This window comes from Streptomyces sp. RLA131, from assembly GCF_056270125.1.
The window spans coordinates 6,478,671-6,535,334 of record NZ_JBWDOQ010000002.1; the positions used below are offsets into that span (position 1 = coordinate 6,478,671).

General features: G+C 72.0%; 48 protein-coding genes and 3 pseudogenes (2 of these 51 running past the window's edge). 19 read left to right on the plus strand and 32 right to left on the minus strand.

Going from position 1 to position 56,664, the window contains the following annotated elements; translation table 11 throughout:
- Together RWE79_RS30230 and RWE79_RS30235 are read right to left on the minus strand one after the other, a co-directional pair.
- A protein-coding gene (locus RWE79_RS30230; protein WP_475943241.1) for a DUF4142 domain-containing protein crosses the window boundary here: on the minus strand, positions 1-152 show its 5' portion. 592 nt of this gene lie to the left of the window's left edge; the window shows 152 of its 744 coding nt (coding positions 1-152); the start codon lies at positions 150-152; its stop codon lies off the left edge, out of view.
- Between the two features lie 193 nt (positions 153-345).
- The gene (locus tag RWE79_RS30235) at positions 346-1,707 is read right to left on the minus strand and encodes an MbnB/TglH/ChrH family RiPP precursor modification enzyme (protein WP_475943242.1); all 1,362 of its coding nucleotides are present in this window, start codon (positions 1,705-1,707) and stop codon (positions 346-348) included.
- Between the two features lie 259 nt (positions 1,708-1,966).
- Here RWE79_RS30235 and RWE79_RS30240 point away from each other — a divergent pair, with 259 nt between their 5' ends.
- Positions 1,967-2,428 carry a hypothetical protein gene (locus RWE79_RS30240; RefSeq protein WP_475943243.1) on the plus strand — a complete coding sequence of 154 codons (462 nt, stop codon included), beginning with the start codon at positions 1,967-1,969 and terminating at the stop codon, positions 2,426-2,428.
- A 184-nt stretch (positions 2,429-2,612) separates the two neighbouring features.
- Here RWE79_RS30240 and RWE79_RS30245 read toward each other — a convergent pair whose 3' ends face one another.
- Positions 2,613-3,287 (minus strand): formylglycine-generating enzyme family protein, encoded by a 675-nt coding sequence (locus RWE79_RS30245; RefSeq protein ID WP_475943244.1) that lies wholly within the window; start codon positions 3,285-3,287, stop codon positions 2,613-2,615.
- Positions 3,288-3,346: 59 nt separating this feature from the next.
- Positions 3,347-4,093 (minus strand): peptidyl-tRNA hydrolase, encoded by a 747-nt coding sequence (locus RWE79_RS30250; protein WP_475943245.1) that lies wholly within the window; start codon positions 4,091-4,093, stop codon positions 3,347-3,349.
- 220 nt (positions 4,094-4,313) lie between these two features.
- Here RWE79_RS30250 and RWE79_RS30255 point away from each other — a divergent pair, with 220 nt between their 5' ends.
- The 5 genes and pseudogenes from RWE79_RS30255 to RWE79_RS30275 all read left to right on the plus strand — a co-directional run.
- Complete coding sequence (locus RWE79_RS30255) at positions 4,314-6,695, plus strand: sensor histidine kinase (protein WP_475943246.1); 2,382 nt, start codon at positions 4,314-4,316, stop codon at positions 6,693-6,695.
- Positions 6,692-7,123 carry a roadblock/LC7 domain-containing protein gene (locus RWE79_RS30260; protein ID WP_475943247.1) on the plus strand — a complete coding sequence of 144 codons (432 nt, stop codon included), beginning with the start codon at positions 6,692-6,694 and terminating at the stop codon, positions 7,121-7,123. The genes RWE79_RS30255 and RWE79_RS30260 overlap by 4 nt, the downstream gene beginning before the upstream one ends.
- A complete protein-coding gene (locus tag RWE79_RS30265) occupies positions 7,120-7,533 on the plus strand; it encodes a DUF742 domain-containing protein (RefSeq protein WP_475943248.1) in 414 nt (137 codons plus the stop codon). The genes RWE79_RS30260 and RWE79_RS30265 overlap by 4 nt, the downstream gene beginning before the upstream one ends.
- A complete protein-coding gene (locus tag RWE79_RS30270) occupies positions 7,514-8,089 on the plus strand; it encodes a GTP-binding protein (protein WP_475943249.1) in 576 nt (191 codons plus the stop codon). Before RWE79_RS30265 ends, RWE79_RS30270 begins: the two co-directional genes overlap by 20 nt.
- 298 nt (positions 8,090-8,387) lie before the next feature.
- Positions 8,388-8,814: pseudogene (locus RWE79_RS30275) on the plus strand (TetR/AcrR family transcriptional regulator); the annotation flags it as partial.
- Between the two features lie 105 nt (positions 8,815-8,919).
- On the opposite strand, the gene RWE79_RS30280 reads toward RWE79_RS30275, so the two are convergent.
- On the minus strand, positions 8,920-11,646 hold the full coding sequence (locus tag RWE79_RS30280; RefSeq protein ID WP_475943250.1) for a CBM96 family carbohydrate-binding protein: 2,727 nt from the start codon (positions 11,644-11,646) through the stop codon (positions 8,920-8,922).
- Positions 11,647-11,944: 298 nt separating this feature from the next.
- On the opposite strand from RWE79_RS30280, the gene RWE79_RS30285 reads away from it, so the two are divergent.
- Positions 11,945-13,306: a pyridoxal phosphate-dependent aminotransferase gene (locus RWE79_RS30285; RefSeq protein WP_475943251.1), complete on the plus strand. Its 1,362-nt coding sequence runs from the start codon at positions 11,945-11,947 to the stop codon at positions 13,304-13,306.
- Between the two features lie 93 nt (positions 13,307-13,399).
- Here RWE79_RS30285 and RWE79_RS30290 read toward each other — a convergent pair whose 3' ends face one another.
- A complete protein-coding gene (locus RWE79_RS30290; protein WP_475943252.1) occupies positions 13,400-14,368 on the minus strand; it encodes a LysR family transcriptional regulator in 969 nt (322 codons plus the stop codon).
- 137 nt (positions 14,369-14,505) lie between these two features.
- On the opposite strand from RWE79_RS30290, the gene RWE79_RS30295 reads away from it, so the two are divergent.
- Positions 14,506-15,756: an MFS transporter gene (locus tag RWE79_RS30295; RefSeq protein WP_475943253.1), complete on the plus strand. Its 1,251-nt coding sequence runs from the start codon at positions 14,506-14,508 to the stop codon at positions 15,754-15,756.
- Between the two features lie 183 nt (positions 15,757-15,939).
- Entirely contained in the window at positions 15,940-16,194 is a 255-nt protein-coding gene (locus RWE79_RS30300) for a hypothetical protein (RefSeq protein ID WP_475943254.1), read from the plus strand.
- 186 nt (positions 16,195-16,380) lie between these two features.
- Here the strand turns inward: RWE79_RS30300 and RWE79_RS30305 are convergent, their stop codons facing one another.
- The 6 genes and pseudogenes from RWE79_RS30305 to RWE79_RS30330 form a co-directional block, all read right to left on the minus strand.
- Positions 16,381-17,838: an FG-GAP-like repeat-containing protein gene (locus tag RWE79_RS30305; protein WP_475943255.1), complete on the minus strand. Its 1,458-nt coding sequence runs from the start codon at positions 17,836-17,838 to the stop codon at positions 16,381-16,383.
- A 329-nt stretch (positions 17,839-18,167) separates the two neighbouring features.
- Positions 18,168-18,275, minus strand: a pseudogene (locus RWE79_RS30310) (Uma2 family endonuclease); the annotation flags it as partial.
- A 71-nt stretch (positions 18,276-18,346) separates the two neighbouring features.
- Positions 18,347-18,754: a peptide-methionine (R)-S-oxide reductase MsrB gene (msrB, locus tag RWE79_RS30315; protein ID WP_475943256.1), complete on the minus strand. Its 408-nt coding sequence runs from the start codon at positions 18,752-18,754 to the stop codon at positions 18,347-18,349.
- Positions 18,755-18,765: 11 nt separating this feature from the next.
- Positions 18,766-20,172, minus strand: coding sequence for a UDP-N-acetylmuramate--L-alanine ligase (gene murC / locus RWE79_RS30320; RefSeq protein WP_475943257.1), 1,407 nt, complete (start codon positions 20,170-20,172; stop codon positions 18,766-18,768).
- Positions 20,173-20,312: 140 nt separating this feature from the next.
- Complete coding sequence (locus RWE79_RS30325) at positions 20,313-20,786, minus strand: indole-3-glycerol phosphate synthase (RefSeq protein WP_475943258.1); 474 nt, start codon at positions 20,784-20,786, stop codon at positions 20,313-20,315.
- Between the two features lie 94 nt (positions 20,787-20,880).
- Positions 20,881-21,633, minus strand: coding sequence for a pyrimidine reductase family protein (locus RWE79_RS30330; protein WP_475943259.1), 753 nt, complete (start codon positions 21,631-21,633; stop codon positions 20,881-20,883).
- A gap of 107 nt (positions 21,634-21,740) precedes the next feature.
- Here RWE79_RS30330 and zapE point away from each other — a divergent pair, with 107 nt between their 5' ends.
- Positions 21,741-22,820 (plus strand): cell division protein ZapE, encoded by a 1,080-nt coding sequence (zapE, locus tag RWE79_RS30335; protein WP_475943260.1) that lies wholly within the window; start codon positions 21,741-21,743, stop codon positions 22,818-22,820.
- A 76-nt stretch (positions 22,821-22,896) separates the two neighbouring features.
- Positions 22,897-23,787 (plus strand): PPK2 family polyphosphate kinase, encoded by an 891-nt coding sequence (locus tag RWE79_RS30340; RefSeq protein ID WP_475943261.1) that lies wholly within the window; start codon positions 22,897-22,899, stop codon positions 23,785-23,787.
- Positions 23,788-23,827: 40 nt separating this feature from the next.
- On the opposite strand, the gene RWE79_RS30345 is transcribed toward RWE79_RS30340, so the two are convergent.
- Genes RWE79_RS30345 through RWE79_RS30355 form a run of 3 tightly spaced genes read right to left on the minus strand, consistent with a single transcriptional unit; the run spans position 23,828 to position 26,695 of the window.
- The gene (locus RWE79_RS30345) at positions 23,828-24,010 is read right to left on the minus strand and encodes a hypothetical protein (RefSeq protein WP_475943262.1); all 183 of its coding nucleotides are present in this window, start codon (positions 24,008-24,010) and stop codon (positions 23,828-23,830) included.
- The gene (gene treZ / locus RWE79_RS30350) at positions 24,007-25,752 is read right to left on the minus strand and encodes a malto-oligosyltrehalose trehalohydrolase (protein WP_475943263.1); all 1,746 of its coding nucleotides are present in this window, start codon (positions 25,750-25,752) and stop codon (positions 24,007-24,009) included. The genes RWE79_RS30345 and treZ overlap by 4 nt, the downstream gene beginning before the upstream one ends.
- Positions 25,753-25,792: 40 nt before the next feature.
- Positions 25,793-26,695, minus strand: a complete 903-nt coding sequence (locus tag RWE79_RS30355) for a GNAT family N-acetyltransferase (RefSeq protein ID WP_475943264.1) — start codon at positions 26,693-26,695, stop codon at positions 25,793-25,795.
- Positions 26,696-26,969: 274 nt separating this feature from the next.
- On the opposite strand from RWE79_RS30355, the gene RWE79_RS30360 reads away from it, so the two are divergent.
- The gene (locus RWE79_RS30360) at positions 26,970-27,536 is read left to right on the plus strand and encodes an FHA domain-containing protein (RefSeq protein WP_475943265.1); all 567 of its coding nucleotides are present in this window, start codon (positions 26,970-26,972) and stop codon (positions 27,534-27,536) included.
- A gap of 30 nt (positions 27,537-27,566) precedes the next feature.
- Here the strand turns inward: RWE79_RS30360 and RWE79_RS30365 are convergent, their stop codons facing one another.
- The 4 genes from RWE79_RS30365 to glgX form a co-directional block, all read right to left on the minus strand.
- On the minus strand, positions 27,567-28,058 hold the full coding sequence (locus RWE79_RS30365) for a VOC family protein (RefSeq protein ID WP_475943266.1): 492 nt from the start codon (positions 28,056-28,058) through the stop codon (positions 27,567-27,569).
- Positions 28,059-28,230: 172 nt separating this feature from the next.
- Positions 28,231-29,301, minus strand: a complete 1,071-nt coding sequence (locus tag RWE79_RS30370) for a lytic polysaccharide monooxygenase auxiliary activity family 9 protein (protein ID WP_475943267.1) — start codon at positions 29,299-29,301, stop codon at positions 28,231-28,233.
- 140 nt (positions 29,302-29,441) lie between these two features.
- Entirely contained in the window at positions 29,442-31,769 is a 2,328-nt protein-coding gene (gene treY, locus RWE79_RS30375) for a malto-oligosyltrehalose synthase (protein WP_475943268.1), read from the minus strand.
- Positions 31,770-31,880: 111 nt separating this feature from the next.
- A complete protein-coding gene (gene glgX, locus RWE79_RS30380) occupies positions 31,881-34,001 on the minus strand; it encodes a glycogen debranching protein GlgX (protein WP_475943269.1) in 2,121 nt (706 codons plus the stop codon).
- A 237-nt stretch (positions 34,002-34,238) separates the two neighbouring features.
- On the opposite strand from glgX, the gene RWE79_RS30385 reads away from it, so the two are divergent.
- The 4 genes from RWE79_RS30385 to RWE79_RS30400 all read left to right on the plus strand — a co-directional run bounded on the left by RWE79_RS30385 (position 34,239) and on the right by RWE79_RS30400 (position 38,540).
- Positions 34,239-35,087 (plus strand): Tat pathway signal sequence domain protein, encoded by an 849-nt coding sequence (locus tag RWE79_RS30385; protein WP_475943270.1) that lies wholly within the window; start codon positions 34,239-34,241, stop codon positions 35,085-35,087.
- A gap of 43 nt (positions 35,088-35,130) precedes the next feature.
- On the plus strand, positions 35,131-36,417 hold the full coding sequence (locus RWE79_RS30390; RefSeq protein ID WP_475943271.1) for a copper amine oxidase: 1,287 nt from the start codon (positions 35,131-35,133) through the stop codon (positions 36,415-36,417).
- Positions 36,418-36,523: 106 nt separating this feature from the next.
- Positions 36,524-37,768, plus strand: coding sequence for an SAV2148 family HEPN domain-containing protein (locus RWE79_RS30395; protein ID WP_475943272.1), 1,245 nt, complete (start codon positions 36,524-36,526; stop codon positions 37,766-37,768).
- 61 nt (positions 37,769-37,829) lie between these two features.
- Positions 37,830-38,540 carry an exonuclease domain-containing protein gene (locus tag RWE79_RS30400; RefSeq protein WP_475943273.1) on the plus strand — a complete coding sequence of 237 codons (711 nt, stop codon included), beginning with the start codon at positions 37,830-37,832 and terminating at the stop codon, positions 38,538-38,540.
- Between the two features lie 7 nt (positions 38,541-38,547).
- Here the strand turns inward: RWE79_RS30400 and RWE79_RS30405 are convergent, their stop codons facing one another.
- Together RWE79_RS30405 and RWE79_RS30410 are read right to left on the minus strand one after the other, a co-directional pair.
- Positions 38,548-39,411, minus strand: a complete 864-nt coding sequence (locus RWE79_RS30405; RefSeq protein ID WP_475943274.1) for a phosphotransferase enzyme family protein — start codon at positions 39,409-39,411, stop codon at positions 38,548-38,550.
- A gap of 63 nt (positions 39,412-39,474) precedes the next feature.
- On the minus strand, positions 39,475-40,557 hold the full coding sequence (locus RWE79_RS30410; RefSeq protein ID WP_475943275.1) for a carboxylate-amine ligase: 1,083 nt from the start codon (positions 40,555-40,557) through the stop codon (positions 39,475-39,477).
- 178 nt (positions 40,558-40,735) lie between these two features.
- Here RWE79_RS30410 and RWE79_RS30415 point away from each other — a divergent pair, with 178 nt between their 5' ends.
- Positions 40,736-41,818 (plus strand): CDP-alcohol phosphatidyltransferase family protein, encoded by a 1,083-nt coding sequence (locus RWE79_RS30415; protein ID WP_475943276.1) that lies wholly within the window; start codon positions 40,736-40,738, stop codon positions 41,816-41,818.
- On the opposite strand, the gene RWE79_RS30420 is transcribed toward RWE79_RS30415, so the two are convergent.
- The 3 genes from RWE79_RS30420 to RWE79_RS30430 form a co-directional block, all read right to left on the minus strand.
- The gene (locus RWE79_RS30420; protein ID WP_475943277.1) at positions 41,801-44,032 is read right to left on the minus strand and encodes an MMPL family transporter; all 2,232 of its coding nucleotides are present in this window, start codon (positions 44,030-44,032) and stop codon (positions 41,801-41,803) included. The two genes, RWE79_RS30415 and RWE79_RS30420, sit on opposite strands and share 18 nt — an antisense overlap.
- Before the next feature lie 216 nt (positions 44,033-44,248).
- Positions 44,249-45,463, minus strand: coding sequence for a lactonase family protein (locus RWE79_RS30425; RefSeq protein ID WP_475943278.1), 1,215 nt, complete (start codon positions 45,461-45,463; stop codon positions 44,249-44,251).
- A 38-nt stretch (positions 45,464-45,501) separates the two neighbouring features.
- Entirely contained in the window at positions 45,502-46,110 is a 609-nt protein-coding gene (locus tag RWE79_RS30430; protein WP_475943279.1) for an ABC transporter permease, read from the minus strand.
- Positions 46,111-46,244: 134 nt separating this feature from the next.
- Here RWE79_RS30430 and RWE79_RS30435 point away from each other — a divergent pair, with 134 nt between their 5' ends.
- Complete coding sequence (locus tag RWE79_RS30435; RefSeq protein WP_475943280.1) at positions 46,245-47,801, plus strand: carboxylesterase/lipase family protein; 1,557 nt, start codon at positions 46,245-46,247, stop codon at positions 47,799-47,801.
- A 43-nt stretch (positions 47,802-47,844) separates the two neighbouring features.
- On the opposite strand, the gene RWE79_RS30440 is transcribed toward RWE79_RS30435, so the two are convergent.
- Together RWE79_RS30440 and RWE79_RS30445 are read right to left on the minus strand one after the other, a co-directional pair.
- Positions 47,845-48,846 (minus strand): quinone oxidoreductase family protein, encoded by a 1,002-nt coding sequence (locus RWE79_RS30440; protein ID WP_475943281.1) that lies wholly within the window; start codon positions 48,844-48,846, stop codon positions 47,845-47,847.
- A gap of 63 nt (positions 48,847-48,909) precedes the next feature.
- A complete protein-coding gene (locus RWE79_RS30445) occupies positions 48,910-50,124 on the minus strand; it encodes a pyridoxal phosphate-dependent aminotransferase (protein WP_475943282.1) in 1,215 nt (404 codons plus the stop codon).
- Between the two features lie 57 nt (positions 50,125-50,181).
- On the opposite strand from RWE79_RS30445, the pseudogene RWE79_RS30450 reads away from it, so the two are divergent.
- A pseudogene (locus RWE79_RS30450) lies at positions 50,182-50,538 on the plus strand (winged helix-turn-helix transcriptional regulator); the annotation flags it as partial.
- Between the two features lie 149 nt (positions 50,539-50,687).
- Here the strand turns inward: RWE79_RS30450 and RWE79_RS30455 are convergent.
- The 6 genes from RWE79_RS30455 to cysD all read right to left on the minus strand — a co-directional run.
- Positions 50,688-51,443 (minus strand): sirohydrochlorin chelatase, encoded by a 756-nt coding sequence (locus tag RWE79_RS30455; protein WP_475943283.1) that lies wholly within the window; start codon positions 51,441-51,443, stop codon positions 50,688-50,690.
- Positions 51,444-51,446: 3 nt separating this feature from the next.
- Positions 51,447-52,421: an ABC transporter permease gene (locus RWE79_RS30460; protein ID WP_475943284.1), complete on the minus strand. Its 975-nt coding sequence runs from the start codon at positions 52,419-52,421 to the stop codon at positions 51,447-51,449.
- On the minus strand, positions 52,408-53,202 hold the full coding sequence (locus RWE79_RS30465; RefSeq protein ID WP_475943285.1) for an ABC transporter ATP-binding protein: 795 nt from the start codon (positions 53,200-53,202) through the stop codon (positions 52,408-52,410). Before RWE79_RS30465 ends, RWE79_RS30460 begins: the two co-directional genes overlap by 14 nt.
- A gap of 43 nt (positions 53,203-53,245) precedes the next feature.
- Positions 53,246-54,373 (minus strand): aliphatic sulfonate ABC transporter substrate-binding protein, encoded by a 1,128-nt coding sequence (locus RWE79_RS30470; RefSeq protein WP_475943286.1) that lies wholly within the window; start codon positions 54,371-54,373, stop codon positions 53,246-53,248.
- A 216-nt stretch (positions 54,374-54,589) separates the two neighbouring features.
- Positions 54,590-55,942, minus strand: a complete 1,353-nt coding sequence (locus RWE79_RS30475) for a sulfate adenylyltransferase subunit 1 (protein WP_475943287.1) — start codon at positions 55,940-55,942, stop codon at positions 54,590-54,592.
- 2 nt (positions 55,943-55,944) lie between these two features.
- On the minus strand, positions 55,945-56,664 hold the 3' portion of the coding sequence (gene cysD, locus RWE79_RS30480) for a sulfate adenylyltransferase subunit CysD (RefSeq protein WP_475943288.1). Its footprint extends 219 nt past the window's final position; 720 of the gene's 939 nt are visible here — the last part of the coding sequence; its start codon lies off the right edge, out of view; it ends in the stop codon at positions 55,945-55,947.

Here is a 56,664-nt window from a genome sequence, read left to right on the forward strand (position 1 = left end):
TGGGTGGCCACGGTCTGGGCATTGATGTTGCTGCCGGAACCCACCACGCCGCTGCTGAACGCGGACATGACCGGGTACATCAGAGCAACAACGGTCACGGCCAGGGCCCCCACGACAAGGCCGGTTCCCGTGACGTTACGGGTGGTTCGCATCGCGCCTCCTGGTGCGGGGTGGCCCTTGAACGGGGGCGGCCTCGCACACGGCTTTCCAGATGCGACCGTACGTTAGTGCGTTTGATGTGATCAGGATGAGGAATCGTCATGTATTCGCGATTCCTGGGATTCCTGGTGCGGGAGGTTGGTACGTTGTTTGGTTCAGCGCTACTGCGAACGATATAAGCGCAGGTCAGCGCGGCTTCGTAAAGAATTGTGGCGCAATTGAACGCAGCCCGCCACCCATACGTATGAAGAGGTGCGGGGTGTGTTTGCGGGGCCCGGATCGGGCCCGCCACCAGGCGTTCAGCCGACGTCGCTCGGAGCGGCCCAGGGCGTCCTCGCACAGCAGCTGCCCCGCGAAGGTGAACGCGTCGCGGCGGTAGCCCCCGGCGGGCATCGGACGGCGGGCGGCGTACGCCACGAAGGCCGGACGGTAGCCGTCGCCGAGGATGCGCGGCAGCTCAGGGGCGACCCTGGCGACGACCTCGGCCCGCTTGGCGGCCAGCGCCCGGCTCTGTACGCGGATCCGCGCCCGGTCGAAACCCTCCGGCACCGGGGTACCGGCCACCAGGGCGGACAGCAGCGCGGTCTGGTGCAGGGCCAGCCCGGTACGGGCCCCGGGCCCCGCCGCGGCCGCAGCCGCAGCCGCAGCCGCAGCCGGGACGGGGGCGGGTACGGGTACGGGGGCGGCCGCCGTCCGCCGGGGAACGGGCCGCTTCCCGCCGGACTCCATCACGCGGCGGATCGTGGCCAGTTCGGCGGCCAGCTCACCGGCGGCCGGGAAGTCGTCGTCGCGCTCCAGCAGCACACCGGGCGGCCGCACCCGCTCGCGCAGGGCGGCCAGCAGTTCCAGCACGGGGGCGGACAGCGGATGCGCGTGCGTGTCGTGCCAGACGCCCTCGCGCTCCACGCCGCCCGCCACATGCACGTACGCGATGGCCTCCAGGGGGAGTTCGTCCAGGGCCGCGAGCGGGTCCTCGCCGCGGTTGACGCGGTTGGTGTGCAGATTCGCGACGTCGATGAGCAGCCGCACACCGGTGCGCTCGACGAGCTCGGCCAGGAACGCCCCCTCGCTCAGCTCCTCCTGACCGGCCGGCCAGGCCAGCAGCGCGGCGATGTTCTCCAGCGCGAGCGGCACCGGCAGCGCGTCCTGGGCGATCCTGACGTTCTCGCAGAGCACGGCCAGCGCGTCACGGGTCCGGGGCACCGGCAGCAGGTGGCCGGCCTCCAGCGCCGCCGAGCCGGTCAGCGGGCCGCCGGCGCGTACGTAGGCGATGTGCTCGGTGACCAGGGGTGCGCCCAGCGCCTCGGCCCGCTCGGCCAGGGCGGCCAGCCGGGCCGGGTCGGGGCGGTCGGCGCCGCCCAGGCCCAGCGAGACGCCGTGCGGGATCACGGTGGTGCCGCGGGCCAGCAACTGCCGCAACGGCTCCGGGAGATGGCCGGGGCAGATGTTCTCCGCGACCACCTCGACCCAGTCGACACCGGGCAGCGTCCCGATCGCCCCGGCGATCTCCGGCCGCCAGCCGATTCCCGTACCGAGCGTGTTGTCCATGCGGGGGTGATGGCCCCGGCGGGCCCGGCCGAACCCTGCCGGGGGCTGATTCAGAGCTTCACTTGAGCTTCGGGCGATCGGCGACGACCGTGCGGGAGGCCGGGTTGCGTCCCGCCGCGCGACCCGCGCATCCGGCGACCCGCGCATCGGGCGACCGCGCGATGCCGCGGGTGGGAGACGGCTGGGCTACCCAAGCGGCAGTGACCTCTCTACGGTGGCTTCCGCGGGGGCTGTGCGGCGGGCGCTGTTAGGGGGCACGGTGGAAGCTGAGTTGGCATCGCTGGCGGCGTCCGGGGCAACGACTCTGGTCGGGCTCATGGTGTCGGAGACCTGGACGCAGGCGCGGGACCGGGTCGCGCGGTTCTTCTCCAGGAGTGGTGACGGTGACGGTGGCGCGGTCGAGGGAGAGCTGCTGCTGTCCCGGCAGGAGTTGCTGGCCGCTCGTGAGTCCGGCGACGAACTGGCCGCAGCCGATGTGGAGGCCGGGTGGCGTGCCCGGTTGCGGCGCGCCCTGCGGGATGATCCCGGGGCGGCGGAAGAGCTGCGGCTGATGCTCGCGGAGCTGGCGCCGGGGCGGGGGAGCGAGCCGACGGTCTCCGTGCGCAACAGCATCAGCGGGGGCGTGCAGCACGGCCCGGTGTTCCAGGGGCAGAGCTTCTCCGGGCTCACCTTCACCACCCCCGGGACGGTCCCGCCCGAGCCGGGCACGGGGGCGCGGTGACGGGCGGGGGACCGAAGCGGCCGAGTCGCCGGCGCCGTCCCAGGGGTCGGGCTCGGCAAAATCATCCTCGTGCCCTGACCGGCGTGTGGTGGGCAGCCCACGGCAGGCTCGGGAGCCGCGGTACCGGGCGGAGCCCGAGCGGGACGCGACCGCGTTGCCGGCGGCGGCTCCTCGACCTTGCGGATCAGCCCACGGCGGAGCGCGCGACGCGGAACCCCACGTCGTCGACCTGGAAGCTCGGGTGGCTGCGGCGCCGCGCGGAGGCCCGGCAGCTCCAGTGCTCGTCGAACCAGCCGCCGCCACGCAGTACCCGGTAGCCGCCGTAGACCTCCGCGTCGTAGATGTCCCAGCACCAGTTCCACACGTTGCCGAGCATGTCGTGAAGGCCCCACGGGTTGGGGCGCTTACCGCCCACGTCGTGGATGCGCTCGCCTGAGTTGCCCCGGTACCAGGCGATCTCGTCGAGCGGGCCGTAACGCGGTCCGGCCGTACCGGCACGGCAGGCATGCTCCCACTCGGCTTCGGTCGGCAGCCGGTACCCGTCGGCGGACGCGTCCCACTCGACGCCTTCGCCGTCGGCATGGAGGTGGTAGACGGGTGCGAACCCGTCGCGTCGCGACAGCGCGTTGCAGAACCGGATGGTGTCCCACCAGGAAACGCCCTCGACGGGCAGCTCGTCGCCATCGGCGGCGCTCGGCCGCCGGCCGGTGATCTGTGCGTACAGCGCCTGGGTGGTCGGGAACGTCGCGAGTTGGTAGGGGGCGAGTTCGACCGACCAACTGCGCTGTGTCCGCCGGTCCGACAGCGTTATCCGCCCCGGCGGGATGGCGATCATGTCGTTTCCTGCGCGCGCGTCCATGAGCACGTGATCCTACGGGCACCCGTGCTGGAGGCGTGTCCGACGGCGACGCCCCGCCGTCACGGGTGGATACGGTCGACCCCTTCGACCGCGACAGTCAGCCCGGGGGCGATCTCGGTGAACCCGGCGTCGCGCACCACGGGCAGCCCGGAGCCGGGGGAGGTCAGCGCGGCCCACCGTCCGGGCGCCGCGGTACGGACGGCCAGCGGGAAGCCCGCGTCGCGCCAGGCGGCCCGGTCGGCGTCGGCCAGCGCCCACCAGGCGAGCTGGGCGCCGTGGCCGGCCTGCGCCATGGTCTTGCCGGCTGACATCTCCAGGTCCGGGGCGATCCACAGCACCGGCACATCGGGCTCCGGGGCGGGCGGCGGCTCCGGGTCGTCCAGGTCGGTGCCCGAGACCTGGAGCTTCGCCAGTTCCTTGGGCCACCCGTCCAACGGCACCGGCGGGAACACCCGCACCTCCGCGGCGTGTTCCTTGGCGGTGCCGGTGACCGTGATGCCCGGCAGCGCGGCGGCCCGCCGCCACTCCGCGCCCCGCGCGCGCCGTACGACCTTGCGGATGCGGGCGTCCTGCCAGTCGCGGACGGCCTCGGCCCACTCGCCGTCCTGCGCCGTCGCCCGCTCGTCGCAGAGCAGGGTCAGCACGGCACGGGCGGCGGTCTCCAGTGCGTCGGTACGGGCCGGGGGAGCGTCCCGCTCGATACGGACGACCAGGGGGAGGACGAACTGCCGGGTGCTGTCGCGGTCGGACTCCTCGGGGCGGAAGGGGCTGCTGTCGGAGGCCGCGTCGGGGCTGGTGTCGGTCACGGTTCGATTCTGTCAGCCGCCGGTCCGCCCCCGTCGCCCCATGGCCGGCCACCGCGGGCGGCGCGGCGGATGAATCGGATTCTGACAATCCGTTTGTGAAGGACGGTCGGACAACTTTCACCTTTCGTCTCACGGATGACTAATATCAGCGCACCAACCGCCGCTCTATGCGCGATTTGCGACACGCCGGCGGTTGCCCGGCGATGGGAGTGTCCTGCGCGTGCTTGTGTTCAAGATGGGCGGAAGAGGTGGTACGCGCAGCCTCCCGCTGCGGACCGTCCTGGTCGTCCTGGCCCTCGTGCCGAGTGTGGCGCTCGCCGGACTCTGGGCGCTGAGTACGTATCAACTGGGCAGTGAGTGGCGGGAGCAGGCCGCGCAGGGACGGCTCACGGCGAGCGTCGGCGGCAAGTCGGAGCAGCTGCTGAGCGCCCTGCAGAAGGAACGGCGGCTGACCGCCGAGGCGCTGGCCGATCCGGCGGCGTCCCGGGACGACCTGGCCACCCAGCGCGGGTGGACGGACCGGGCGGTCGCCGCGTTCGCCCCGCTGACCGGGCTGGACACCAGCAACGGCCAGCCGGGTCTCAAGGAGGCCCTGGCCTCCACCGTGAAGCGGCTCACCGGGCTGGCCGGGAAGCGCCACGCGGTGGACGACGGCGCGATCGGCCAGCAGAAGGCGTACGAGTTCTACACCGCCGCCGTCGTGGCCGACCTCGAAGTGGTCACCGCCCTCAGCGGCGGCGCGAACGGCCAGGTGTCGGCCGAGGCGCGGACCCTGGTCGAGCTCTACGGCGTGGCCGAGATGGTCTCCCGTGAGGACGCCGTGCTGGCCCGGGGCTGGAAGTCCGGCACCCTGCCCTTCGAGGCGTACGACCTGGCGGTCGACTCCATCGGCACCCAGGAGTACCTGCTGGAGTACCGGGTCGAGCCCTCGCTGACCGGTCACGAGGCCGAGCTGTACCGGAACCTGGCGGACAGCGCGCTCTGGAAGACCAAGCGCGACCTGGAGGAGGACCTCATCGGGGCCGTCACCGACGGCACCCAGGGCGGCCGGATCACCGTCCCCCTGAACCAGGCGCAGTGGCGGCTCACGATCGACCAGGCCGTCCCCGAACTGGAGACGGTCGTGCTGGCCCGCGTCGACAACGTCACCGTGCTCACCGGCACCGGCGTCGAACGGCTCCGGAACTACCTGATCGCCGTCAGCGTGCTGGGCCTGCTCACCGTCCTCGCGGTCATCGGGGCCAGCTGGCGGCTCACCACCGTGCTGCGCCGCCGCATCCTCACCCTGCGCGACGAGGCCGCCGAGCTCCAGGACCGGCTGCCCGACGTGGTCGCCCGGCTGGAGCGCGGCGAGGACGTCGACGCCGACGCCGAGGTCCGTCCGGTGGAGGCGGGCGGCGCCGGGGCCGACGACGAACTGGGCGAGCTGGCCCGGGCCCTGAACCTGGCCGCCCGCAGCGCGGTCGCCACCGCCGTACGCCAGGCCGAGCAGCACCGCGGCTTCGAGCGGCTGCTCCAGCGGATCGCCCGCCGCACCCAGCTGCTGATCGGCCTGCAGCTCAAGAAACTCGACCAGATGGAACGCCGGCACGAGGACCCCGCCGTCCTGGAGGGTCTGTTCGACCTGGATCACCTCACCGCCCGGCTCCGCCGCTACGAGGAGAACCTGGTCATCCTCGGCGGCGGGCAGCCGCAGCGCCGCTGGCGCAGGCCGGTCCCGCTGCTGGACCTGCTGCGGGCCGCGCAGGGCGAGGTGCAGGACTACCAGCGGATCACCGTCGAGGTCGAGGGCCGCCCCTGGGTGTCGGAGTGGGCCGTCGGCGCGCTCACCCACATCCTGGCCGAGCTGATGGAGAACGCCGCCGCCTTCTCCAAGCCGCCCACCCCCGTCGACGTCCGGGCCGCCCGGGTCGGCCGCGGCATCGCCGTGGAGATCGAGGACCGCGGGCTCGGCATGACCCCCGAGCAGTACGCCGATGCCAACGCCCTGATGCTGGACCCGCCGCAGCTCGACGTGATGACCCGGGCCGACGACGCCCGCCTCGGCCTGTCCGTGGTCGCCCGGCTCTCCGCCGGCCTCGGCGTCCAGGTCGAGTTGCGCCCCTCGGCCTTCGGCGGCACCCGGGTGATCGTCCTGGTGCCCGAGCGGTACGTGGCCGAGGCCCCGGAACCGCTGGTCAAGCCGCGGGCCGGCCGGCGCGCCGAGCAGGGCGCCGGTACGCGCCGGCACTCCGGGCCGCGTCCTCCCAGCGCCGACGACGCCGACGCCGTGGCCCTGGCCCAGCAGGAGGGGCGGCTGCCGGTCAGGACCCGCGGGCGCGCCATGGCCGAGGTCGTTCCGGCCGCCGAGCCGCCGGCCGCAGCCGACCCGCTGCCGCAGCGGGTACGCCGGGCCGGGCTGGCCCCCGAGTTGAGGGAGCCGGACACCGAACCCGGCCCGGGGGACGAGGACTTCACGCCGCACCCCGAACCCCGGCGCTCCGGCGCCGCCATCGGGGCCTTCCAGCGCCAGTCCCGCAGGTCCCGGGCCGCGGACGGGCCGGCCAACGGCGCCCCCCAGCACCCGCACCCCAGTTCACCCACGACGGAAGACCGACGATGACGCAGCAGCTTCCCGGACAGCCGGCCACCCAGGCGGACCTCGACTGGCTTCTCGACGGTCTGGTCGACCAGGTGGCCGGAACCCGGCACGCGGTCGTGCTGTCGGACGACGGCCTGGTGATCAGCAAGTCCGCCACCATCGAGCGTGCCGACGCCGACCGGCTCGCCGCCGTCGCCACCGGTCAGCAGAGTCTGGCCCGGGGCGTCGGCCGGCTCTTCGGGGGCGGCCCGGTCCAGCAGGTGATCGTGGAGCTGGCCGAGCTGTGGCTGTTCGTCACGGCCGCCGGCCAGGGCACGCATCTCGCCGTGGTCGCCTCGCAGGAGGTCGACGCCGAGGTCATGGCCGTCGCGATGCACACCCTGGTGCAGCAGGTCGGCCGCAATCTGGGCACCCCGGTCCGTACGCCCGGCGCAGGGGGAGAGGAGTGACGCACTGGACCGAGGCCTTCGACGAGGACGACGAGAGCGTCGAGGAACCCCTGGTCCGCCCGTACACGATCACCCGGGGGCGTACCACCCCCGATCGTGACGATCTGACCCTGATCACCGTCGTCACCGCCGTCCCCCCGGACCCCGACGATCCGCTGGGCGGCGTGCTCGGCACCCGCGGGCTCCAGCCGGAGCACCGGACGGTGCTGGAGCTGTGCCAGGAACCCAGGGCGGTGGCCGAGATCGCCGCCGGGCTGGACCTGCCGGTGTCCGTGACCAAGATCCTGATCGGCGACCTCATCGGCACCGGCCGGGTACTCGCCCGTCCCCCGCTGTCCTTCCGGCCCGAAGGCGGCTCCATCGACATGACGATTCTCCAGGCGGTGCGTGATGGCCTCAGAAAGCTCTGAGCAGGCCCCTCAGGCGATGAAGATCCTGATCGCCGGAGGGTTCGGCGTCGGCAAGACCACCATGGTCGGTTCGATCAGCGAGGTCGCCCCGCTGCAGACCGAGGAGTATCTGACCCGCGCCAGCGTGGGCGTCGACGACCTCGACGGCATCCTCGACAAGTCGACCACCACCGTCGCCCTGGACTTCGGGCGGATATCCATCAGTGCCGAACTGGTCGTCTACCTCTTCGGCACCCCCGGCCAGGAACGTTTCTGGTTCATGTGGAACGACCTCGTGCACGGCGCCCTCGGTGCCGTCGTCCTGGTCGACACCCGCCGCCTGGACGTCAGTTTCGCCTCCATCGACTTCTTCGAGAGCCGCCGGATCCCGTTCGTGGTGGGCGTCAACTGCTTCCACGGCGTCCAGGACCGCAGCGAGGACGAGATCCGCGCGGCCCTCGACCTCGACCCGCAGGTACCGCTGGTGCTGTCCGACGTACGGGACCGCGCGGCCTGCCGTGACCTGCTGCTCACCCTGGTCGACCACCTGATGGCACCGGCGCCGGCGGCGGTCTGAGGGGCGATCACGCCGAACACGGTCACCGACATGTGCAGGGCGCCGCTCGCCGCGGCCGCGGTGAGGTCCGTACGAGCGGCCAGGCCACCTCGCGGTGGTCCTGGACGAGCGCCTGGGAGCCGATGTCGTCGATCTGCGGCCCGGCGGGCGGTCAGTTGGCCGACCAGCCGGCGCCCGGGCCGCCGAGGCCTTCCGGCTGTTCACCGGCCGTGAGCCGCACACCGACCTGATGCCTGGCCCGGCGGGACGACCTCCGACGCCGGCCCGCGGCCGCGCTTGTCCGGACCTCTGCCGAGCTGTGGCAGCCGCCGCCCACCCGACCGCCCCGGCCGCCCGGCGGACGCGCGACGCGGCACGGGCCCGCGCCGAGTTCCTGGACGTGGCGACCGCGGAGTTCGCCCGGCACGGCTGCACCGGAGCCGGGTGGACGAGATCGCCGCCCGGATACGCACCACCAAGCGGATGATCTACTACTACTTCCGCGACAAGGAAGCGCTCTTCACCGCCGTACCGGAACGCGCCCACACCGTGATCCGCAGCGTCGAGCAGCAGGCCGACGTCGACCACCTCGACCCGGTCCCGGCGATCCGGCGGCTCACCGGGCTCACCTTCGACCACCACGAGGCGCGGCGATCGACGTGCTCGGCCGGATCCTCCGGGCGGGCCGCGCGCAGGGCGTCTTCACCGCCGACGTCGATGCGGTCGACCTGCACGCCATGGTCAGTCGTCCCGGCGCCCTCCGCGACGGACGGGGGCCCGGACCGGCACATTGCCGGTCCGGGCCCCCGTCCCGCCGCCTTGCAGCTCGGTGGCCGCGGTCGTTCAGCGGGCTAGGCGACGCCGAAGGTCAGCACGAGCTGGGGGGCGTTGGCCGAGGACGCCTGCCGGGACCACAGCCAGAGCGCGTCGGTTCCGCTGCTGGTGAGGGCCAGGCCGTACGAACCGCCGAGTACGCCGCTGAGCTGGGAGGCGTCCAGCGCGATCGGGTAGGCGGTCGAGACGGTGGCGGCCCCGGTGAGGGTGCCGAGCACGGTGGACGACAGCGCCGGACGGGAGCTGTAGGTGGTGCCGGCCTCCGTCCAGCTGCCGGTGACCGGGACGACGCTGGTGGTGTCGGCCGAGCCGGCGGTCGGGTCGGTGGTGGTGGTCACCCGCAGCACCGCGCTCTTGAGCACCTGGCCGCTGGGGGCGGCCGGCAGCGTGAAGCGCAGATAGCTGAGGTACGCGGAGCTGCCGCGGACCGCCAGCGAGCTGGAGGTGCCGTAATTGGTGGACACCGCACCGGCGTTGACGTAGGTGTCCTCGGTCGGACTCAGGGTGGTGACGGTGTCGGCGGGGGCGCTGGCCAGGGTGTAGTGGCTGGTGACCTGGGTCGCGCTCAGGGCGCCGGGATAGACGGCGGTCTCGTCGATCTGGCCGGCGAAGAAGTTGCTGGAGGGCTGGTTGGGCCAGCCGTTGAGGTTGTCGCCGCCGACCCGCCAGTACCCGGTGTAGTTCTCGTTGGAGGTCTGGGAGTTGCTGCCGGTGAGGCTGCCGTCGACGTAGAGCTTCATCCCGCCGCTGCCCTGGGTGGCGACGACCTGGTGCCAGCCGCCGTCGTTGTAGGAGCCGCTGGTGGTGACGGTGTTGGTCGAGCCGGTGTAGACACCGAAGACCAGCCGTCCGTCATTGGTCATGTAGACGTGCTTGTCGTACTGGCTGCTGATGCCGCTGGTGCGGTTGCCGAAGCCGACGATCTTGCCGCCGGTGGTGGTGGTGGTCTTGAACCAGGTCTCCACGCTGAAGGTGGCCGGCCGGCTGTGGCTGCGGTCGCTGTAGACCCACTGGTCGGAGCCGTTGAAGCCGATCGCGGTGCTGGGACCGGTCACCGCCGCCGGGGTCTGCCGGTAGGAGGGGCCGCCGACGTAGTCGCCGTTGTCGTCGGAGCCGGAGGCGTCGGTGGCGAAGGTGCCGCCGCTCTCGTCGTAACGCCAGTACAGGTCGGCCCCGTCGGCGAGGACCTGGGCCGGGTAGCCGGCGCTGCTGCTCGCGACGGTGGCCGAGGCGGTGGCGGACAGGCCGCTGGTGTTGCTGCCGTCGCTCGCCGTCACACGGTAGCTGTGGGTCGAGCCCGGGGTCAGCCCGGTGTCGGTGAAGCTCAGCTGCGGCCGCACCCACGGCAGGGAGCTGCCGGTGGTCGTGTAGAGCGAGGTGGACCCGCCGTCGCGGTAGACCTTGTACGTCAGCAGGCTGTCGTCGTTGTCCAGGCCCGCCTGCCAGCTCAGCTTGACCTTGCCGGATTCCAGGCTGGTCGCGGTCGCCACCGGGGTGGACGGACTGCCGGTGTCCGGGCCGCTCGCGAAGCGGGTCAGGGCCTGCTGCGCGCCGCCGTCGACGGTGGTGAACTCACCGCCCACCCACAGGTAGTCGGTGCTGCCGACGGTGGAGACCGACATCACCCGCGGGCCGATCTGCTCACCGGTGCCGTCGTTGGTGTCCGGGAACCAGCCGAGCAGTGTCGGGTCGTTGACGGACTCCGCCAGCAGATGCCTGCGCCGGCCGTCCGGGTACTCGCCCATGCTGCTGCAGTCGTGCGCGTGCGAGCCGCTGTAGAGCACCGACTTGTAGACGGCCAGCGCCTGCGTGGCCCCCAGGCAGGTGTCGCGCCAGCGCTGCGCGTAGTCGCTCGCGTCGAAGGCCGTACGGCCGTCGAACACCCCGCCGCCGGTGCCCTCGTTGGCGGTGTACAGGCCGGTGGCGTCGGCGGTGATGTCCTTGACGACGGAGGTCGCGGGGAAGAAGCCCGCCGGGTACGCCTTCGTCAGCGCGCCGGTGGAGGCGCTGACCACGGCGAGGGCGTGCGAGTCGCTGCCGCCGATGGTGTTGAAGTCGCCGCCGATCATCACGCCCGACCCGTCCGGGGTGACCTGCACGGCCCGGCCGGAGGCGTCGCCCTCGGGATCCCACGAGGTCAGGGAGCCCGAGGTGGTCAGGGCCGCGAAGTTGTTCCGGGTCTGTCCGGCCACCGTACCGAAGTCGCCGCCCAGGTAGATGGTGTCGGCGGTCACGTCCAGGGCCCGTACGGTCGCCGAGACGGCCGGGTGGAAGGTGCTGCTGGGCGTGCAGGTGGCGATGTCGATCGCGGCGACGCTGTTGGCCGCGACCCCGTTGACGGCGCTGAAGTAGCCGCCCGCGTACAGCGTTTGCTGGTCGGGCGAGACCGCGAGGGCCCGTACGGTGGCCGTGCTGCCCGCACCGATGGTGAAGGACAGACTGCAGCTGGTCGGCGCCCCTGTCGAGGCGTTGAACGCGGCGAAGTTGACAGCGGACTGCTCGTTGCTGCCCGATGCCGAGCCGGGCGGCCGGATCGCGGAGAAGGTGCCGCCCGCGAAGACCACCCCTCCGGTCTGGGCCATCGCCCAGACGATTCCGTTGGTCTGCCAGGTCGACAGATCGTCGGCTGTGAGCGCGACCGGCGGGGTGAGCGCGTGTGCCGCCGGTGCGACAGCCGCTCCCACCCCCGCCAGTGCTCCCGCCGCGAGAACCGCGGCAGCCGGTATTGCCCCCACTCTTCGCATGAGCCCCCCAAGGCCACATTGCACTTAACCGGGCACATTCGCCCGTCGTGCACGCAGCGTAGGACCAGGTGGGGTGCTTTGGTGCAATCTTTGAGGAAACTGTGTGAACGCGTTCTTCACATGATGGTCGCGACATTCACACCTGACGGCCCGTCGGCCGCGCATGGTAACCGGACAGCCCGCCTTCCTGCTTGTGAATCTCTCAGGTGCCCCACGGACGAGCTAGGTAGGGCAGCCTCATGAACGGGAAAACGGTGGGTCACGAACTGGTGGCCCCGTGTGACTCAGGAGGTCCCGCGTGACGGTCGTCGAGCCCGGCACCAACGTCGGCAACGCTGCGGAACTCTTCCGCTCCAGCACCGCGCACAGCCCGTCCATCTTCGCCCTGGAGCGGGCCAGCGGCGGCAAGGTCAAGAGCGTCGACTTCTGCATCCCCTGCAACCCGTACTTCCCCACGCCGGGCATGTTCGACCAACTGGGCGGGAAGATACGGGACATCCTGACGTACTACCCCAGTGGCGCGGAAGCGATCATCGGTGAGCTCTCCGCCGTCCTGGGGCTCAATCCGCAGACCGTCGCCATGGGCAACGGCTCGACGGAACTGATCACCTGGATCGACCACCTCCTGGTCCGCGACAGCCTGGCCACCCCGATCCCCACCTTCGGGCGGTGGACCGACCAGCCCATGGAGACCGGCAAGCGCGTCGACATGTTCCTGCTGCCCGAGGCCAACGGCTTCGCGCTCGACCCGGCCGCGTTCATCTCCTTCGTACGGACCAGAGGCTCCCGTACGGCCGTGATCTGCAACCCCAACAACCCCGACGGGGGCTATCTGCACAAGCACACCGTGGTGCAGATGATGGACGAACTCGCCGACCTGGACCTGGTGGTGATCGACGAGTCCTTCCTGGACTTCGTGGACGCCGAGGCGTCCCCCAGCGTCGTACGGGAGGCCGCCGTCCGGCCCAACGTCATCGTGCTGAAGAGCCTGGGCAAGAACTTCGGTCTGCACGGCGTCCGCTTCGGCTACCTGGTCGCCAACCCCGCCCTGGCCGGCAAGATCCGCGGCGCGGTGCCGAAGTGGAACCTCAACTCCTTCGCGGAGATCGTCGTCTTCATGCTCAAGGAGTACCGCCAGGAGTACGCCGACAGCCTGCGCCGCCTCTCCCGCGACCGCCAGGCGATGTCCTGGCAGCTCGCGTCCCTGCCGGGCATGACCGTCTACGCCTCGCAGGGCAACTTCATCTTCGTCAAGCTCCCCGACGGCGTCGACGGCCGGGTGCTGCGCGACCGGCTCTTCGCCGAGCACGGCGTGGTGATCCGCGAGTGCGGCAACAAACTCGGCAGCAGCAGCAGCTTCGTCCGGCTGGTGGTGCGCTCCCAGGAGGACGTCCAGAAACTCCTCGTCGGACTCAGCAACGTCCTCTACGGCGGAAGCTGGTACGCCACCCAGGCCGCCGCTCAGCAGACCGGAGGGGATCAGCGCAGGTCCGCCGCCCACGCCGCCCCCGTCGAGCCGGCTCCCGACAAGCCCGCCCGCGCCGCCACCCCGGCGCTCATGCCGGTACAGCCGCTGGTCGCCGCCCAGCCCCTGGCGCCCCAGCTCGCCGGCCCGGGAGCCCTGCTGCCCGCCGGCTCCTTCCCCGCCGCCCAGCAGTGACGCCGGCCCAGCAGTGACGCCGGCCCCGCCGCGCCCCGGTCCGGCCGGCCCCGGCGGCGCGTGGCCCTGACCCGGTCGGTCTTCGGCTGCCGCTTACCGCTGTGCCCGCTGTGTCCATGCGGGTGTCCAGGTCCCGCTGCCGGGGCGGTCGGGCTGTGCGGAGCCGAGGTAGTCGCGGAGTGTGGTGAGTGCGGGGTGCGGGTTGTCGCGGCGCCAGATCAGTGAGTGCGGGTAGAGGGGCGTCGGGTCGGTCACCGGGATGCGGCGCAGGCCGTGGCCGGCGGGCCAGACGGTGGGGGTACCTCCCAGCGGTAGCTGGGGGAGGGTCTGCTCGCCCACGAAGGTGGCCAGGGCCGGGGTGTCGGCGATGGTGTCGAGGAGCGCGTCGGAGCCGAAGTTGGGGCCCGTCGCCTCGATGGTGAGGCCGAACTCGGCCACGAGGTCGTCGTAGTAGGCGGCCCACTCGGTACCGGGGACGATGCCGGGCATCCAGATCCGGTGCTCGGCGAGCTGGGCGACGGTCACCGACCGGGCGCCCGCCAGCGCGTGGGCGGGGCCGGTGAGGAGCTGGAGCGGCTCGTCGAGCACCCGGACGGACGCGATGTCCTCGGGAAGGGGCCGGCCGGGCGCGGCGACGGCGCGGAAGGACGCGTCGATCGCACCGGACCGGATGGCGGCGACGGCCGTCTCGATGTCGAACAGCATCATCACATCGAGGTCGATCTCGGGGTGTGCGCGGTGGAAACCGCGCATCAGGCCCGACTGCGCGCTGCGCGAGGCGAGCACGTCGACGCGCAGCGGACGGCTGCCGGCACGCACGGACGCGACCGCGCGCTCGGCGATGCGCAGCAGCTCGCGCGCGTGGGGCAGGAACGCCTGCCCGTCGATGGTGAGCTCGGCGCCGCGCGCGGTGCGGGTGAACAGCCGCACGCCGAGGTCGCGCTCCAGCGCGGCGATGCGCTTGGAGACGGCCTGCTGGGTGACCGCCAGCTCGGCGGCGGCCTCCTGGAACTGCCCCGCGTCGGCGGCGGCGACGAAGGTCCGGACGGTGTCGAGGTCCATGGCGATCCACCTTAGTGGACAACGTTTGGTTGTGACTCGCTGGCAATCGGTTGTTTGACCTGCGGTTGTGCTGCTGGTTTTGCTCCTGTCAGTCAACGTCGGTTTGTTCGGGTGGGACAGCAAGGGGTGCGCTGCGCATGGTGGGCAGGGGACGGTTGGGCCGGCGGTTCGGGTGGCTGTGGGGGGCGTACGGGGTCAGCACGTTCGGCACCTGGCTCGCGTTCGACGCGTTCGCTCTGATCGCGATCCTTGTGCTGCACGCCGGGCCGACCGAGGTGTCGGTGCTGGCAGCCGCGGGGTCCGCGGTGGGGGCGCTGGTCGCGGTGCCGCTCGGACCGTGGGTGGAGTTCCGCCGCAAGCGGCCGGTGATGGTCGCGATGGACCTGACCCGGTTCGCAGCACTGATGAGCGTCCCCGCCGCGTACGCACTCGGTCTGCTCGGTTTCGTCCAGCTCCTGGTCGTGTCCGTCGTCGTCGGTGCGGCCGACATCACCTTCAACGCGGCCAGTGGCGCGTATCTGAAGGCGCTCGTGCGGCCGGAGGACCTGCTTGTCGCAAACGGCCGATTCGAGTCCACGACCTGGACCGCGACCGTGCTCGGACCGCCGGTCGGCACGGCCGCGATCGGGCTGTTCGGCCCGGTGATGACCGTCGTGGCCAACGCGGTCAGCTATCTGCTCTCGGCCGCGGGGATTCGTGCGATAGGCGGCAGTGAGCCGCGCCCCGTGCGCACCGGTACGCACGGGGCGCGGCTCCGGCCCGGCGACCTGCTCGAAGGATGGCGGTACATCCTGACCCACCCGGCCCTGCGCCCCCTGTTCTTCAACACGGTCCTGGTCAGCGGTCTCATCATGGCGACCTCGCCGCTGCTCGCCGTCCTCATGCTCGGCGGCCTCGGGTTCGCCCCCTGGCAGTACGGCCTCGCGTTCGGCCTGCCCTGCGTCGGCGGCATCATCGGCTCACGGCTGGCCCGCCGACTCGTCGCACGGTTCGGACGGCACAAGGTCATGCTCACCGCCGGGGTACTGCGCGCGTGCTGGTCGCTCGGCCTGGCCTTCATCCGGCCCGGCGTGGCCGGGCTCGTGCTCGTCATCGCGGTCGAGTTCGGACTGATCACCTGCATGGGCGTGTTCAACCCGGTGTTCGCCACCTACCGGCTCAAGCAAGTCCCGACGGACCGGATCGCCCGCACCCTGTCGGCGTGGTCGGTCACCAGCAAGGCGACTGTCGCGGCCATGACCGGGCTGTGGGGCCTGCTGGCCGGCATCACCGGCCCCCGTACCGCGATCGCCCTAGCCGGTCTTCTCATTCTGACCACCCCCTTCCTGCTTCCCCGGCGCGACCACACGCCGCACCACGAGCGGGAGCCGGCCCATAGCCCGACGTGACACACCGCAATCCGCTGGGGCGGACGACGAAAGTCGCGTGACCCCACTGACGGCACCGGCAACACTGGCGCGACGACCATTGATCGAGAGGCTTTTCAGGCCGGCTGGAACCAGACCCGTGGTCACCTCGACGCCGCCCGGGCCCGCCTGACGGGCCTGCCGGACATCGATCTTTCAGCGACGTTGGAGTTCCTGGAGCACAACGAGCCGGGACTCGCCTTCGACTGCCTGGTCGATCTCGGTGACGACCTCGACCTTCCAGCGATGCGCTGGACAAGCCCCACCTCACGGCTGCCGACTTCCCGGTCAAAGTACTGGCGCGTCAAATCCTCCAGCACGAATCAGCGATTGAGCTGTTCACTGCCGGCTTGGAGGGCCGGCCGAGCGCCAACCCGCTCACTACGACGGCGACGGCGGACTTCTCCCAGTACGTCGTAACCTCTTCGTAGGGAAAGCGCCGCGGACTCATCGATAAAGCCGGATGTATCGGCCGCGTCGCGAATCGTCTGGGGCGGCTCCATCCGCTGGATGGAGCCGCCGCAGCGGTACTGAATTCCCTTCCCGCTGGGTCAGGCCCGTGACGAGGCCGCCGGTGCCGCCCCTTCCGGCTGTCTGTCCACGTGCTCAGGAGCCCGACATGGCGTCCCCGAACATGGGGTCGTCACCCGCGTTCCCGATGCCCACGGACGACGCACCGAAGCTCACCGCGCCGGTGGCCGTGACGCCTCCGGTGGAGCCGCGCAGGACCCACACGGCGCCGTCGTCGCTGTTCTCGCCGCCCGCGCCCACCGACAGATCGGCGCGGCCGTCCTTGTTGTGGTCGGCGAGGTGGACGGCGTCGCCGAACATGTCCGACGGCTCGTTGGCGCCCGGGACACCCGAGGTGCCCTGGTTGAAGGACTGGGCGCCGGTCCCCGTCAGGCCGGAGGCGCCCCCGCGCAGCACCCATACGTTGCCTGCGTGGGTCGCGGAGCCGATGCTCTCGAAGGCCGCGCCGACGGCGAGGTCCGGGTAGCCGTCACCGTTGACGTCGCCCGCGGCGAGTGTGCCACCGAAGGTGTCGTCGGACTCGTCCGCTCCCGGCACGCCCGCGGTGTCCTGGCTGAAGACGGCGCTGCGAGTGGTGTCGACGCCCGCCGCGCCGCCGTAGAACACGGTGGCGTAGCCGCCCTTCGCCGTCTGGTCCGTGACGGAGCCGAAGTCGGAGCCGACGACCAGGTCGTCGTGCCCGTCGCGGTCGAAGTCGGCCACGGTGAGCGCGCCCGCGTACCCCGAGCCCACCTCGGTCTGCAGCGTGGGTCCGGTCGAGGCACCCTGGTAGACGAAGTTGCCCGCGGAGGACCCCACCACCACGTCGTCCGCCCCGTCGTTGCCGAAGTCCCCGGCGGCCAGCTGGACGGCGCCCTTGGGGTACGCGCCGGACTCGATCTGCGCGTCGAAGCGCAGCTTCCCGGCCGCGCCGCCGGACTTCGTGAAGCCGCCCTTGAAGATCCACACGTCCTTGCCGGTGGAACCGACCGCCAGATCGGCCTTCCCGTCACCGGTGAAGTCGCCGACCGCGAGGGACTGGCCGAACCGGTCGTGGCCCGACGCGTTCGGGTCGCTGATCGTCGTGCCGCCCGACAGGCCGGCCGAGCCGCCCCACAGGATCGTGACCGAACCGCCGTCGGCATCGCCGCCGACGTCCTCCAGCGGTGTGCCTACGACGAGATCGCCGTAGCCGTCGTTGTTGAGGTCGCCGTGCGCGAGTTCGGTGCCGAAGCGGTCGGATGTCTCCGAGGTGCCCGGCACACCGGAGGAACTCTGCGATGTGGTCTTGTGGCGCGCGGCGCTGATGCCGCTCGACGAGCCGTAGTTGACGACCACAGCGCCCGCCTTCGCCTTCCCGCCCGCGACAGCGCCCGGGGCGCCGGTCGCCAGATCGCGGTAGCCGTCACCGTTGAAGTCGTCGGCGAGGCCGGACGCGGCGGCACTCGCGCCGCCGGGCAGGGTGATCAGCAGGCCACCGGCCAGGGCGGCCGCGACGGCGGTGGCGCCCAGGACGACGGGGCGCCGGGAGCGCTTGTGATGGGGCCGGGGCATGGGTTCCTCTCCAGACGGTACGTGCGGGCTCAGAGATGACTTCTGGTGAGCCTGAAGGGTTGCACGGGAAAGGGGAGGATTTTTGATGCCAACGACGGGGCGCACGGTAACGATCGGGGCACTTCCAGGGCATGAAGTGGGCCGTGCGGCTCGGGTGTTGTTGTGACGCGGAACCTGGGCCGCACTGCTTTGTCCAAGTGCGTCTTCACTGGCCGTCACCCGCGCCGTCCACGAGGTCCGGCCGCTCCTGGCGGCCCGTGGATTCGCCGCCCACGGGCCAACAAGCCCGGCCGCCGCGCCTTCGTCCCGGGCAAGAAGAAGATGAACACACCGCCGGTGGCGTCCGGCGCGTCGGCCGGGATGCGGGCCGGGCGGTTGTGCCGCTTGGACGCGCCCGGGCTCACGACGACCGTCCCGTCCGCGATCTCGATGCCCGCGTGAGTCCGCTGGACGGGTTCGGTCCTGCTGACGGCGGCGTAGCCTCAGGCTCTCCCGGCCATGGCCTCGCTCAGCCCTCGTCGGGGGTGAGCCGCAGCGAGATCGAGTTGATGCAGTAGCGCTGGTCGGTGGGGGTGGCGTAGCCCTCACCGGCGAAGACATGGCCGAGGTGCGATCCGCAGGTGGCACAGCGGACCTCGGTGCGGAGCATGCCGAGGGTGCGGTCCTCGATCAGCTCCACGGCCTTGGTGTCGGCGGGGTCGTAGAACGAGGGCCAGCCGCAGTGGGACTCGAACTTGGTGTCGGAACGGAAGAGCTCGGCACCGCAGGCGCGGCACGAGTACACGCCGGTGGTCTTGGCGTCGGTGTACTCGCCGGCGAAGGCACGCTCGGTGCCGGCCTCCCGGAGTACGGCGTACTCCTCGGGGGTCAGCTCGGCGCGCCACTCGCTCTCGCTCTTGTTCACTTCGTACGACATAGGTGTGCTCCTCAGCTCTCCAGGCGGGCGAGGATCTCCGGACCGAGGTCGGTCACGTCGCCCGCGCCCATGGTGAGAACAAGGTCACCGGGCTTGGTCATTCCAGCGATGGCTCCGGGGACGTCGGCCGGGTCGTGGACGGCGGTGACGTCGGCGCCCCGGGCGGTGGCGGCGTCGATGATGACGGCGCTGGTGATGCCGGGGATCGGGTCCTCACGGGCGGGATAGATGTCCAGGACCAGGGAGGCGTCGGCGAGGGTGAGGGCCTGGCCCATCTCGGTGCCCAGCTCCTGGGTCCGGCTGAACAGGTGCGGCTGGAAGACGACGAGGATGCGGCCGGGGCTGTCGGCGGTTGCCTCGCGCAGGGCCTGGAGGTCGGCGGTCATCTCGGTGGGGTGGTGGGCGTAGGAGTCGATGACCTGGACGCCGGCCGCGGTGCCCTTGAGCTGGAGGCGGCGCTTGACGCCGGTGTAGGAGCCGAGGGCCTGGGCCAGTTCGGCGGTGGGCACGCCGAGGGCGGTGCCGGCGGCGAGTGCGGCGACCGCGTTGTGGGCGTAGTGGCGGCCGGGGACGGAGACCGTGAAGACGTGCTCGGTGCCGTCCATGACCACGGTGACCTCGCTGGACATCCCGCGGGCGGTGATGTCGCGGATCCACACGTCGGAGGAGTCGGACTCGCCGACGGTGACGACCTTCAGGTCCTCGCGGCCGCGGACCCGGTCGGCCAGCTCGCGGGCGCCGGGGTGCTCGCCGACGACCAGGGTGCCGCCGGGGCGGATCCTGGTGGTGAAGATCTCGAAGGACTCGTAGATCTCGTCCATCGAGGCGTAGTTGGCGTGGTGGTCCAGCTCGACGTTGAGGACGACGGCGACCTCCGGGGCGTACTTCTGGAAGCTGCGGTCGCTCTCGTCGGCCTCGGCCACGAAGATCTCGCCGGTGCCGTGGTGGGCGTTGGAGCCGGGCACGTCGAGGTCGCCGCCGATGGCGTACGACGGGTCCAGGCCCAGGGCGCCGAGGCTGACGGCGAGCATCGAGGTGGTGGTGGTCTTGCCGTGGGTGCCGGCCACCGCGATCGGGCGGAAGCCGGTCATCAGGGCGGCGAGGGCGTCCGAGCGGTGGACCACCGGGACGCCGCGCTCACGGGCGGCGGCCAGCTCGGGGTTGTCGGCGCGGATGGCGCTGGAGACGACGACGCCGGTGGCGTCGGCGGCCAGGTGCCCGGCGGCGTGGCCGATGTGCACCGTCGCACCGAGCGCCCGCAGGGCCTGGGCGGTCCCGGAGTCCTTGGCGTCGCTGCCGGCGACGTGCGCGCCGCGCTGGGCGAGGATCTTGGCGATGCCCGACATTCCGGCGCCGCCGATGCCGATGAAGTGCGGTCGGTCCATGGCGGGAGGAATGGTCGGTGCGGGGGGGGTCATGCGCGCGTCTCCCGGGGTTGTGCCGGCCGGCTGGTGTGCTGCCCCGATTCTTCCACCTCGCGGCGGCCGCCCCGGACCCCGGGCGGCCGCCGTCCCCACGGCCCTGCTGGTTCCGCCGGCCCTGACGGTCCCGTTGCTCCTCAGTCCTCCACGTTGTGTGCGAAGAGCTTCAGCACCGGGACGCCCACCTTGTGCCGGGCGCGGGAGGTCCAGTCGCGGTGGAAGAACTCCTCGACGAGGTGGGGGGCGGTCAGCACGATGACCTCGTCGGCGTGGGTCTGCTCGACCACGGAGGTGAGCAGCTCGATGGGGTGGCTCTCGACGACCTCGCCGACCGCCTCGCTGCCGGAGTCGCGCAGCGCCTTGAGGGAGTGGCTGAGTGCCCGTTCGGCGGGGAGCAGGGCGTTGTCGCCCTCGGGCTGCTGCCTCTCGCGCACGGCCTTGTCGAGCTCGCCGAGGGCGACGTCGTCGATCGCCCGGAGCAGCCGGTCCTGGTCGCCGCGGGGCTGCATGAGGACGACGAAGGAGACGGGCTCGTCGCCGTGGAGCGTGGTGACGAGCTCCACATCGGCCGGAACCAGCGGCTTCTCGATCATGAGTACGGTCGTGAACACGAACGCGTCCTTCTTTCTCACGTTTCCTCACGGGATGCACGCAGTGTAAGTGTTCTCTCACACCGCCAAGCGGAACGGGATATTCCGCCAGATGTCAGTCACGCGTGTAACGCGTGAACAGGAAGCCGTCCTCCTCCAGGACCGAGGCCGGGGTGAACCGCTGCGGTTCGGCGAGCCCGGGACCCTCCATGATCCGCACGGCGTCGCCGGCGGTGACCAGGGGAGCGACGGTCAGGCAGAGCTCGTCCAGCACCCCGGCCGCCGCGAACTGGGCGAGCAGCCTCGGGCCGCCCTCGGCGAGCAGCCGGGTCAGGCCCCGGGCGGCGAGTTCGCGTACCGCCCGCGCCGGGTCCACGCCGGTGCCGTCACCGGCCACGACGACCTCGGCGCCGGACTTCACGGCGGCCGCGACCCGGTCGGCCGGCGCGTCGGCGCCGGTCAGCACGAGGGTGGGCCGGAGCGGTTCGGTGAACAGCGGCGCCGAGAAGTCCAGGTCCAGGCCGGCGGAGACCACCGCGATCACCGCGGCCGGGCCCTGGCCCGAGGCGGCCCGGCGGGCGGCGAACGCCTCCCGGGCCCGAGCCGGCCGGTAGCCCTCCTGCCGAACCGTTTCGGCGCCGACGACCACCGCGTCCGCCAGGGCACGCAGCACCCCGAACAGCCTCATGTCGCCCTCCGAGGACAACGCCTGCGACCTGCCGTCGTGCCGGGCCGCACCGTCCAGCGAGGACACCATGTTCGCCCGCAGCCACGCGGTGCCCGGCGGCAGCGCCGGGTAGGCGTACGCGTCCGCGAGGTCGTCCAGCGACTCCACAGCGATGGCGGGGGCGGGGAAGAGGCGGTACATGTCATGCAGTCTGGCACGGCTGTCCCGCCGGGCAGCGCCCCGCGCGGCACGTGGGGTGCGCCACACCGGCCCGGAGCGGTGCCCGCCAGGGACTACCCTGGGTGGCTGTGTCGTCCTCCGCCGCTGCGCAGACCCCAGTCCACCCGATAGCGCTCTCCGAACGGGAGCCGCGAGTCCCGGCGGACCGGCTGGTCGCCGAGATGGTGCCGCCGCCGCGCTTCGACTCCGTACGCTTCGACAACTACCTGCCGGACCCCTCGCAGCCCAGCCAGGCCGAGGCCGTCCGGGTCCTCGCCGGGTTCGCGGCGACCCTGGGCGGTGCCACCGAGGCCAGGAAGCGCCGGTTCCGCCGTGAGGCGCCGGCGCCCGCCGGACCCGGCGGGGTCTATCTCGACGGCGGCTACGGCGTCGGCAAGACCCACCTGCTGGCCTCCCTGTGGCACGCCGCCCCCGCCCCGCGCGAGCAGAAGGCCTTCGGCACCTTCGTGGAGCTGACCAACCTGGTCGGCGCCCTCGGCTTCCAGCAGGCCGTACAGGCCCTCAGCGGGCACCGGCTGGTCTGCATCGACGAGTTCGAGCTCGACGACCCGGGCGACACCGTCCTGGTCTCCAGCCTGCTCGGCAAGCTCGCCGCCGCCGGCGTGAAGCTCGCCGCCACCTCCAACACGCTGCCCGGAAAGCTCGGCGAGGGCCGCTTCGCCGCCTCCGACTTCATGCGCGAGATCCAGGGCCTGTCCGCCCGCTTCCGCTCGCTGCGCATCGACGGCCAGGACTACCGCCACCGCGGCCTGCCCGAGGCCCCGCCCCCGTACACCGGCGAGCAGGTCGCCGAGGCCGCCTCCCGGGCGGGCGTCTCCCTCGCGGGGGCCGCCTCGCTGGACGACTTCGGCGCACTCCTGGACCACCTCGCCCGGGTCCACCCCAGCCGCTACGGCGCGCTGTGCGACGGCGTCGACGCGGTCTTCCTCCAGGGCGTCAAGCCCGTCGCCGACCAGGCCACCGCCCTGCGCCTGGTCGTCCTCGCCGACCGGCTCTACGACCGCGAGGTGCCCGTCATGGCCTCCGGCGAGCCCTTCGACCGGATCTTCAGCGACGAGATGCTGGCCGGCGGCTACCGCAAGAAGTACTTCCGGGCCATCTCCCGCCTCACCGCCCTCGCCCGCGAAGCGCGGCGCCTGGCGCGGTAGCGCTGCGGCCGCGGTCGCCGGACGGGCCGAGACGCTCCGCGGTGCGGGGCGGGGCGATCCGTCGCACGATCGGACCGTGCCGAAGAAGAACAAGCAGCAACGCGAACGCGGACCGATGGACGTCACCGACCTGCGCAGCCTGCTGCGTGTGCCACCCGGTGGCGGCCGCCCCGTCAGCCTCTCGACGTACGACTCCTCGGCGCGCCCCGGCGGCCCGCCCGGCAAGGTGCACGCCAAGGCCGGGGTGGCCGGCACCGGCTCACGTCTGTCGGAGCTGCAGGAGCGGCTCTTCGCCCAGAGCGCGGCCGGTGACCGGCGCCGGCTGCTCCTCCTGCTGCAGGGCATGGACACCTCGGGCAAGGGCGGCACCGTCAAGCATGTGCTGAGCGGGCTGAACCCGGCCGGCTGCCGCTACCGCGCCTTCAGGCCGCCGACCGAGCAGGAGCGGGCCCACCACTACCTCTGGCGGGTCGAGCGGTCGCTGCCGCACGCCGGGGAGATCGGCGTCTTCGACCGCTCGCACTACGAGGACGTACTCGTGGCCCGCGTGCGCGGGCTGGTGCCGCCCTCCGTCTGGCAGCAGCGCTACGAGGAGATCAACGCCTTCGAGCGCCGGCTCACCGACGACGGCGTCACGATCGTCAAGGTCTTCCTGCACATCGGCCGCGACGAGCAGCGCGCGCGGCTGCTGGCCCGCCTGGACAATCCGCGCAAGCACTGGAAGTTCAGCCCGGACGACATCGACGACCGCGTCCTGTGGCCCGCCTACGAGGAGGCGTACGAAGCCGCCCTGGGGCTGTGCTCCACCAGGGCCGCGCCCTGGTACGTCGTCCCCGCCGACCGCAAGTGGTACCGCAACTGGGCGGTCGCGCGGCTGCTGCGCGAACACCTGGAGGTGCTGGACCCCCGGTATCCGCCGGCCACGTTCGACGTCGAGGAGTGCCGCGGACGCCTGCTGGAGACGTGATCCGGCACTCGGATCGCCCGGATCGCTCAGACCTCGGCCTTCAGCCGGAACAGGCGGTGCGCTGCGCCTCCTGCCATTCGCAGCGCGGGCACAGCGTGATGCCGGGGCGCGAGTCCGGGTATTCGGTGGGCTCGCCGCACAGCACGCAGGCGGCGCGGGGCTCGGCGGCGTCGGCGGAGGCGTTGTCGGCGTCGGCGGAGGCGTTGTCGGCGGGAGGGGTCATCCGACGAGCGTAGCGACGGCGACCGAGTGGCCGGGCAGCCGGAGCCTGTGCCCGTCCGGGGGGCCGCAGGGCTCCCAGGCCGCCACGACCTCGCACGGGCCGTCGAGCGGGACCACCGCCTCCTCGGGGGAGAGGTTGACGGCGATCCGGAACCGGCCCCGGCTCAGGCACAGGGTGTGCTCGCCGTGGACCGCCCGCACCGCCGCCAGATCGGGGTCGGTCAGCTCGGGCTCTGCGTGCCGCAGGGCGATCAGCCGCCGGTACCAGGCCAGCAGCGCGGCGTGCGGCTCGTGCTCCGGCTCGGTCCAGTCCAGGCAGGAGCGGCGCCGGGTGGCGGGATCCTGGGGGTCGGGGACCTCCTCGGCCTTCCAGCCGTGGGCGGCGAACTCGCGTCGCCGGCCACGGGTGATGGCGGCGGCCAGCTCCGGGTCGTGGTGGTCGGTGAAGAACTGCCAGGGGGTGCGGGCGCCCCACTCCTCACCCATGAAGAGCATCGGCGTGTACGGCGAGGCCAGCACCAGCGCGGCCGCCGCCGCGAGCAGCCCCGGCGCGGCGGTCGCGGCGAGCCGGTCGCCGGTCGCGCGGTTGCCGATCTGGTCGTGGGTCTGGGTGTACGCCAGGAAGCGGTGCGCGGACGTGACCGCCCGGTCCACCGGGCGGCCGTGGACCCGGCCCCGGAAGCCGGAGCGGGTGCCGTCGTGGAAGAAGACCCGGCTCAGTACCTTGGCCAGCCCCGCCAGGCCGGCCCGCGCGAAGTCCTCGTAGTAGCCGGTGTCCTCGCCGGTCACGCAGGTGTGCAGGGCGTGATGGAAGTCGTCGTTCCACTGCGCGTGCAGGCCGAGTCCGCCCGCCTCCCGGGGAGTGGTCGTGCGAGGGTCGTTCTGGTCGGACTCGGCGATCAGGAACAGCGGCCGGCCGAGCGCGCCGGACAGCGCGTCGACCGCCGTGGACAGCTCCTCCAGGAAGTGCAGGGCCCGGGTGTCGACCAGGGCGTGGACCGCGTCCAGCCGCAGCCCGTCCAGCCGGTAGTCCCGCAGCCAGGCCAGGGCGCTGCCGATGAGATACGCCCGTACCTCGTCCGAGCCGGGGGCGTCGAGATTGACCGCGTCGCCCCAGGGGGTGTGGTGGCGGTCGGTGAAGTACGGCCCGAAGGCGGGCAGGTGGTTGCCGGACGGCCCCAGATGGTTGTGCACCACGTCCAGCACCACGCCCAGACCGTGGGCGTGGGCGGCGTCCACCAGGCGCTTGAGGCCCTCGGGCCCGCCGTACGGCTCGTGCACCGCCCACAGCGACACACCCTCGTACCCCCACCCGTGGGTGCCGGGGAACGGGCAGAGCGGCATCAGCTCGATGTGGGTGACGCCCAGCGCGGCCAGATACGGCAGCCGTTCGGCGGCGGCGTCGAAGGTGCCCTCGACGGTGAAGGTGCCGACATGCAGCTCGTAGAGCACCGCGCCCGGCAGCGGCCTGCCCGGCCACTCCCGGTCCCGGCTCCAGACGAAGCGCTCGTGCTCCACCACCGCGCTCGGCCCGTCCGGCCCCTCCGGCTGGCGGCGGGAGCGGGGATCGGGCAGCGCCCGGCCGTTCCCGTCCAGCACGAAGGCGTAGCGCGTGCCGTCGGCGGCGGGCGCCTCCGTCACCCACCAGCCGGCCCGCCCCGGGTCGCGCTGCATGTCATGCGCGCGACCGTCGACCCGAACCTCCACGTCAGCGGCGCCCGGCGCCCACACCTCGAAGAGCATGCTTCCCATGCTGCGGTACGCCGGGCCCGCCGTCAGGCAATCACACGAGGTTGATCCGCTCCTGCGTCACCGGATAGCCCGCCTTCGCGAAGTGCGCGGCCATCGGCAGGTTGGCCTGGTCGGTGGCGGCCGCGATCCTCTCGGCGCCGTACGACACCAGGTCGTGGGTGCACTCCACCAGCAGGTCGTAGGCGTAACCGTGGCCTCGCAGACCGGGCAGCACCCCGATGAAGCCGACGCACGGGCCGTTGGGGTTCTGCGCCGGTATCTGGATCCCGGCGAGCTCGCCGCCGGGCGTGTACGCCAGCCGCCACCACTCACGCGGGGACGGGTACCAGCGCAGGATGTCCAGCTCCTCGCGGGCCGCGGCGTCGGCGCCCCCGTCGGCGACGGAGCGCCGGGTGTGCGCGTCCAGGCTGCCCTGCCCGACGCGCCTGAGGACGTCCAGGATCACCTCGTCGTCCGGCTCCGGCCGGAACTCCAGCCGTCCGGGCCGCCCGGGGATCCCGCACTCCGGCGTCCACTCGTACCGGTACCGCTCGACCAGCGGCTCCATCCCGGCCGCGGTCGCGGCATCGATCCGTGCCCGGGCGGCGGCCTCCACGGCCGGCCGGCCGCGCCAGCCGGGCGGCAGCAGCAGGTCGTACTCGGCCCGCAGCGGCGCGGTGCGCAGCAGCTGTACGGCGGCGTCGGCGTCGGTGAAGTCCAGCCAGTCGAGCGCGATCGGCGCGGTGTCCTGAGGCCCGGCCCACCAGGCGGCGCGGGCCACGACGGTGCCGCCGCGCAGGGCGATCCAGGACCACTCGGGGCGGTACTCGCCGCCCTCGTCGGCCAGGGCGAAGGCATGGCCGAGCAGGGCGCGGCCCACGAGGCCGGGGTCGGCGAGGGAGTTGAACAGAGGTGTCTCGCCCGCGACGAGCGGGCGGATGACCAGATCACGCATGGGTGTTGTGTTGTCCTTACGGGAGAGTGACGCGCTCCCGTGTCAGACCTGGGACGCCCGGCGGACGGGGCGGGAGCGCACTGCTGTGTTGGTGTACATCGCTCTCGCCTCCTTCCTGGTCCATGGGCGTCACCAGGACCCTAGCCGCCGGCCGGCGCCGCGCCAAACGGTTTTCGGGCGGTACCGGTGAAGGCCGCGGGCCGGTGTGCGAGCGAACGTAACAGGACCCTCTGACAAGGCCCTTGCCGCCGCTCACGCCTGTCACAATCACGGCGTGACCTCGTACGAGTTCGAGACCTCCGCGCGGCTGTCGGACGCCGAACGGGAGCGTGTGATCGGCGCGCTGCGGGAGGGCGCCGTCGAGGGGCGGTTGTCGCACGACACCTTCGTCCACCGGATGGGTCTGGCGCTGGCCGCCCGCGAGCGCGCCGAACTGCGTGCCCTCACCGCCGATCTGCCGCCCGTCGGCGGCCGGTTCTCGCAGCGGGTGCTGGGAGCGGTGGCGAGGGCGTCGGCCTTCTCCGTACGGCTGCGCGCGGCCTGGCGGTCCGAGAAGCTGCCGTCGTTGGTGCTGCCCGAGCCGGGTCCTTATCCGCTGCGGATCGGCCGTGACCTGGTCAACGAGCTGCGCCTGAGCGACAGTTCCGCATCGCGGAGACACGCGGAACTGCGCTTCGAGGCCGGCGGCTGGGTGCTGCGCGACCTGGCGTCGATGAACGGCACCTTCGTCAACGGCCGCCGGGTGATGGGTTCGGTCGCCGTCCGGGCCGGTGACCAGGTGACCTTCGGGGGGATGAGCTTCCGGCTCACCGTCGGTGCGGACCCCGCCCGGCGAGCGTGAGAAAGGCTCCGCTGCCAGGCGGCGTCCAGGTCACCGGTGCGGCAGCGGCGTTCGTGGCGCCGACGCCTCGATGAGGCCGCGGCCGTCCTCGACCCGCATGATCCGGCCGGGTTCGCGGGGGGTGTGCTCGGCGATCGTGTAGAAGCGGACCTCGTGTCCGTCCGGGTCGTGCAGCAGCGGGAGGATCCACCCCACCCGGGTCCGGATCACCTCGCCGTGGCTCTCGCCGAGGCCCTCCAGCCGGGCCGCCAGCGCCCGCATGGCGTCCTCGTCCGGCACGCCGATCGCGAAGTAGTCGAAGCCGGCGGCGGCCCGGGCCCGTGCCGGGTCCTGGCGCAGCCCGAGATGCGGGCCACCGGCCGGATGGTCGAGGGCGAGCCCGGTGAGGGTGCCGCGCTCCAGGAACTCGGCGACGCGGCGGTAGCCGAGTACGCGGCCGTACCAGGCCTCCGAGCGGGCCAGGTCGCGTACCGGCAGCTTGATGTGGTGAACCCCGGCAAGTCGGGGCAATTCGGCATTCATGCGTCCACCGTAACCAGCCGGGGGCGTGGTGGGTGTCCGGCCCGCCGCCGGGCGGGGTGAGGTGACGGCGGGCCGGACGGTTCGGGGTGGCGCGGGTGGTGCGGCCGGCGCACCGGCTTCGTGGTCCCGGCTCGTGGTCCCCGGCTCGTGGTCCCGGGCGTGGGCGGCCGGGTCAGACGGCCATGCAGGTGTAGGCGATCGTGCCGTCGGGTGGGCCGCCGCGGGCGACGAACCCGAAGTTGGTGGAGGCCCCGGCGGCCAGTGAGCCGTTCCAGTCGGCGTTCTCGGCCATGATGGCGGTGCCCGTCGAGGTGACCGTGCCGTTCCACAGGCTGTCGATCCCCTGCCCGGTCGGCAGCGTCCAGTGGACCATCCAGCCGAGCATCGGGATCGTCCCGGTGTTGGTGACGGTCACCTCGGCCTGGTAGCCGCCGCTCCAGGAGTTGGTGGTGCGGTAGGTGGCGGTGCAGGCCCCGCCGGGCGGCGTGGTGCCGCCGCTGCCCACGCCGACGCCGGTCTCCTCGCCGTTGCCGCCGTCGAAGACCACGTCGGAGCAGCTGTAGAAGGTCTCGGCGCTGTCGGAGCGCTGCCAGACGGTGTAGATGATGTGCCGTCCGGTCTTGCCGGAGGGCAGGTTACCGGTCCACTTGTACGCGCCGTCCACGGTGCCGACGGTCCCGGTCACCGGCGGGTGGTCGACGGTCAGGAAGGGGGTGTCCTCGATGTCGTCCCAGGTGAGCGGCTGAGTGGGGTCGAAGCCGTCCTTGGTGACGTACTGGTAGAACCAACCGGGGTGCGCGGCCCAGGCGTTGTACGAGAAGTTGAAGGACGCCCCCGAGGTGAGGTGGGTGAGCGGCCAGTCGTCGCGGTTGAGGTCGAAGCCGGCGAAGGTGGTGTTGCCGCCGCTGCACAGCTGCCCGTCCGGTACGAAGCCCCGGGTGCGGCCGGCGCCGTCGGAGCGCAGCACCGAGAACCAGTTGTAGAACGGCGTGGTGCCGCCGGTCGCGGCCGCCGCCGCGCAGGCGGCGTTCTTCGGCTTGATCTCACCGGTGGAGGTGAGCGCGTCCTTCCAGCACAGGAAGGTGCGGCTGCCGGGCGCCATCGGGGTGCCGTGCGCGGAGGCGGTGGATCCGTTGATGAAGACCAGGCTCATGGCCGACACCAGGGACAGGACGACGAGCAGGGCGGCTCTGCGGAATCCGCGGAGGCCGCGGAGGCCGCGGAGGCCGCGGATACCGCGCATGCCGCGGATGCCGTGGGGTCTGCGGGGGTGAGGTAATCGCTGATTCGTCACGTGAGGTCCCTTCACGTAGTGGGAGCGCTCCCATCTGTTACGTGAACGTACTGCGGACCACCCCGGCTGTAAACGCTTGCGGGCGGCCGTCAGCCGAGGACGAGCAGCCCCACCGGGTTGCGGTCCAGCAGCTCTTCGAGCCGGAGCTTGCCGGAGTACGTACGGTGCGTCAGGAGGTCGGTCCAGTTCCCGTCCGGCAGCGCCAGCGCGGTGTCGCGCCAGCCGCCCTCCCCGGCCAGGCGGTGCGAGAGCCTGGTGACCACGGTGAGCGCCCGGCCGCCGCGCAGGAAGGCCACGCAGTGCGCGGCGGCCGGCCCGGCGGCGGGCAGCGGTTCGTAGCCGGCGTCCGGGCCGAACCAGTCGGGGTGCTCACGGCGCAGCCGGAGGGCGGCGGTGGTCAGCAGCCCCTTCTCGGAGGGCTCGGCGGCGGGGGCGTACGGGGCGCGGTTGGCCGGGTCGACCAGCAGCAGCTGGCGGTCCTCGTCGCCCTGGTAGACGTCCGGCACGCCGGGCATGGTCAGGTGGACCAGGGCGGCGCCCAGGCGGTTGGCGCGTTCGGGGGCGTCGAGGGCGCGGGCGACGGAGGCGGTGGCGTGGGCGGCGGGCCCGGAGACCAGTTCGCGGGCGAACCGGGTCAGCTCCTCCTCGTACGCCGGGTCCTGCTCGGTCCAGCCGGTGCGCAGCCCCGCCTCTCGCTCGGACTTCAGCAGGGTGCCGGCGACGAGGTCGGCGGCGCCGGCGGAGCAGAAGACGACGGCGTACTGCCATGCCTGGTACTCCACATGCGCGGGCGGTACCGGGATGCCGGCGTGCGTGAAGTAGTCCCGCATGTGGCCGGACACCTCGTGCAGCCAGTCGGCCCAGGTGCCGGGGAGTTCGGACAGCGCGGCCAGCCGGGCGCGTACGTCGGCGCTGCGCTTGGTGTCGTGGGTGGACAGCACGGTGCCGGTGGACGGCCAGTCGCGCCGGCGGCGGGCGCAGAAGGCGTGGAACTCCTCCGGGGAGCACGAGGGGCGTGCGGGGTCGCGGCCCACCTCGTTGAGGCTGAGCAGCGGATACCAGCGGTAGAAGGCGGTGTCCTCCACGGACTTGGCGCGCAGCGCGGACGACACCTGTGCGAAGCGCACCGCGAAGTCGTCCTGGTCGGGGCCCCGGCCGAGGCGGCCCAGCGCGAGGTCCGCGACCGTCTCGGCCTCCGGTACGCGGGCCCCGGCGGCGGCCGCCTCCAGCATCGCCACCGCCCCGGGCGGCGCGGGCTCGCCGGGCACCACGTAGGGGCGGTAGACCGGGATCCGTACCAGGACCTGGCGGATCGCCTCGCGCAGTACCCGCGGTTCGGCTCCGCAGACCCGCTCGGCGGCCCGGGCCAGGCGGTCCACCTCGGCGGCCAGGTCGTGCGTGACCAGCCGGTACGCGGCCCGGCCGGCGGTGGGCGCCCATGCGCCGCCCTCGTCGGCGGGGGCGGCGGTGAACTCCTCGTAGCAGCGGGTGATCGCGCGCACGCCGTCCGGGTCGGTGAACAGGCCGTCGATCCGGTCGAGGGCGTCGTAGCCGGTGGTGCCGGCGCAGGCCCAGTCGGCGGGCAGTGGTTCGTCGCCGGTGAGGATTTTCTCGACCACCGTCCAGCGGCCGCCGGTGGCCCGGTCGAGGCGCCGCAGATAGCCGGCCGGGTCGGCCAGGCCGTCCGGGTGGTCGACCCGCAGGCCGTCGGCGACGCCCTCGCGCAGCAGGCGCAGCACGGTGGCATGGGTGGCCTCGAAGACCTCGTCGTGCTCGACCCGGATCCCGATCAGCTCCGAGATGGTGAAGAAGCGGCGGTAGTTGATCTCGCTGCGGGCCTCCCGCCACCAGGCGAGCCGGTACCACTGGGCGTCCAGCAGCTCGCGCAGCGGCAGTCCGGCGGTGCCGGGGCGGAGCGGGAAGGCGTGCTCGTAGTAGCGCAGGGTGTCCTCGCGCACCGTCAGTTCGCCGAGCACGTCCTCGGTCCGGCCGCCCAGGACGGGCAGCAGCAGCCGGCCGCCCTGCGCGTCCCAGTCGATGTCGAACCAGCGGGCGTACGGGGAGTCCGGGCCGTCGCGCAGCACCTCCCACAGCGGGCGGGCCAGGTACTCGGGGGCGGGCACCGCCATGTGGTTGGGCACGATGTCCAGGATCAGGCCGAGGCCGTGCGCCCGGGCCGTCCGGGACAGGGCGCGCAGCCCTTCCTCGCCGCCCAGTTCCTCCCGGATCCGGGTGTGGTCGACGACGTCGTACCCGTGCGTCGAGCCGGGCACCGCCTCCAGCACGGGGGAGAGGTGGAGGTGGGACACGCCCAGCTCGGCCAGCCGCGGCACCACGGCCTCGGCGGCGGCGAACGGGAAGCGGGGCTGCAACTGCAGCCGGTAGGTGGCCGTCGGCACGGCGGCGGGCGGGGTCATAGGGGACTGCCTACCCCGTGGGACGCCGCGATCATCACACCGCAGGGCTTCTTCCCCCACCCGCCCCTTCCCGAAACCGGGCTCGGCCCGGACCCGCCGGGGCGCCGGCCGTCACGCGGGCCGCCGCAGCACCACCATGCTCCGGTCCGCCAGCCGCAGCCGGTCGCCCTGGGTCACCTTGCGGCCGCTGCCCGGGGCCACGCCCTCCGGGCGCTCGGTGTCGACCACGACCTGCCACTCCTTGCCGTGGTTGACCGGCACCACGAATTCCAGCGGTTCGGCGGAGGCGTTGAACATCAGCAGGAAGGAGTCGTCGGCGATCCGCTCGCCGCGGTCGCCGGGCTCGGAGATCGCGCTGCCGTTGAGGAAGACCACCAGCGACTTGGCGTGGGCGTCGCGCCAGTCCTGCTGGGCCATCTCGTCACCCTCGGGGGTGAACCAGGCGATGTCGGAGAGCTCGTCGTGCGTGCCCTCCATGGGCCGCCCGTGGAAGAAGCGGCGGCGCCGGAAGACCGGGTGGTCGCGGCGCAGCCACACCATCTGGCGGGTGAATTCGTGCAGCCGCCCGGCCTCCTCGTCGCCCTCCTTGGGCCAGTGCACCCAGGCGATCTCGCTGTCCTGGCAGTAGGCGTTGTTGTTGCCCTGCTGGGTGCGGCCGAACTCGTCGCCGTGGGCGAGCATGGGCACGCCCTGCGACAGCATCAGCGTGGCGACGAAGTTGCGCATCTGCCGGCCGCGCAGCGCGAGTACGCCCTCGTCGTCCGTCTCGCCCTCGGCGCCGCAGTTCCAGGAGCGGTTGTGGCTCTCGCCGTCGCGGTTGTTCTCGCCGTTGGCCTCGTTGTGCTTGTCGTTGTACGACACCAGGTCGTGCAGGGTGAAACCGTCGTGGCAGGTCACGAAGTTGATCGAGGCCAGCGGCCGCCGGCCGTCGTCCTGGTACAGGTCGGAGGAGCCGGTCAGCCGGGAGCCGAACTCCGCGAGGGTGGCGTTCTCGCCGCGCCACAGGTCGCGCACGGTGTCGCGGAACTTGCCGTTCCACTCGGTCCACAGCGGCGGGAAGTTGCCCACCTGGTAGCCGCCCTCGCCGACGTCCCAGGGCTCGGCGATCAGCTTGACCTGGCTGACCACCGGATCCTGCTGCACCAGGTCGAAGAAGGACGACAGCCGGTCCACCTCGTGGAACTGCCGGGCCAGGGTGGCCGCGAGGTCGAAGCGGAAGCCGTCGACATGCATGTCGGTGACCCAGTAGCGCAGCGAGTCCATGATCATCTGAAGTACGTGCGGGCTGCGCATCAGCAGCGAGTTGCCGGTGCCGGTGGTGTCGGTGTAGTACCGCGGGTCGTCGGCCAGCCGGTAGTACGAGGCGTTGTCGATGCCCCGGAAGGACAGGGTGGGGCCCAGGTGGCTGCCCTCGGCGGTGTGGTTGTAGACCACGTCGAGGATGACCTCGATGCCGGCCCGGTGCAGGGCGCGCACCGCCGTCTTGAACTCCAGCACCTGCTGGCCCCGGTCGCCCATGGAGGCGTACGCGCCGTGCGGGGCGAAGAAGCCGATGGTGTTGTAGCCCCAGTAGTTGTTGAGCCCGGCGTCGACCAGCCGGTGGTCGTTCACGAACTGGTGGACGGGCATCAGTTCCAGCGTCGTGACGCCCAGTTCCACCAGATGCGAGATGACCGCCGGGTGCGCGAGGGCCGCGTACGTGCCCCGGATCTCCTCGGGCAGGTCGGGGTGGAGCATGGTGAGGCCCTTGACGTGGGCCTCGTACAGCACCGTGCGGTGGTAGTCGACCCGCGGAGGGCGGTCCTCGGCCCAGTCGAAGTACGGATTGACCACGACCGACGCCATGGTGTGCGGCGCGGAGTCCATGTCGTTGCGGCTCTCGGGCTCGCCGAAGCGGTAGCCGTAGACGGCCTCGTCCCAGTCGATCGAGCCGCTCATGGCCTTGGCGTACGGATCCAGCAGCAGCTTCGCCGAGTTGCAGCGGTGCCCCCGGGTCGGCTCGTGGGGGCCGTGGACCCGGAATCCGTAGCGCTGCCCGGGCATGATGCCGGGCAGATAGGCGTGCCGCACGAAGGCGTCCGCCTCGCGCAGTTCCACGGCGGTCTCCGAACCGTCGTCGTGCAGAAGGCACAGCTCGACTCGGTCCGCCACTTCGGAGAAGACGGCGAAATTGGTACCGGCGCCGTCATACGTGGCGCCCAATGGGTATGCCTGACCCGGCCAGACCTGCATGATGTCGACTCTTCCACTTCCCGGTCGGGCGCCGGTAGGCCGCACCCCCGGCCGCAACCTTGCCGAAGACGCATCTTCACGTACAAGGGGGCACTATCGCACGCAATTACCAAGATCTTCCCCAGTACGGGTGTGTCAATTCCCCTGGCTGACCCAAGAATCGGTTGCCCCGGAGCAACCTGTGTACTCCTGTCACCGTCGTAACGAGTGACCGCACGACACACAGGGGAGACACAGGTGACAGAGCAGGGGGAAGGCCGTCCGCCGGTGCAGACCAGCACCGCACGGACGGTACGGATCACGGGGCGCGGCATGCGGCGCGCCCTCATCGGCGGCGGCATCGCGCTCGCCGCCACGGCGGTGATGATCGCGATCACGCTGCCGCGGGACGCCTCGGGGGACGACCACTCCGGAACCGGCGCCAACGGCCCCGGCACCGCCGCGTCCGCGGCGACCGGGACACCCACGGCCGCGGCCACCGAGAACGACGCGCCGCAGGGCGAGGAGAAGACCGGACGCGGACCGCTGACCAAGGACGAGGTCGACCGGGCCCGGTCCATCGCGACGGCCCGTGACTCGCTGCGCGCCGCCGAATCCGTCGACGGGGCCGGCGGCGCCGAGTACGTCGACACCGACCTCGCCGATTCGGCCGAGCCGCAGGGCGACGACGCCCGCCGCGTCGAGGTGCTGTTCTACGACTACGGGCACGACCAGCTCGTCAAGAAGACCGTCAACCTCACCACCGGCAAGGTCGAGCAGACCGACACCGCGACCGGCATGCAGCCGCCGCCGTCGGCCGACGAGACCGTCAAGGCCGCCGAACTGCTCATCGCCGACCCGCTCGGCAAGGGCCTGCGGACCGACTTCAAGGCCGCCACCAAGGGCACCGAACTGACCACGGCCTCCCAGCTGACGCTGCGCGGCATCGCCTACAACACCGCGGAGCAGTCCGGGCCCGCCGGTCTCGCCAAGTGCGGCAAGCACCGGTGCGTACGGCTGTTCACCCAGGTGAAGAAGGGTCCCTGGATCGACACGACCAGTCTGGTCGTCGATCTCAGCGACCACACCGTGGGCCGAATCGCCTGACCGGCACAGCCAACCAGAGCAGCAGAGCGGAGATCTCAGCAACATGCGCACCTCAACCGTGCGTCGGGCCCTCGGTGCGGCCACGGCGCTCCTCCTCGTACCCGCGCTCACCTCGGCCGTGACGGCCCCGGCGGCACAGGCGGCGCCCACGGCGGCCGCCCCCGACTGCGGCAGTTCGGCGTCCGCCGTCAAGAAGACCCTGCCCAACGGCACCACCTGGACCATGTGCTGGCGCATGAGCGGCACCAAGGGGCTGGTCCTGGAGAAGATCGCCTACCAGCCGAAGAAGGAGGCCCAGCCGATCAAGGTCCTGGCCTCGGCCTCCCTGGCCCAGGTCAACGTGCCCTACGACTCGGGCAAGACCGAGTACAACGACCTGTCCGACATCGGCTTCGGCAACACCGCGGTCGACATCGGCTCCCAGGAGTGCCCCGGCGGCACCGTCAGCTCCGCGTACATCCCGCAGCAGGAACGCGACATCAAGGCGCTGTGCACCAACGTCCTGCCGCACGGTTACGCCTACCGCAGCGACATCTACGACAACACCGGCAACCAGAAGCGGTACACCAAGCAGGGTGACGACCTGGTGCTCTTCTCGGTGTCCCAGCTGGGCTGGTACGAGTACATCACCCAGTGGAACTTCTCCGACGACGGCGCCATCACCGCCAAGGTCGGCGCCACCGGCGACCTCTCACCCGGCGACTACAGCGGCACCGGCACCGGCTGGCCCATCGGAAAGGGCAACCACGACTACTCCACCTCGCACTACCACTCGGTCTTCTGGCGGCTGAACTTCGGCCTGGACGGCTCCACCCGGGCCAAGGTCCAGCAGTACGACACCAAGAAGGCGGGCCAGGGCACCGGTTCGGAGATCCTCAAGACCACCAGGACGAGCGTCACCAAGGAGCTCGCCGGCACCTCGGCGCTGCGCCGCTGGTGGCGGGTGGTCAGCTCCACCGGCAAGAACGCCGACAACCACCCCAGGTCGTGGGAGCTGGTCCAGCAGCACTCCGACCACTACGACGCGCACGCCTACACCTCCAAGGACGTGTACTTCACCCAGTACCGCGCCTGCGAGCAGTTCGCCAGCGGCAACAGCGACCCGGCCTGCGCCGGCAGGGGAACATCGGTGAACAAGTGGGTGAACGGTGAGAGCCTCAAGCACCCCGTGATGTGGGTCAACGTCGGCTTCCACCACATCCCGCGGGACGAGGACCAGACGCCCATGCCGGTCCACTGGCAGGGCTTCCAGCTGGTGCCCCGCGATGTCACGGCCATGAGTCCGCTGACCCCTGACGAGCTCTCGGGCAACAACGGCCAGGGTCACTGAATGCGCTAGGCATGTAGTGAAGTAGCGTCGTTACGGCTGCACCGCCCCCCGCCCCGCAGTACCCTTCCTTGATCGTGACGGGGGCGGGAAGGCGGGTGCAGTCGTGATGTCGGGAGGTCTGGTGCTCCCCGGAGGCGGTGACGAGGGGGACCAGGGCGGCGGCATCAACGACGGGACCACCGCATCGGTGTCCCTGGCGCTGCCGCTGGAGATCGGAGCCGAACTGGACTGGGGCGCCGCCGCCTGGGCCGAGGTGCGCACACGCGCCCGGCGCGCCGGGCGGGCCTACGTCTGGCTCAACCTCGTCGAACAGCGGCTCCGCGCCGTCGTCAACGCGGTCCTGCGTCCCATCTACGAACCCGTCCACGGCGAGGAGTGGGTGGTCGCCGCGGCCGGCCCGGCCGGCCACGAGTGGGTCCAGCGCGCCGCCGCCGTACGCGAGGTCAGCCGCCGCAAGGGCTTCCTGCTCGACCCGGCCGACGACAACGTCCTCAGCTTCCTGACCCTGCCGCAGCTGCGCGAACTCGTCGTCCAGCACTGGCCCTGCTTCGAGCCCTACCTCGACGAGCGCCGGGAACTGGAACTGGCGCTGGACGAGCTGGAGGTCGCCCGGCACGTCGTCTCGCGCAACCGCGCCCTGTCCCGCACCGTCCTGGACCAGGCCGAACGCGCCGCCGCCCGGCTGCTCGACATACTGGGCTCCGGCCCCGGCTACCCCTCCGCCGAACGCCTGCCGGTCGACGCCGTCGAGGAACTGGTCGCCGACCGCTACGCCGACGTCGTCGGTGTCTACCCCGACCGGGTACGGCTCCAGCGGCAGCTCCCGGCCGAGGACCTGTTCGGTGGCGCCCGCCGCCTCGACGCGGTGGGCATAGGCCTGAACCTGCTCGTGCAGAACTTCTCCGGACGCCGCCTGGTCCGGCTCGCCGAAGCCGGCTGCCGGGTGCGGCTGCTCTTCATCAACCCGGCCAGCAGCGCGGTACGCCGGCGGGAACGCGAACTCGGCCTCGGGCGCAGCGAGCTGAGCCGCTCGGTGGAGATGAACATCATGCACATGCGCCGGGTCCGGGCCCGGCTGCGCGACACCGCCGCCTTCGAGATCCGGGTCTTCGACGAGACCCCCCGCTTCACCGCCTACCTGGTCGACGGGGACGGCGCCGACGGGCTGGCCGTCGTCCAGTCGTATCTGCGCAAGGCGCGCGGCATGGAGGCGCCCGTGATGATCCTGCGCGGCGGCCGGCGGGACATCGTGCAGGACAAGGAGGACGAGGCGGACGGGCAGCACGGCCTCTTCGAGGTCTACCGCGAGGAGTTCGAAGGGGTCTGGACCGACTCCCGGCCGGTGTCCTGACTGTCAGTGCCCCGGGGGAGGATGGCAGAGCACACGGGGGAACCGCAGGAAGGACTTCGCCATGGGATGGCACCGGGAGCTGCTGGTCGGCTTCGACCTCGAAACCACGGGCACGGACCCGCTGGCCGCGCGTATCGTCACCGCCGCCGTCACCGAGGTCAGGGACGGGGAGCCGGTCGGCCACCGCGAGTGGCTCGTCGACCCGGCGGTACCGATCCCCGTCGAGGCCACCGCCGTTCACGGCATCAGCACCGCCCACGCGGTGGAGCACGGCAGCCCCGCCGCCCACGCCGTCGCGGAGATCGCCGACGCGCTCACCGGGTACTGGACCCGGGGCGTCCCGGTCGTCGTCTACAACGCCCCCTTCGACCTCAGCCTGCTCGCCGCCGAGCTGCGGCGCCACGGGCTGCCCTCGCTCGACTCCCGCCTCGACGGCGACGTCGGCCCCGTCGTCGACCCGCTCGTCATCGACCGCACCCTCGACCGCTACCGCCGGGGCAAGCGCACCCTGGAGGCGGCCTGCCGCTTCTACGGGGTCGTCCTGGACGACGCCCACGAGGCCGGCGCCGACGCCCTGGCGGCGGTCCGGGTCGCCATCGCGCTGGCCGAACGCTTCCCCGAGGCCGGCGCCGGTGAGCTGTGGGAGCTCCACCGCTCCCAGATCGGCTGGTACGCCGACTGGGCCGCGGGATTCCAGAAGTTCCTGGCCCGGCAGGGCGGCGCGCCCGCCGAGGAGATAGACACGCGCTGGCCGCTGCGGGTGCCGGTCTGACGGCGGTTCAGAAGGGGTACCACCGCACCGCCGGGTCGCCCTCCCTCAGCGAGGCCACCCGGCGGCGGAACTCGGCCAGGGCGGCGGGGCTGCCCGGGGCGTGCTGGGAGACCCAGGCGCAGCTGGCGGTCTCGCGGGCACCGCGCAGGACCGCGCAGCCGTCCCACTCCCGTACGTCCCAGCCGTAGGCCGCGGTGAAGGTGTCGTACGCGGCGGGGTCGAGCCCGTAGCGGTCCAGGCTCAGGGCCATCACCACGAGGTCGTGCTCGCGCAGGTCGTCGGAGAAGGTCTCCAGGTCGACCAGGACCGGCCCGTCGGGCCCGACGTGGACGTTGCGGGGCAGCGCGTCCCCGTGGACCGGCCCGGACGGCAGACGCGGCGTCAGGGCGGCGGCGGCCTGCGCGAAGCCGTCCCGCCGGGCCCGCAGGAAGTCCGCGTCGGCCGGGTCGACGGCGTCGCCGGCCAGCCGCAGCCAGCGTTCGACCCCGCCGAGCAGATCGCGCCGGGGGAGGGCGAAGTCCGGCTTCGGCAGCGCGTGCACCTGTCGCAGCAGCCCGGCCAGATCCGCGGCCCCGGCGGGCCGTACGGGGTCGGGCAGCCGCTGCCAGTACGTCACCGGGTGCCCGTCGACGAGCCGGGCCACCGGCTCCGCGGCCCGCACGGCCGGCAGGCCGAGCCCGGCCAGCCACTGGGCCGTCGCGACCTCGCGGGCGGCCCGTTCCAGCAGCTCCGCGTCCCGGCCGACCTTGGCGACGATGCCGCCGGGCAGCTCGAAGACCGCGTTCTCGCCCAGCGCGATCAGCTTCGCGGTGCCGCTGTCCCGTCCTTCGGCGGCGAGCACAGCCCGCGCCAGCTCCTCGGTGAACGCCATGGGCCAATGATCGCAGAGGCCGCGCCGGGCCTTCGCGCGAGCCGCCGGCCCCGCCGCCCGGCCTCACTGCCGGAAGTCCAGGGTGCGGGCCACCGCCTCGCTCACCACCGCCGCCGCCCCGCGCGCGGCGTAGGTGTCCCGCTGCCACCGTGCTCCGGTGCCACAGGTGAGCAGCCGCTCGATGCCGGCCCGGACCGTGTCGAGGTCGCCGGCCTCGTCCAGGGCGGCCCCGGCGTACTCCACGACCGCGTCGGCCACCTCGCGGGCCGACGCCGGGCGGTGGGTGAGCGGGTGCACCAGGGAGCCGTCCAGGCCGGACCGGCAGGCCCGCCAGGCGGCGAGCCGCAGCACCTGGACGGGGACCTCGGGGGCCGGGAGGCCGGCGGCCCAGTCGCGGGCGGCGGTCTCGACCAGGCCCCGGACGAGGGCGGCCAGCAGGACGCAGTCCTCCACGTCCGGGCAGACGTCACAGACCCGGACCTCCACCGTGGGGAACGCGGCCGACAGCCGGGCGTCGAAGTAGATCATGCCCTGGTCCAGCAGGGTCCCGGTGGCCAGCAGCGCGCTCACGGCCCGCCGGTACTCCGCCGCCGACCCGAAGAGCTCGGTCGGCCCGGCGGTGGGCCAGCGGCCGAAGACCTGGTAGCGGTAGCCGGCGTATCCGGTGTCGCGGCCCTGCCACAGCGGCGAGTTCGCGCTGAACGCGAGCAGCGCGGCCAGCCAGGGCCGGATCCGGTCGACGACGGCCACCCCCTCCTCGTCGGAGCGGACCTCGACATGGATGTGGCAGCCGCAGGTCAGCTGCTCCTGCGCGGTGAGCCCGAAGAGCTGGGCCATCCGGCGGTACCGGCCCTCGGGGGTCAGCCGCGGCGACACCGGCAGCGGCGAGGTGGCCAGCGCCGCCACCTCCGCGCCCTGCTTACGGGCCAACTCTGCCGCCAGTCCGCGCCAGGCGTGCAACTCGCCGCGCAACTGCTCCAGGGTCCCGCAGGGGTGGGTATTGATCTCCAATTGCTGCTGCTGCAATTCGGCCACGATCTCGCCGCCGTTCTGGCCTTCCAGAACGGCTCCGGCCACTGCGCGCGGTGTGAATCCGTCCGCGTCCACCAGCAGCAGTTCTTCCTCCACCCCAACCGTACGCAGCACAAACAGCGGATACCCCCTCCGCCGGAGGTTATATCCGCTGACCCACGAATGCCGCTGATCTCGTCACTCCGTACGACCCACGGGCGTGGGTAAAGGTTGCATGGAATGAATCTTGTTTCTTGGTGAACGGCCTTTCTAGCGTGGGGGAGAACCCCTTCTCACTCCACGGAAGTTGCCGATGTCCTACGACGTTCCCCCACTCGCCGAAGTGCGCCGCCGCACCGAGAAGAAGCGCGACGCATGGTGGACCGTGCTCCTGGTCGACCCGGTGGCGACGCCGCTGGTCCGCTGGACGGCGCGGTACACCCGGCTCACCCCGAACCAGATCACCTGGGCGGCACTGTTCCTGGGACTGGGCGCGGCGGCCTGCTTCGCCGTCGGTGAGTGGACCTGGCTGCTCGCCGGGGCCCTGCTGTACCACCTGAGCTTCATTCTCGACTGCATGGACGGCAAGCTCGCCCGTCTCAAGGGCAACGGCTCGGTCTTCGGCGCCTGGCTCGACTACGTCTTCGACCGGGTGCGGGTGCTGGCCTGCGCGATCGCCCTCATGGGCGGTCAGTACGTGCGCACCGACAACCCGGCGTACCTGTGGCTGGCGCTGGCGGTGACCTTCCTGGACATGCTGCGCTACGTCGACGCCCTGCAGATATTCAAGATCCGGCACGGCATGCGCAAGCAGATCAAGTCCCGGGTCCGGGAGATCCGGCGGGCGGCGGCCGAGCAGGGCCCGGGTCGTGCCGAGGAGGCGGAGCAGACCGAGCTGGCCTTCATGGAGGACCTGCTCCGCGACAACCCCGAAGCAGACATGGAGCAGGACCAGACGGTCGCCGCCGCCGCCGCGGAAGCGGACGCCGACGCGGGCCTGGACGCCGGCCTCGACGCCGGCCTCGACGCGGTCGCGGGGCTGACCGTCGTGCGCTCCAAGCCCGAAGTGGTGGACCTGCACCAGGAGTTCCGGCACCGCTTCCCCTGGTACGCGCGCTTCCGTACCTTCCTGCTGCGGCACCGGATCCGTACCCACCTGATCAGCGGCATCGAGTTCCAGATGGCGGTGTTCATCGTCGCCCCGGCCGTGAACCAGATCATGCCGGTCACCATCGGGGCCGGCGCGATGCTGCTGGTCTTCGAGCTGGCCATCATCTACAAGCTGCTGCTGTCCACCCGGGACTTCGGCCGCACCATGGCGTCGTTCGGCCCGGCCCCCACGCAGGAGGCCGAGCCGGTCGCGGTAGGGGCCGGTGACTCAGCCGCGCACGCCTGAGCGTTCCCCGGGCCGTGCCCCGGGGACGGCTGCCGGACGGACGGGCGGCGCCACGGCCTCGTCGTGCGTCATGTCCGGCAGCCAGCCCAGCCACCGGGGCAGGTACCAGTTGCGCTCCCCGAGCAGGTCCATCACGGCGGGGAGCAGGATGCCCCGGATGACGGTCGCGTCGATCAGCACGGCGGCGGCCAGGCCGATGCCCATCTGCTTCATGCTCTGCATGGACAGCGTCCCGAAGAGCGCGAACACCGCGACCATGATCACGGCGGCGCTGGTGACCACTCCGGCCGTGGTGGTGATGCCGTGTTCGATCGCGCCGCGGGTGGTGAGCCCGCGCATCCGCGCCTCACGGATCCGCGACACCACGAAGACGTGGTAGTCCATGCTCAGCCCGAAGAGGATCACGAACAGGAACAGCGGCAGCCACGACTCGATCGCGCCGACCCCCGTCGCGCCGACCAGGCCCGCGCCCCAGCCGTGCTGGAAGACCACGGTGAGCACCCCGTACGCGGCCCCCACCGACAGCAGGTTGAGCACGATCGAGGTGGCCGCGATCGTCAGCGACCGGAACGACAGCAGCATCAGGAGGAAGGCGAAGGCGACGACGAAGGCGAACACCGGCGGGGTGGAGGTGACCAGCTTGTCGTTGAAGTCCACCGACGCGGCCGTGGAGCCGGCGATCGGGGCCCGTACCCCGTCGACGCGGCCCAGCGTGGCGGGCCGTACCTGGTCGCGCAGGACGCGCAGGCTCTTCTCGGCACGCTTCTGGTCCGAGCCGCCGACCAGCGGCACGCTGATCTCGGCGACGCCGAGCCGGTTGTGGTACGTGACCCGCACCGGGCCCTTGCTGGCGCCCCGGGTGACGGCCTCGGTACGGAACCGGGCGATGGCCTGGCGTACCGGGGCCGACGTGATGTCGTCCGCCTTCACCACGACCCTGGCCGGGTCGGAACCGCCGGGGAAGGCCGCGTTGATGTGGTTGTACGCCTGGATGATCGGCAGGCTGTCGCCGAGGTTCTGGTTCAGTGCCAGGTTCTGGGTGTGCATACCGGCCGCCGGGAGGGCGATGGCGATCAGCAGTCCGCCCGCCAGCGTCACCGACAGCTTCGGCCGGCGCAGCACCCGGCTCAGCACGGCCCGCCAGAAGCGGCTCTCGCCGCCGGGGTGGCCACCGGCGGGCCTGCGGGCGTTCAGGAACGGGATGCGGCCCTTCTCGACCCGTGCGCCGAGCAGCGACAGCAGCGCCGGGAGCACGGTCACCGAGCCGAACATCGCGACCGCGACCACCATCATGGTGGCCAGGCCCATCGCCTTGAAGTCGCCGATCCCGGTGAACAGCATGCCCGACATCGCCACGATCACGGTGATCCCGGAGACCAGGACCGCCCGCCCCGAGGTCGCCGCCGCGATCCGCAGCGCGGTCTGCGCGTCGTGCCCGGCGGCCCGTTCCTCGCGCTCACGGCGCAGGTAGAACAGGCAGTAGTCGACACCGACGGCCAGCCCCACCAGCAGCATCACCGAGTTGGCGCTGTCGCTCATGTGCACCCAGTGGCTCACCACGGCCACCAGGCCGGTCGTCGCCAGGAACGCGCTCATCGCCAGCGCCACCGGCAGCAGGGCGGCGACCAGCGCGCCGAAGGCGATCAGCAGGATGCCCAGGGCCACCGGCAGCGCCGAGTACTCGGCCCGCTGGAAGTCGTTGCCGAAGGCGTCGTCGACGACCTTGTGGGAGCTGGCGTCGCCGAACTGCTCGATGCGCAGCGCCGGGTGCTTGTCCTGCACCGCGCGCACCGCGTCGAGTACCGGCTGCACCCGTTCCGGCGCGGTCTCCGCGTCGCCGCGCATGTCGAACCTGACCAGGGCCGACCTGCCGTCGGCCGATATGGTCCGGAGGTCGTAGGGCGACTGGACGCCGGTGACCCGGCCGGTGTCCTTCACCGCGGTGATCACGCCGGCCACGGCGCCGCGGAAGGCCGGGTCGGTGGCGGTGGCGGTGCCGTCCGCCGACTGGACGAGCACCATCTCCCCGGCCGGGCCGTCGTTCAGCCCGGCGTCGTCCAGGATCTTCATCGCCTGGCCGAACTCGCCGGGCACCTCCTCGCTGTCGCCGATGTCCACCCGCCCGGCCGCCGTTCCGACGGCCAGTGCCAGGACGACGAAGAGCAGCCACCCGCCCACCGCCAGCCATCGGTGCCGGGCACTCCATCCGCCCATCGCGGCTGCGATTCCCTGTGTGCTGCCGTGTGCGCTTGGCACGGTCGTCCCCCTCGGTGCGTCGTTTTTCCGATGCCTACGACGCTAGGGGCCGCGGGGTCCGCGGCCCATCCGGCTGGCGGGTGATCCGGGGTGCTGTCAGCTCCTCCCAGGGGGTGGGGGTATCCCCACCCCCCTGACGGCTGCGCGTTCGTGCGGTCGAACGGTCGCCGCGGCTCAGCGCTGGTGGAAGGCGATGCAGTCGGGGTTCGGTACGGGTACCGACGCACCGGTGTCCGTCAGTCGTCCCGATCGCGGGTCGACGCCGAAGAGATTCACCGAGCTGCTCGCCTCGTTCGCGACGAACAGCCACCTCCCACCGGGATGAAGGGCGAAGCTCCACGGCGTGAGTCCCGCGCAGGGCATGCGCTGCACCTCCGCGAGCAGGCCGGTTCTCCGGTGTGCCGAATAGACGACCAGCGTGTTCTCTCGGCGGTTCGAGGTGTAGACGAAGCGGCCGTCGCGGCTGATGGCCAGTTCGGCGGCGCTTGTGGTTCCGGTGTGGTCCGGCGCGTTCGTCGGCAGCGTCTGGCGGGGTGTCAGCGCCCCGTGCCCCGCGTCCCACCGCAGGACCTGGATGTCCGCGGTCAGCTCGTTCAGCAGGTAGACCGTCCGCCCGCCGGGGTGGAAGGCCAGGCGCCGGGGGCCCGACCCCGGTGCCGTGGCGTAGGAGCCGGGGCCGTCCGTGCCGGCGGAGAGCCGGTGCGTGGCCCGGTCGTAGTCGTAGACGAACACCCGGTCGGCGCCGAAGTCCGCGACCAGCGCGAATTTGCGGCTCGGGTCGACGACCACGTGGTGCGGGTGCGGACCCAGCTGTCGCGGACCGGGTCCGGAACCGGTGTCCTGCACGCGGGAGGCCACGGCGCCCAGCCCGCCGTCCGCGCCGATCGGCACGGTCACCGCGGTGCCGGCCGCGAAGTCGGCGACCAGCAGTGTGTCCGCGTCCGCGGTCACCCCGATGTGGGACAGCCCGCCGCTGCCGGTCGGGACGGTCTCCGTCCCGATCTCGCCGACCTGCCGAACGGCTCCGGAGGCATCGTCGATCCGGAACACGCGGATGAATCCGCCCTGCTCACCGCCGGCGACGTAGAGGACCGGGCGGGTCGGGTGCACCGCGACCCAGTTCGAGCTGACCTCCGCCACGGATCCGAGTGGTGTCATGGTCCCGCGGTCGGGGTCGAACCGCACCGCGTGGACCTGGCCCTGTCCCCAGGTCCCGATGTAGAGCAGGTCACCGGGGCGGGCCGGTGCCGCGTCGGCCGGCGCGGCGGACAGCAGCGGTACGGCTGTCGCGGCCGACGCCGTGAGGGCTGCCAGCACGGTTCTGCGGGAGGGGCGGATGTGCGCCGGGGTGTGCGGTGGGGTGTGCGGGGCTTCGTCCATCGAGGGCATCGAGGGGATGGTCCTTTCTCGCTCATGGGGGGTGCGGGTCAGCCCTTGGGCCGCGGGCGGCGGCGGGCCGCCAGGCCGAGGCGCTTGAGGGCGTACGAGTCGAGGGCGGTCAGCACGCCGTTGAGGGCGAGTGTCAGCGCGACGAGGACGATCAGGCCGGCGAACTCGGCGGCCGCGTCCAGGTTCTGGGCCGCGGTGAACAGTTCGTGCCCCACGCCCTCGGAGGAGGCGATGAACTCTCCGCCGATGACGCCGAGGATGGCGAGCGGCCCGCCCGTCTTGAGCGCGGCGAAGAACGGGGCGGCGAGCGTCGGGATCGTCACATAGCCCAGGACGTGGTGTTTGCGGCCGCCCATCACCTGGACGACCTCGATGAGTTCGCGTTCCCTCAGCCGCAGGCCGAGATAGATGTTGTAGAAGACCACGAAGGCGACACCGGTCATGGCTATCGTAATCTTCGACCAGGGGCCGATGCCGAAGAACAGCAGGAACAGCGGCGCGAGTGCGATCTTCGGGATGCCGTTGATGGCTGCGACGAGCGGTTCCAGCACCCGCCCCAGGAGCGGGAAGGAGCCCAGCACCAGGCCCATCACGGTCCCGGCGACGACGCCGAGACCGAAGCCGGCCAGGACTTCGACGGTGGTCACCTCGATGTCGTTCCATCCGGATGCCGAGCCGAGCATCCGGGTGAGGGCCTCGTCACGTCGGTGGGCTTGCTGACCGCGTACTCGGGCACGACGGGGCCGCTCATCACCTGCCACAGCACGAGGGGGACAGGCCGGTGCGCACCGAATCCGGCCTCGTCACCGGGGTGCCCGCCGCGGCGTCCGGTGTCACCGTCTTCAAGGGGCTTCCCTACGCGGCCTCGACCGCCGGCAAGAACCGGTGGCGCCCGCCGCAGCCGGCGCCGTCCTGGACGGGTGTCCGCGAGGCCGACACGTTCGGCGACTCACCGCCGCAGGCGTCGAGCACCCTGACCATGAGCGAGGACTGCCTCAACCTCAACATCTGGACCGGCGCCGGGAGCAGCGGCGAGCGGCGCCCGGTGTACGTGTGGCTCTACGGAGGCGGGTTCTCCGCCGGCAGCGGCTCGGACCCCAGCTTCGACGGCTCGGTCCTGGCCGGCAAGGGCGTGGTCGTGGTGACCATCAACTACCGTCTGGGCGCCCTGGGTTTTCTCGCCACCCCCGAGCTGGGCGAGGAGTCCCGCCAGGGCGTCTCGGGCAACTACGGCCTGCTCGACCAGATCGCGGTCCTCAAGTGGGTCCGGCGGAACATCGCCGCGTTCGGCGGCGATCCGCGCCTCGTCACGGTGGGCGGCCAGTCCGCCGGCGCCGGTTCCACGGACATGCTGTCCATGTCACCGCTCGCATCGGGTCTCTTCCAGCGCTCCATCGCCGAGAGCCAAGTGCGCTGTCCGAGCGATCCCGAACTGCGCTACCTCGGCGTGTCGCTCCGCACGATGGACACCGCCCTCCAGCAGGGTCCCGCCTGTGGTGCGACGAAGGGCGCGACCACGCTGACGGAGCTGCGCGCCCTGCCGTGGCAGGACTTCACGGACGGCGCCTCGCTCAAGGACGAGACGGTCGACACCAAGTCCGTCGCCAGGCCTCCGCTGTTCAGGCCCGTCGTCGACGGCTGGGTGCTGCCCGCCGGCTACATGAAGACCTACGACGCCCGTGCGCAGAACGACGTCTGGTACCTGGCCGGAAACAACCTGGACGAAAGCGGTGCCGTGCCCGGGACCGCCTTCGAGTACTGGCGCGAGTCGGGTTACCCGGACCGCCCCGGCGCCCCGCTCGTCCACGTCACCCTGGACGACTACGTGAGCGCCGCGCGGCAGAAGTTCGGCTCGATGGCCGACGAGTTCCTGGGGCTGTACCCGGCCGGTACGGACGACGAGGCGGCCCTCGCCAGCAACGACGCGGTCCGCGACAACTCCCGCGTCTCGACGTACCTGTGGGGCACCAAGTGGACCAAGGGCGCCGACCGTCCCGTGTACACCTACTTCTGGACGCACCGCCCGCCGGGCCCCGACCACGACCTCCGGGGCGCGTACCACGGCTCCGAGATCGTCTACTTCTTCGGCAACCTCAACCCGGCCACCCAGGGGTGGACCGACCAGGACCGTGAGATCGCCGGCACCATGTCCTCCTACCTGGCGAACTACATCGCCACCGGCAATCCGAACGGTCCTGGCCTGCCCAGGTGGGCCGCCTACAGTCCCGGCTCACCGACGGTGATGGAGGTCGGCGAGCACTACGGGCCGATGCGGGTGGCCTCCTCCGACAAGCTCGACTTCTGGAAGCGGTACTTCGCGACGCAGGACGCCTGGTAGGGCCTCCGGGCCGGCGACGGCACCCGCGCCGTCGCCGGCCCGATCACGTGGGTTGCGTGGGTTGCGTTTCCGCCACGACGAGCACCGTCTTGCCGAGGGTCGTACCGGCTTCCAGCGCCTGGTGCGCCCGGGCGGCCGCGGTCAGCGGAAGCGCGGCGGTGATGTCCACGGTGACCTTGCCGGCGGCCAGCAGGGCGAAGGCCGACCGGGTGTAGCCGGCGAGCAGGGCGGGTGCGCGGCGGGCCAGGTCGCCGATGTTGAAGCCGCTGACCGAGCGGTTGTGCTTCCACAGGTCCCGGACGGAGGTCGTCCAGTCCCCGTGGCGGCCGGCGTCGCCGAAGGGAACGACCCGGCCGAAGGGGGCGAGCACCGTGAGACTGGCCTCGCGCACCGGGCCGCCGACCGGGTCCAGGACGAGGTCGACGCCGCTGACGGAGCCGGCGAAGGCGTCGCGTACGAACACCTCGTCGTAGCCGAGGGACAGCGCGTAGCCGACCTTGTCCGGTGAGCCGACCGTGCCCAGGACTCGTCCGGCGCCCAGCGCCCGCGCGAGCTGGGCCGCGGCGGAGCCGACGCCGCCGGCCGCCGCGTGGATCAGCACCGTGTCCCCGCCGCGCAGCCGGCCGGCGCCCTCCAGCAGGCCGTACGCGGTGGGCAGGACGCAGGAGATGCCGCCCGCGACGTCCAGCGGGATGTCCCCGGCGTCGGTGCGCAGCGGATGGACGAAGACGGCGGGCGCGACGGCGTACTGCGCGTAGCCGCCGAAGGCGGGCAGGTACGCGGCCACCGCCTCGCCCTCGGTGAACCCGCTCACGCCCTCGCCGAGCGCCGCCACGTGTCCCGACACCTCCAGCCCCGGCACATCGGTGCCGCCGGGCCCGTCGGGCTCGCCGAACTCACCGCGCCGGTGCTGGACCTCGGCGAAGTTCACGCCCGCGTACGCCACCTCGACCAGCACCTGGCCGGGCCCCGGGGCGGGTACCGGGAGTTCCAGCTCGCGCAGGACGTCGGGGCTGCCGTTCGTATCGAATCCGATTGCTCGCATGCGAGTCGCCAACGGGGGCCCGCGGGGCGGTATTCCGGGCCGCGGGGATGCTTCACGCCGCGTTCATGATTGCCGGTAGCCCGCCAGGAAGCGGCCGATCCGGCTGATCGCCGCCTCCAGGTCGTCGGCCCGGGGGAGGGTCAGGATGCGGAAGTGGTCGGGGCGCGGCCAGTTGAAACCGGTGCCCTGGACGACCTGGATCTTCTCGCGCAGCAGCAGGTCCAGGACGAACTTCTCGTCGTCGTGGATCGGGTGGACCTTGGGGTCGAGCCGGGGGAAGGCGTACAGGGCGCCCTTGGGCTTGACGCAGGAGACGCCCGGGATCTCGTTGAGCTTCTCCCAGGCCATGTCACGCTGTTCGTGGAGCCTGCCGCCGGGCAGGACGAGGTCCTTGATGCTCTGGCGGCCGCTCAGGGCCGCCTGGATGGCGTACTGGGCCGGGACGTTGGCGCACAGCCGCATGGAGGCGAGGGTGACCAGGCCCTCCAGGTAGCTCTTGGCATGCTGCCTGGGCCCGGTGACAACCAGCCAGCCGCTGCGGAAGCCGGCCACCCGGTAGGCCTTGGACAGGCCGCTGAAGGTCAGGCAGAGGACGTCGGGGGCGACGGCCGCGGCGTGGTGGTGGACGGAGTCGTCGTAGAGGATCTTGTCGTAGACCTCGTCGGCGAAGACCAGCAGTCCGTGCCGCCGGGCGAGGTCGAGCATGCCCTCCAGCAGTTCCCGCGGATACACCGCGCCGGTGGGGTTGTTGGGGTTGATGATGACCATCGCCTTGGTGCGGTCGGTGATCTTCGAGGCGATGTCGTCGAGGTCGGGGAACCAGTCGGCGGACTCGTCGCAGATGTAGTGCACCGCGGTGCCGCCGGCGAGATTGGTGACGGCGGTCCACAGCGGGAAGTCCGGTGCCGGGACGAGGACTTCGTCCCCGTCGTCGATCAGGGCCTGGACGGCCATCTGGACCAGTTCGGAGACCCCGTTGCCCAGGAAGATGTCGTCCACGCCGACATCGGTCAGGCCCCGGTCCTGGTAGTGCGCGGCCACGGCCCGGCGGGCGGGCAGGATGCCGCGCGAGTCGCTGTAGCCGTGGGCCTGGGGAAGGCTGCGGATGATGTCCTGCAGGATCTCCTCGGGTGCCTCGAAGCCGAAGAGCGCGGGGTTGCCGGTGTTGAGGCGCAGCACGCTGTGGCCGGCCTCTTCGAGCGCGTTGGCGTGCTCGATCACCGGTCCGCGGATCTCGTACAGGACGTTGGCCAGTTTGGCGGACTGCTTGAACTCCATGCTTGGTTTTACCAAGTAAGAGCTTGGAAAGTCCAACCTTTTCGCTAGGGTGATCACATGCCGCGCCGAAGCTACGACCAGTACTGCCCGATCGCCCGGTCCCTGGACGTGGCCGGGGAGCGCTGGACCCTCCTCATCGTCCGCGAACTCCTGGCGGGCCCCCGCCGCTACACCGACCTGCACGCCGACCTGCCGGGCGTCAGCACCGACGTCCTCGCCGGACGGCTCAAGGACATGGAGCGCGAAGGGCTGGTGACCCGCCGCCGGCTGCCCCCGCCCGGGGCCGCCTACGTCTACGAACTCACCGGCCGCGGCCGCGAGTTGCAGCCCGTACTCGCGGCCCTCGCCGTCTGGGGCACCCCCGCGCTCGGCGAACCCCGCCCGACCGACGCCCTCCGGGAGCACTGGAACGCGACGGGCCCGGCGGTACCCTCGTCCCCGTGACCGTGTGACCCCGTGACCGTGTGACCCCGTGACCGTGCGACCCCGTGACCGTGCGACCCCGTGACCGTGCGACCGCCGTGGCCGTGCGACCGCCGTGGCGCGGGAGGCCGCCGACCCGCTCAGGCGCTGAGGAGTACGGGGCCGCGCACCGCCAGCGCGTCGTCGTAGCGGCGCAGCAGCAGCCGGGCCAGTTCGGGGGCGTCGCCGAGGACTTCGGCGAGTACGTCGGCGCCCGCCGCCCCGGCGCCCCGCGCGATGCGGCCGGGGAGGAAGCCCGGGGCGACGACGTACGGTGCCACGGCGATCCGCTCGACGCCCTCGGCGCGCAGCTCGCGCACCACGTCCTCGGTGCGGGCGAGACCGGCGGAGGCGAACGCGGGCCGGACCGCGCGCCAGCCGGTGCGCCGCCACTCCCGTGCGGTCCGGTCGATCGCCGCGATCGCCTCCGGGTCGGAGGAGCCCGCCGAGGCCAGCACGATCCCGGTCGACGCCCGGTCGCCGGGGCGCAGCCCGGCCTCGTACAGCCGCCGTTCCAGCGCGGCCACCAGCAGCGGGGAGGGGCCGAGGACGTCGGCCTGGCGGACGGTCAGCCGGGGGTGGGCGGCGGTCGCCTCGCGCAGCACGGCGGGGATGTCGGCCTTGGCGTGGAAGGCGCGGGTCAGCAGCAGGGGGAGGGCCACCACCTCGCGTTCCCCCTCCGCCGCCAGACGGCCGACGACCCGGGGGACTGCCGGCGCGTTGAAGTCGAGGAAGCCGGTGGCGACCCGAAGACCCGGCCGGGCCCCGCGTACGCGCTCGGTGAGCGCGCGCACCGTCGCGGCGTGCCGGGGATCACGGCTGCCGTGGGCGATGACGAGGAGTACCGGCCGGGTCATGGGTCAGCTCCGCACCAGCAGACCGCGGCTGCGCAGCACGGCACGCTCGATCGGGGCGAAGACCAGCAGTTCGATGCCGATACCGACGATCAGGATGAGCAGGATCGCGGCGAGAACGGTCGGCATGTCCGACAGCTCACGGCCCTGTTCCAGCAGCTGCCCCAGGCCGGTGCCCAGGTCGGGGGAGGTCGCGATCAGCTCGGCCGCCATCAGCGAGCGCCAGGAGAACGCCCAGCCCTGCTTCAGCCCGGCCAGGTACCCCGGCAGCGCGGCGGGCAGCAGCACATGCCGCACACCGTGCAGTCCGGTCGCGCCGATGACCCGGCCCGCCCGCAGGAACAGCGGCGGGATCTGGTCGACGCCGGCCACCAGGCCGTTGGCTATGGACGGCACCGCGCCGAGCAGCACCACCGCGTAGATGGTGGCGTCGGACAGGCCGAACCAGATGATCGCGGCCGGCACCCAGGCCACCGACGGCAGCGACTGGAGGCCGGACAGGATCGGGCCGATGGCGGCCCGCACCGGCTTGACCCGGGCGACCAGCAGCCCCAGCGGGGTGCCGATCGCGACCGAGGCCACGAAGCCCAGCGCGCCGCGCGACACACTGGTCCACACATAGCCGAGCAGGGTGCCGTCCAGCCACTTGTCCTTCAGGGCACGGGCCACGTCGGCCGGGCTCGGCAGGGTGTAGTGCGGCTTGACCTCGAAGTGGTACGCCAGCTGCCAGACGATCAGCACCAGCGCGATCGCGATGACCGGCGGCAGCGCCTTCTCACGCAGCTTGTTCAGCAGCGGCGGCCGCTGGACGACGCTGGTCTCCAGGGCGTCGAGCCCGGCCTCCAGCCCGTCCAGCGACGACTTGCCGTTCTCCGTGGGCCCCGCGGAGCCCACGGGCTCAGTGGGGCCTGTGGGGCCTGTGGAGTCAGTGGGATCTGTAGGTTCTGTGGGCTTCGCGGGCTTGATGTCAGTGCTGGCCATGGCGTCGGATCTCCCCCCGCAGCTGCTCGGTGATCTCTACGGACAGTTCGGCGACCGCGGCGTCCTCGATCCGGCGCGGCTGCGGGATGTCGACCGTCCACTCCCGGGCGATCCGGCCCGGACGGGAGGACAGCAGGATGACGCGCTGCGCGAGCCGCACCGCCTCGCGCACGTTGTGCGTCACGAAGAGCACGGACAGGTCCGTCTCGGTCCAGATGCGGGTCAGTTCCTCGTGCAGTACGTCACGGGTGATGGCGTCCAGCGCCGCGAACGGCTCGTCCATCAGCAGGAGTTGGCTGTCCTGGGCCAGCGCGCGGGCCAGCGCCACGCGCTGCCGCATACCGCCGGACAGTTCGTGCACCCGCTTGCCGTAGGCGCCGCGCAGCCGGACGAGTTCGAGCAGCCGCTCGGCCTCGTCGCGGCGCTCGGAGCCGGGGACGCCGCGCATGCGCAGCGCGAGTTCGATGTTCCTGCCCGCGGTGAGCCACGGGAACAGGGCGTGCTCCTGGAACATCAGGGCCGGGCGGCCGCCGGGGGTGTCGATACCCCCGGCGGACGGCCGGTCGAGTCCTGCGACCAGGTTGAGCAGGGTGGACTTGCCGCAGCCCGAGGCCCCCAGGAGGCAGACGAACTCGCCTGGGGCGACATCGATGGTGATGTCGTCCAGCACGTGCTGCTCCGCGCCGGGGCGGCCGAAGGACTTCGAGACATGCTCGATACGGGCGGCGTAGGAAGCCGTGTCGATCGGCTCGGCGGGCTGCTTGGTGAGTGCGGTGGCCATGGGCGTCACCTCCTGGAGGTCCTGGGCGTACGGGCGGGTGGGACTAGCTGCCGAGACCGGCGTCGCTGATCCCGGACTTGCCGTCGGCCTTCAGGATCTTGTTCAGGATCGAGAGGTCGTAGATGCCGCTGAGGTCGGGCTTGTCCAGCAGGCCGGCCTTGACCGCGTGATCGGCCTCGGTCTTGAGGGTGGAGGCCAGCGGGTCGTTGGTGAAGCTGATGCTCTTCCAGGCCGGGTCGATGACGTCGTCGGGCAGGGCCTTGCCGGACAGCGTCTCCAGCTCGGAGTTGGCGATCGCCTTGGCCTTGCCGGAGTTGGCGGTGATCCAGGCGTTGGTCTTCACCGAGCCCTCAAGCACGGCCTTGACCACGTCGGGGTGCGCCTTGAGGAAACTCTGCGAGACGATCACGTTCGTGATGACGAACTTGCCGCCGTCCCACAGGTCGCTCTCGTCGAGCAGCACCTTGCCGCCCTCGGCGACCAGCTTGGAGGCGGTCGGCTCGGGCACCCAGGCGCCGTCGATGGAGCCGGCCTTGTAGGCGTCCGGGGTGATCTTGTTGTCCGTGCGGACGACGGAGACATCACCCTTGCCGGTCGTGGCGTCGACCTTCCAGCCCTGGTCGGCGATCCAGTTGAGGAACGCCACGTCCTGGGTGTTGCCCAGCTGCGGGGTGGCTATCTTCTTGCCCTTGATGTCCTTGAGGGACTTGATCTTCTTCGGGTTGACGACGAGCTTGACGCCGCCCGAGGCCGAACCGGAGATGATCTTCAGGCTCTTGCCGCCGGACTTCACATAGCCGTTGATCGAGGGGGAGGGGCCGATCCACCCGATGTCGATCGACTTGGCGTTCAGCGCCTCGATCTCGGCAGGGCCCGCGTTGAAGACGGAGGTGGTGACCTTGGTGCTGCCGAGCTCCTGCCGGATGGGCCCGTTCTTGGCGAGACCCACCAGGGCCGTGCCGTGGGTGAGGTTGGCGAAGTAGCCGATCTTCACCTCACTGGCGGACAGCTTCTTGCTGCTGGTGCTGCCGCTGGCCGCGGCGGTGGTGTCGTCCTTCTTGTTGGAGCCGTAGCCGCAGGCGGCGAGGGCCACCAGCGGCAGAAGGGCGGCGCCGGCGATCAGGCGGCGGCGGATGGCGGTTCTCGGTGCGGGGCTGCGATCGGCAGTCACGGGAGGTGTTCCTCTCAAGGGCCCGTCCGCGCGCAGAGCTACGGCGCGGCCGGGTGGTGGCTGTCAGGTCTTCGGCGGTGCGATCTTCGGTGCGGTGAAACCAGGTGTCGGACGGTTACCGCGCACATCGCGCGACACCGCCCTGACCGCTGCCGAGACAGCCGCTGCCGATGCGGCCACCTACTTTGTCGAAGAAGGCGAAGGCGTCGACAGTCATCAGAAGTCCCACCCTTCGTCGTCCCCGTCCGCGGCGTCCGCGACGGGGTTCTGCTGGGCGGCGAAGGCCTCGCCGGCCATGCCGGCGGTCAGCGTGCTGCCGTCCGCCGGGTCGATCAGGATGAAGGAGCCGGTGAACCGGGAGTCCACGTACGAGTCCAGCGGAAGCGGCTCGGAGGTGCGCAGCACCACCGCGCCGATGTCGTTGACCGACAGCTCGCCGGGCCGGTCCTCGTGGGCCAGACCGTGGGTCAGGTCGATCCGGTACGGAAGCTCCTTGACGATCGCCTTGACCGTGCGGGTGCCGTGCTTGAGCAGGACCCGGGCGCCGACCTTGAGAGCCCGCTCGTGCAGATGGCAGACCGTCGCCTCCACGTCCTGGGTGGTCGCCGGGACGCCCGCCGTCGGCGCGATCAGGTCACCGCGCGAGATGTCGAGGTCGTCGGCGAGCAGCACGGTCACCGACTGCGGCGCCCACGCCACGTCCACCGGCTTGCCCAGCAGGTCGATCCCGGTCACGGTGCTGGTCAGCCCGGACGGCAGGACCGTCACCGGGTCGCCGACGCGCAGCACACCGGAGGCGATCTGGCCGGCGTAGCCCCGGTAGTCGGGGTGGGCGGCGGTCTGCGGGCGGATGACGTACTGCACGGGGAAGCGCGCCGGGTCGGCCGTCGGGTCGTCGCCGACCCGGACGGTCTCCAGGTGCTCCAGGATCGTCGGGCCGCCGTACCAGTCCATGTTGGCCGACGGGGTCACCACGTTGTCGCCGGCCAGCGCCGAGATCGGGACGGCGGTGATCTCCGGGACGCCCAGCGAGGCCGCGTACGCGGTGAACTCCTCGGCGATGGCGGCGAAGACCGGCTCGGCGTACGCGACCAGGTCCATCTTGTTGACGGCCAGCACCACGTGCGGGACGCGCAGCAGGGCGGCGACGGCGGCGTGCCGGCGGGTCTGCTCGACGACGCCGTTGCGGGCGTCGACCAGGACCACGGCCAGCTCGGCCGTGGAGGCGCCGGTGACCATGTTGCGCGTGTACTGCACATGCCCGGGGGTGTCGGCGAGGATGAACCGGCGCCGGGCGGTGGCGAAGTAGCGGTAGGCGACGTCGATGGTGATGCCCTGCTCGCGCTCGGCGCGCAGGCCGTCGGTGAGCAGCGCCAGGTCGGGCGCCTCCTGGCCGCGCCGGGCGGAGGCCAGCTCCACGGCTTCGAGCTGGTCGGTGAGCACGGACTTGGAGTCGTGCAGCAGCCGGCCGACGAGGGTGGACTTGCCGTCGTCCACCGATCCGGCGGTGGCGAAGCGCAGCAGCGAGGTGGCCGCGAGCTGTTCGGTCGTGGCGGTGATGGCGGTCATGGTTAGAAGTACCCCTCGCGCTTGCGGTCTTCCATGGCGGCCTCGGACATCTTGTCGTCGGCGCGCGTGGCCCCCCGCTCGGTCAGCCGGCTCGCGGCGATCTCGGTGATGACCTGCTCGATGGTGGCGGCGTCGGAGTCGACGGCGCCGGTGCAGGACATGTCGCCGACGGTGCGGTAGCGGATCAGCCGTCGCTCCACGGTCTCGCCGTCCCTGGGACCGCCCCAGTCGCCCGCGGTCAGCCACATGCCGTCACGGGCGAAGACGTCCCGCTGGTGCGCGTAGTAGATCTGCGGCAGTTCGATGCCCTCGCGGGAGATGTACTGCCACACGTCCAGCTCGGTCCAGTTGCTGAGCGGGAAGACCCGGACGTGCTCGCCCGCCGAGTGGCGGCCGTTGTAGAGCGACCACAGCTCGGGGCGCTGGCGGCGCGGGTCCCAGGCACCGAACTCGTCGCGCAGCGAGAACACCCGCTCCTTGGCGCGGGCCTTCTCCTCGTCGCGGCGGCCGCCGCCGAAGACGGCGTCGTACTTGCCCTCGGTGATGGCGTCCAGCAGCGGCACGGTCTGCAGCGGGTTGCGGGTGCCGTCGGGGCGCTCACGCAGCCGGCCGTCGTCGATGTAGTCCTGCACGGAGGCGACGTGCAGCCGCAGCGCGTGCCGCTCGGCGGTGCGGTCGCGGTACTCGATGACCTCGGGGAAGTTGTGCCCGGTGTCGACGTG

Coding starts and splice junctions, on each gene's coding strand:
- RWE79_RS30235 (WP_475943242.1), bottom strand. CDS start 1,707: ATGGACAACACGCTCGGTACGGGAATCGGCTGGCGGCCGGAGATCGCC.
- RWE79_RS30245 (WP_475943244.1), bottom strand. CDS start 3,287: ATGGACGCGCGCGCAGGAAACGACATGATCGCCATCCCGCCGGGGCGG.
- RWE79_RS30260 (WP_475943247.1), top strand. CDS start 6,692: ATGACGCAGCAGCTTCCCGGACAGCCGGCCACCCAGGCGGACCTCGAC.
- RWE79_RS30270 (WP_475943249.1), top strand. CDS start 7,514: ATGGCCTCAGAAAGCTCTGAGCAGGCCCCTCAGGCGATGAAGATCCTG.
- RWE79_RS30280 (WP_475943250.1), bottom strand. CDS start 11,646: ATGCGAAGAGTGGGGGCAATACCGGCTGCCGCGGTTCTCGCGGCGGGA.
- RWE79_RS30290 (WP_475943252.1), bottom strand. CDS start 14,368: ATGGACCTCGACACCGTCCGGACCTTCGTCGCCGCCGCCGACGCGGGG.
- RWE79_RS30295 (WP_475943253.1), top strand. CDS start 14,506: ATGGTGGGCAGGGGACGGTTGGGCCGGCGGTTCGGGTGGCTGTGGGGG.
- RWE79_RS30305 (WP_475943255.1), bottom strand. CDS start 17,838: ATGCCCCGGCCCCATCACAAGCGCTCCCGGCGCCCCGTCGTCCTGGGC.
- msrB (WP_475943256.1), bottom strand. CDS start 18,754: ATGTCGTACGAAGTGAACAAGAGCGAGAGCGAGTGGCGCGCCGAGCTG.
- murC (WP_475943257.1), bottom strand. CDS start 20,172: ATGACCCCCCCCGCACCGACCATTCCTCCCGCCATGGACCGACCGCAC.
- RWE79_RS30330 (WP_475943259.1), bottom strand. CDS start 21,633: ATGTACCGCCTCTTCCCCGCCCCCGCCATCGCTGTGGAGTCGCTGGAC.
- RWE79_RS30345 (WP_475943262.1), bottom strand. CDS start 24,010: ATGACCCCTCCCGCCGACAACGCCTCCGCCGACGCCGACAACGCCTCC.
- treZ (WP_475943263.1), bottom strand. CDS start 25,752: ATGCTCTTCGAGGTGTGGGCGCCGGGCGCCGCTGACGTGGAGGTTCGG.
- RWE79_RS30355 (WP_475943264.1), bottom strand. CDS start 26,695: ATGCGTGATCTGGTCATCCGCCCGCTCGTCGCGGGCGAGACACCTCTG.
- RWE79_RS30365 (WP_475943266.1), bottom strand. CDS start 28,058: ATGAATGCCGAATTGCCCCGACTTGCCGGGGTTCACCACATCAAGCTG.
- RWE79_RS30370 (WP_475943267.1), bottom strand. CDS start 29,301: ATGCGCGGTATCCGCGGCCTCCGCGGCCTCCGCGGCCTCCGCGGATTC.
- treY (WP_475943268.1), bottom strand. CDS start 31,769: ATGACCCCGCCCGCCGCCGTGCCGACGGCCACCTACCGGCTGCAGTTG.
- glgX (WP_475943269.1), bottom strand. CDS start 34,001: ATGCAGGTCTGGCCGGGTCAGGCATACCCATTGGGCGCCACGTATGAC.
- RWE79_RS30390 (WP_475943271.1), top strand. CDS start 35,131: ATGCGCACCTCAACCGTGCGTCGGGCCCTCGGTGCGGCCACGGCGCTC.
- RWE79_RS30395 (WP_475943272.1), top strand. CDS start 36,524: ATGTCGGGAGGTCTGGTGCTCCCCGGAGGCGGTGACGAGGGGGACCAG.
- RWE79_RS30400 (WP_475943273.1), top strand. CDS start 37,830: ATGGGATGGCACCGGGAGCTGCTGGTCGGCTTCGACCTCGAAACCACG.
- RWE79_RS30405 (WP_475943274.1), bottom strand. CDS start 39,411: ATGGCGTTCACCGAGGAGCTGGCGCGGGCTGTGCTCGCCGCCGAAGGA.
- RWE79_RS30415 (WP_475943276.1), top strand. CDS start 40,736: ATGTCCTACGACGTTCCCCCACTCGCCGAAGTGCGCCGCCGCACCGAG.
- RWE79_RS30420 (WP_475943277.1), bottom strand. CDS start 44,032: ATGGGCGGATGGAGTGCCCGGCACCGATGGCTGGCGGTGGGCGGGTGG.
- RWE79_RS30425 (WP_475943278.1), bottom strand. CDS start 45,463: ATGCCCTCGATGGACGAAGCCCCGCACACCCCACCGCACACCCCGGCG.
- RWE79_RS30440 (WP_475943281.1), bottom strand. CDS start 48,846: ATGCGAGCAATCGGATTCGATACGAACGGCAGCCCCGACGTCCTGCGC.
- RWE79_RS30445 (WP_475943282.1), bottom strand. CDS start 50,124: ATGGAGTTCAAGCAGTCCGCCAAACTGGCCAACGTCCTGTACGAGATC.
- RWE79_RS30455 (WP_475943283.1), bottom strand. CDS start 51,443: ATGACCCGGCCGGTACTCCTCGTCATCGCCCACGGCAGCCGTGATCCC.
- RWE79_RS30460 (WP_475943284.1), bottom strand. CDS start 52,421: ATGGCCAGCACTGACATCAAGCCCGCGAAGCCCACAGAACCTACAGAT.
- RWE79_RS30465 (WP_475943285.1), bottom strand. CDS start 53,202: ATGGCCACCGCACTCACCAAGCAGCCCGCCGAGCCGATCGACACGGCT.
- RWE79_RS30475 (WP_475943287.1), bottom strand. CDS start 55,942: ATGACCGCCATCACCGCCACGACCGAACAGCTCGCGGCCACCTCGCTG.